Source organism: Desulfatitalea alkaliphila, assembly GCF_022968795.1.
Classification (GTDB): Bacteria; Desulfobacterota; Desulfobacteria; order Desulfobacterales; family Desulfosarcinaceae; genus Desulfatitalea; species Desulfatitalea alkaliphila.
The window spans coordinates 1-57,671 of sequence record NZ_JALJRB010000027.1 but is presented as its reverse complement, the minus strand read 5'-3'; the positions used below and the strand labels follow the sequence as shown (position 1 = coordinate 57,671).

Below are 57,671 nucleotides of genomic sequence, written 5' to 3'. Positions count from 1 at the left end.
CCCTTGGCCACTTCCGACATGCCGGCCAGGGCCCCGGTGTGGGAGCCGGCCGATTTCTTGCCGGTGGTCGAACGGCCGCTCTTAAGCAGGATGATCGGCTTTTCCTGGGAGGTCAGGTAGGCCTGCTGCAGAAAGGAGCGTCCGTCCCGCATGCCTTCCACATACATCAGGATGGCGCGAGTGCTGGGATCAGACCGGAAATACTCCAAATATTCATGAAAACGGATGTCGGCCTCGTTGCCCACGCCCACATAGTAGGAAAACCCCTTGCGGCTTTTCAGTTTTGCTTCGGTGATCAGGCTCAATGCCATGTTGCCGCTCTGGCTCAGCAGCGCGATCTCCCCCTTGGGCACATCGCGCAAACCCACCAGATTGAGACTGTCCACCAGGTTAAGCATGCCGGAGGTGTTGGGCCCGATCAACCTTATGTTGTGACGCCGGGCCACTTCCACGATCTCCTCTTCCAGCTTGCGGCCCGACTGACCGGTTTCCCGGAAACCGCCGGCCAGGATGACGGCGCCGCCCACCCCTTTTTGACCGCACTCTTCCAAAATTTTGGGAACAGTGGCCGCGGGAGTGCAAATCAGGGCCACATCCACCGGCTGCTCGATCTCGGAGATGCTTTTGTGACAGCGCAACCCCAGGATGTAGTCCTCCTTGGGATTGATGGGAAATATCCAGCCTTCATATTTGCCTTCGAGCAGAGTGCGGATGCTCTGATAGCCGCGCTTGGTTTCCGATTTGGAGGCGCCCACGACCGCGACCGAGCCGGGGCGCATGACTTTTTCCAGTCCCATTGCGTCAACCCATTCCTTTATTGTTTGCGTTTCTCGAAACGATCCAGGGCATCACCGCGGCTTTTGGTGGCAACACAGGCCAGACAAGCCTCGACCTCAAAATCCATCAGCGCTTCCAGGCTCATTTCCCCACTGGCCAGGTGGAGCCCCCGTTTGATCATTTTCAGTGAAAACATGGCGTTTTGCGCGATCCGACCGGCCATGGCATACACCTCTTCCATCAATTGTTCGGCCGGCACCGCCTTGTTGACCAGGCCGATGCGCTCGGCTTCGCGGCCGTCGATGGTGTCGGCGGTGAAGAGCAGCTCCTTGGCCTTGCCCGGCCCGACCAATTGCTGAATCAAACGAAAGGCGCCGCCGGTGATGGAAGAGGCCACCCGCGCTTCGGGGGAACCGATCTGGGCCTCCTCGGCGGCAATGCGGATGTCGCAGGCCAGGGCCAGTTCATATCCCGATCCCAAGGCGTAGCCGTTGACGGCGGCAATGGTCGGCTTTTCAAAACGCAGAATCTGGCGCGACACCTCCTGGAGCGATTCCAGGTAGTCCCGGTACTTGTCCGGCGGGCGATCCTTGGAGTCTTTGAGGTCGGCGCCGGTTGAGAAGGCGCGCCCCTCACCGGTGATGACCACCACTTTGACCGCTTCGTCCTGCCGGGCATCGGTCAGGGCGGATTGCAGATCGAGCCAAAGCTGTTTGTTCATGGCGTTGAGCACCTTGGGACGATTGAGCATGATGGTGGCAATGCCATCGGCCTTCAAGTACCGGATGGTTTCCAGATCCATTTGTAAGTCTCCTTATGGCGGAAAGGCGGGTGATGGTGACCGGCGTTTGACGACGGGGCGCCGACGCTCAGGAAGCAGAGGGTTCGTAGTTGGTGCTGTCACGGGCGAACTGCTCGAAGCCCCGGGTATCCAGAAAACGGCTGATGATGGCGCTGACCTGATCGGCGGTATCAACGCGGTAGGTTCCGTTGGAATTTCTGGGCGCCATTCGCTTGGCGTTGGCAACAATCGCTTGGAGGGCGGCGGCGGTGATTTCAATGTTCACATTGACCAGCAGTTTGTCCCCCTGGTTCTCCGGCATGGTGATGCGCTCCTTGTGTTCGATTGGCTCGGTGCCGACAGTCGGATCACCTCAATATTCATCGTTATTTCTATAGCAAGCCGCGGATAGGGGGTCAAGCATCCATGGTAGGCCGACAATTTTTTGTTGAATCGAATTCACCGCCTTCTTCGGGTCATGATCCAGTTTGTGCTTTGTTAATGATCAATTGTTTGATATTAAACCAATTATTATTTAATTACCACAGCATCCCGATCCAGTTTCACCCGGAGAATGGATTTTCCCATGCCGACCGATTTCCCAATTCTTGTCGTGGACGATGACGCGGTGACACGCGCCCTGATCACCCGCTATCTGAAAAAGGCCGGTTTCGAGGTGCTGGGCGTCGTTAACGGCAAGGAAGCTTTGGCCCAACTGGAGCGGCAATTTTGTCCCATAGTGCTGACCGACTGGATGATGCCTGAAATCGACGGGCCCGCACTTTGCCGGTTGATCCGGGAGAAAAAGACCGACCGTTATGTGTACATACTGCTGATCACCGCGCGGGACTCCAAAACGGACATTGTTTCGGGGCTGCACTCGGGGGCCGACGATTACCTGACCAAACCGATTCACTCCGCCGAACTGCTGGCGCGGATCAATACCGGAATCCGGATTCTGCGCCTTGAGCAATCATTGAAACAGGCCAATGACGAGATTCGCCTTTTGTCTATCACCGACCCGCTGACCGGCTGCTTCAATCGTGCCTATTTAAATGAACGACTGCCCCGGGAGATGGAACGTTCGCGGCGTTACGGCCATCCGTTGTCGGTGGTGATTGCGGACATCGATCATTTCAAGTCGGTCAACGACACCCATGGACATCAGGCCGGCGACACGGTCTTGCGTCACTTCGCCCTCGATTTGCGGAACCAGGTGCGGCAGGATGTGGATTGGGTCGTGCGTTATGGCGGCGAGGAGTTTTTGATTGTGCTGCCCGAGACCGATCTCGACGGTGCGCGCATCATGGCCGAACGGGCACGGCAAGTGGTCTGCCGCAACACCGTGACTTGCGATGACGTGGAGCTGTGCATCACCTGCAGCTTTGGTGGTGCCACGGTGCATTGGGGGCGACATGGCGACGCGGATGTTTCCATGGACCAATTGATCAACGCGGCGGATCGGCAACTGTATCTCTGTAAAGAAAAGGGGCGTGACCGCGTCAGTGTCGCATCGGCGGTGCCGGGCAACCCACCCGCCCCATCCGTTTCCACCACCGGATCGTAGCCGTCCTCGCTCACCCTTGTCGCTCCATAAGCTGGGTCACGACTACGTTTGCAATGGCGTCCGTCAGGGAAGTGGGGCAGGCTTTGGATGCCAGATCGGAAATGCGCGCGAAACCTTGGGCAACAAAGGTTCGGGCGTCACCACCTTGCGGGTGAACGCCGAAGCGGATCGATTGCAACTCCTGGCCGGCCAGACGGCGCATCAAGTTCTTGGTGGCCCAGATCCGGCCATCGTCGGCCAACCGGGCAAGCAGCTGGGCGGTCCGTTGGTTGTCCCCCAGGACCATTACCTGTTCGCCGCAGGCGGTGTTGCACAGACGCACGGGACCTTCAGCGGCATGCAACCCCATGTTCAGTCGCAGCGGATGGCGCCAGCCGATGCGGATTTTCCACTCCCGCGTGAGATCCGCCATGCATCGTTTCAGGTTCAGGGCGCAAGCGAGTGCGTCTATCGGGCGCAGTGGTTCGGTTGGATCGGAGGGCAGGAAAATGCCTTGGAAAGCGGTGCCTGCTTGATGGTGAAACAGGCCGCCATGCTCCGCCATGACCTTCATGGCCATCTGTAAAAGGCTCTCCACCAACTGTGCGTAGGCATCGTCCAGCAATTCATCTTGCAAGATGTCGGCTTTGTCCAGTCGGGCGGCCAATATACACAGCGGGCTATAAACGGGGCGTTGGTGTTGCCGCAGCCAGGCCAAGCGGGCATGAAGCGGCGCGGCCGAATCCTCGCCGCCGCCCTCGAAGATTATCAGACGTTGTTCGCCGAAGGTGGTGCCGAAAACGGCATACCGCACAGAGCGACCATCGGCGAGGGTTTGTCGTAATTGGTCAGTCGACGCGCAAGACGGCGTGTCCGCGACGTCCAATCCGTTGAGCAGGGCGCGCAGACACTCTCCCGGCCGGCCCTCCCTGGCGTCGATCAATTGCCGCAGCTGCGATTGCGACAAGAAGGTCAAGGCTTGGCGAAGAAAAAATGCGATCCATTGGCGCCAATTGTCCACCTTGGATTGGAATCCGGTATCGAACAGCAGATCGAAGAGGGAAGGGGGCGCGTCCCGATGGGCGACCGCATCGGCCGTATTCTGCCATATGCGGGAAGCGGCGGTTGCGTTTTGCCAGATGATGCGCAAGCGACGGTCCAAAAGCAATGCAGGGGCCGCGATGGCCGATGGATCCAGTTCGGGGCCGGGGGGCTCGGCGGGTCTTGTTTCCCTGGCGGCGCGCCGCTTTTCAATTGGGGCGAAGGGGATTGCGATGGCACTCAGTGGATGGACTTCAGGGTCTGATTGCTCTATCATGTTCGACTCCGGATCGAGACGGCAGGGCGCGGGAAAAGCCGTCGCGCAATCCGCCGATTGCCGGCAATTTCCCGTCACCCGCCTGAAACAGGTGCAGGTGCGAAGAGCAGTATCGAATGACCAGTATGGGAATTGGGCCCGTTTTCAACCAGGAGACCGGATTTGTCAAGCAAAAATCAGATGAACGATTATCAAAGAGAACAATGGGATGCATTGTCTCTCATAATGAGTCGAATCAGCCTCCTGGACCCCACCCAGAGGGGCGGTTTACAGGAGCGCATCGCCCCCTATCGCGATTTTCGGCAGCGGGTGGACCGCTTTCTGAGCACCCACTTCGGAGAGCACTGCACGCGAAACTGTTTCACCAACCGCCTCAGCGCCTGCTGCAGCAAGGACGGCATCGTCACCTTTTGGGCCGATGGCGTGATCAACGCCCTGAGCGCTTCCGCGGCGCAGATGGAAGATCTGTTTCAGGCCCTGCAACAGCCGCATCACCCTCAAAAATGCACCTATCTGGGTCCGGCGGGATGCCGCTGGGAGGTGCGCCCGTTGATGTGCGCCATGTTTCTGTGCGACCCGGTGCAAGCGCGGGTGTTTGAAGGGCGCAAGGATACGGAGGCCGCCTGGGAGGCCCTGCAACAAGAGGCCAAGGGGTATCGCTGGCCTGATCGCCCGGTGCTTTTCGACTGGCTGGAGACCTATTTTATGGAAATGGGGTGCCGTTCGCCCTTGATGTACATCAATCACAGCCCCGGTTTGCTGCGTATCAAACGACAAGGTTTGCGAAACACCCGGTGATCGTCAGCGTTGAAAGGCGTTGGCCAAACCCGGATCCATGATGGCTTCATAGCCGGTCAAACGCGCCACCACCTCTTTTTTGGCATCCAGGAAATCGAAGTCGCCCGTCATTTTGCGATCGGTCACCGCGGTCACCGTCAATACCACCGTGACCTGGTCGGTGGGAAACTTTTCCCGATATTGGCGATAGGTGGCGGCGTAGCTCGGCAGGCAGAGCTGTCGGCGCTGCTCGTGGCACCAGATGATGGCCATTTGGAAGGCGCCGTCCAACACCAAGGGGTCGCCGATCCAGCGGCTGCGCAGAGGGTCGGTCAGCCATTGGGCGGGCACGGGCGCACTGCGGATGGTGGCGGTCATGCCGTCATCGGCCAGGCGGATGATCCGCTCGATGCCGTGCAGGGCATCGCCATGGAACAGCACCTTCTGGTAAAATGCCTGCGGTGCTTGCACCTTTCCGTTGCCTTTGAAGTGTCCGTTTTCGATGAATCCCGGCGGCGGCGGCAGCTGCTCGGCCAAAAGCGCCGTGGCGCGGGTGTGCACCACGCCGTTGCCGTTACGTCCGTCGTTGCGGATCTCCACATCCACTTCGTAGATGCCGTCCTTGCGCCTGGGGCGGCCGGCCATCAGCCGAATGGTTGCCGGAGAACGGTCCAGGGTGATGCCTTTGAGCAGCCGCAGATGATCAATGCCATGGAGCACCAGGCCGGGATTGGCGTGCAGGGCGCCATGGGCCAACCATTCGGTCATCAGGGCCAGCGGCACCACGGGGCGGCCGTTGAGCTGGTGGGACTGCAGCACCGGGCAACGGTCAACGTCGATCTCACGCCGGGCGGCCTGGACCATGACATCCTCCGGCAGTGCCGCCGCGACCGGGGCGGTGGCTTGGGCAGGGGGAATCGCGGCGGCCGGCAGGCCGGCGCCGATCACTACCTCCACCGCGGCCGCATCACCGTGTCCCATTTCAGCCACCATGGCGGCGGCGCCTTGATCGACGGGGATCAGTTGTACCCCTTGGGCCAGGAAATTGCGCTTGAGGGCGGGTGACACCATACCGCCGTCCCAGGGACCCCAGTTGATGGCCGTCACCTTGCATCGGGGACGCAGACGGGCTTGCTGTTGGGCGATTTTGTTGAGGGTTTCGTTGGCCATGGCATAATCGACCTGACCCGGGTTGCCGCAGCGGGCGCTGACCGAGGAGAAGAGCACCAGGTAGTGCAGCTCATCCTGCTGCGTGGCCGCCAACAGCGTCCGTAGTCCTTCCACCTTTGTCGCGTACACCTGCTGAAACTGTTCCGCACTCTTTTCTGCGATCAGACGATCCGCCAACACCCCGGCGCCATGGATCAAGCCCTTGACGGGGCCCAGGGTTTGGCGGATTTCCGCCAGTGTTTCCGTCACGGCCGCCGCATCGCGAACGTCCAATGAAAAATAGGCTGCGCGTATGCCCGCCTTTCGACAACGGTCCAGGGTGTTCGTGATTTCCCGGTTGGCGATCCATTGCCGGTAGGTCGATTCCAGGTCTTTGGGGGTGAGTGGACCCTCGGCATGTTGCAGCAAGACCTGCTTCATCTCACCTTCACTGGTTAGCGGGGCCAGCCAATCGGGCTCGGCGATGGGTTGCGGCGAGCGCCCCAGCAGGGCCAGGGTGCAAGGCGTCCGCTGTGCCAGGGCCAAGGCCGAGGCCGCCGTCACGCCGCGCGCACCGCCGGTCACCACCACTACATCCTCGGAGGCCAGGGACAGGGTCTGCAGGTGACGGGGGGCCGCCGTGACCTGTTGCAGGCCGGTGCGTCCCTTGTCGCTCAATCCCACCTCGGTGGTCGTACCCGTGGATTTACACAACATCTCGGACACGGCCGCCTTGGCCGCTGAAGCTGGGTCGGTCCAGCGGGGATCGACGTCCAGGGCGCCACAGCGGATGGCAGGCCACTCCAGCGCCGCCGTTTTGGCCAAACCGGCCAGGCCGCCCTGTTCCGGATCATCAATGGCTTGTCCGGTAAATCCGAAGGCGCCGTCCAGCCAGGTGACGGTATGGAAAAAGGCGTGTCCCTGCAAGGCCGCTTGTTGCAAGCGGGGCGCGGCGCCCTTGGCCCACAGGAAGGCCTCCAGGGGATTTATGGGGGCCACCAGCACCAGGCCGGCCCAGCCGGATGTATCCGCGATTCGGTTGCGGTCTTCCACGATCAGCGCTTCCCAGCCGTCGTCGGCGAAGGCGGCCGCCAGCTGTTCGGCCCATGGGCCGTTGCCGGGCGCCACGATGGCGATTTTACCATGGTCGGGTGCGGGGCGCCGTGGCTCGGCGTCCAAGGGCGGCAGGGCGACGGTGGCGATCTCAAGGCAAGGCACAGGGGCGGCGGTGGTCGGGGGCGATGCCTGTTCCGCCGTTTCCACGTCGGTCGGTCGGGCCGCCGTTGCAGCGGTTTGGGATAGGGCGGCGGGACGGTCGGAGGCGGTGTCGATGCCGGACCGGCCGTCGCTCAAGTATTCGCAGATCTGCCCCAGGGTCTTGAGGGTGCCCACCATGTCCGGCGTCACCTTGGGCAAGTGGGGCATGCGCTCTTCCAGGGTGGAAAGGATCTCCACCCGCTTGATCGAATCGATGCCCAGATCGGCTTCGATGTCCATCTCCAGCCCCAGCATCTCCGCCGGGTAGCCGGTCAGCTCGCTGACGATGTCTACGATGCAGTGTTGCACATCCGCTGCCGCGGCGCCGCCGGCAGCGGCGGTTGTGGCAGCCTCGGCCGTGGTTGGGCCGGATTGGGTACCGGCTGTCGCGGTGCCGTCGCCGGTGGTCAGGTATGCGCAGATCTGTCCCAGGGTCTTGAGGGTGCCCACCATGTCCGGGGTCACCTTGGGCAGGTGGGGCATGCGCTCTTCCAAAGTGGAGAGGATCTCCACCCGCTTGATGGAATCGATACCCAGATCGGCTTCGATGTCCATCTCCAGCCCCAGCATCTCCACCGGGTAGCCGGTCAGCTCGCTGACGATGTCTACGATGCAGTGTTGCACATCGGCCGTCGCGTTGCTGACGGCCGCTGCTGTCGGGGGGGCTTCGGCCGCGGTTGAACCGGTTTGCGCAATGCACATCGCGGCGCTGCCGTCGGCGGTGAGGTATTCGCAAATCCGGCCCAGGGTTTTAAGAGTGCCCACCATGTCCGGGGTCACCTTGGGCAGGTGGGGCATGCGCTCTTCCAGGGTGGAAAGGATCTCCACCCGCTTGATCGAATCGATGCCCAGATCGGATTCGATGTCCATCTCCAGCCCCAGCATTTCCACCGGATAGCCGGTCAACTCGCTGACGATCTGCAACAGGTTGTCCTGCAAAGTGGCATCGACAGCCCCGGTCGATGCTGTTTGCGTTGGCGCCTTTTGGGGTGAAACCTTGTCTGCCGGGGCTTGAGGCGGCACAGGGTCGGCGACGGATGGGTTGCGGGCGTGTCCTGAAGCTTGCCGAGGTGTGGCGCCGGAGTGAAACGCTTCGCTCATCGGCGCCTCGGCGGCCTGAAAGGCGGCTGCGGGTTCAGAAAAATGGCGTGCGCGGGCCGGCGGTGCTTCCTGCTCGGATAAGGCCGTCCCTTCGACACTTGCCAAATACTGGGTGCTGCGCAACATCTGCTGCAGGGTGCGATGGGCCTCGGCCTGAGTCTCCAGATATTTTTGATGGGCCTGGGTGGTTTGGGATTGCAGCGATTGCATGGCGGCCAGGCCTTGCTGCACGCCGGCCAGGATTTGGTTGAAACGGGCTTTTCGGTTGTCGTCCATGGGTTCACGCAGGGTCCGAGCGCGGTGATCGGCCGCGATATGCGAGGTTCGAGGTTCGCCGCCGGCAGCGGCGCCGGTCGTTTTGAGCGGCGTTGGGCGGTTTGGGGGCGCCGCCGACAAGGTAGGCCGTGACGTCGGGATTGTCGGCTCGGCCGATGCGACGGCGTGTTTGACCCGCGGTTCGGTTGCAGGCTCCTTGGGCAGCGGTGGCGTCACCGGTTTGGCCGGACGGGGCCGGCGGTAATTGGCCCCGGACAGGGGGATGCGCATGCGCAAGGTTCTGGCCGGCGGAAGAGGGGTCTCCCAACGGTCCAGCCGGACCGGGTACCCCAGGGCACCGAGGTGGGCCAGCACCGCGGCCAGATCGATGACGCCGAAGCGTTGACCGGCGGAGCTGTCCAGCGCTAGGGTCGTGTGGGACCGTTGTCCCAGAATGGCCGTCACCAGGCGGGTCAGTACCGACTTGGGGCCCACTTCGATAAAGGTGCGCGCCCCGCCGGCATACATATTTTCGATGTTGCCCACGAAATCGACGGGGTGGGCCAGTTGACCACCGAGCAGGGCACGTGCGGCCGCTGCATCGGCGGGATAGGCATCGCCCCGGGTATTGCTCATAACGGGCACCGTTCCGGTTTGCCAATCCACTTGATCGACCGCTTGTTGAAACGGTGCCTGGGCCGCGGCCACGAGGCGGCTGTGAAAGGCGGCCGCCACGGGTAAGCGCACCGTGCGCCATCCCTTCTCGCGGCACAGGGTTTCCGCGGCGTCGATGTCCACTGTAGCGCCGGAAAGCACGCCTTGGGCAGGGCTGTTGCGGTTGGCCAGGACGATGGGCAGTTCCATGGATTGCACCATCTGCGCCAGGTCCTGTAAGGGGGCCGTCACGGCCGACATGGCGCCGGCATCTCCCGCGCACTCGCCGGCCGCCGCCATGGCCTGACCGCGGGCGACGGAGAGCCGCCACAGGGACGGACGATCGAAACGACCGGCGGCATGCAAAGCCACCAGTTCGCCGTAGCTGTGGCCGCAGGTGGCAGTGGGGGCGATGCCGAAGCGTTGCAGAACCGCCAGCGCGGCCGCGCTAACAGCGCCGATGGCCGGTTGCGCCACTGCGGTGTGGCGCAGTTGTTGGTCGTGGTCGGCGGCGTCGGGCATGCGGGGGTAGAGCAGATCGCTCAAGGGGTGTTCGCCGTCGAAGTGCGCTTCGGCTTCCTGCAAGGCTGCCAGGGCTTCGGGGAACACCGCCGTCAGGTCGCGCCCCATGCCCACATATTGGCTGCCTTGTCCCGGAAAAAGAAAAACGGGCGGTTCGGTCGGTGATCCGCTGCCGATGTAGATGTGGCCTTTGGGGTCGACGAAATCCTGGCGTCCCTTGTCGAGATGGTCGGCGGCGACGTCGCACTGACGGTGCAATCGGGCCGCCCCTTCGGCAGGGGCGATCACCAGGGTCGCGCGCCAGGGGGCATCGGCCTGAAAAGCGCCTCGACTTTCCGCCGCCGACCGGGCGATGGCATCGGCGCGCGCATCGCTTTCGATGGCGCCGGCCCATTGCCGCAATCGAGTGGCCAGGGCTTGGCCGCTGTCGGCGCAGAAGGCGGCGATTTCAACCGCGCCGTCCCATGAGGGTTCGGTCTTGAGCGGGTCGTACTCCTCGAGCACGGCGTGGAAGTTGCTGCCGCCGAACCCGAAGGCACTCACGCCGGCCCGGCGGCGGCTCTTTGTGTCGGCCAACCAGGGGCGCAGGGTGTGGTTGATGTAGAACGGGCTGTCGGCCACCCCGAGTTTGGGATCCGCCGGTTGGGCATTGAGGGTGGGGGGCAGCACTTTGTGGTATAGCGCCAAGGTGGCCTTGATCAGGCCGGCCGTTCCGGCGGCGGCCTTGGTGTGGCCGATGTTGGATTTGACCGATCCCAGGGCGCAGCGGTTGGGCGGTCCGTCCCCTTGCCCGAACACTTCGCACAGCGCCCGGAACTCCACCTCATCGCCCACCCTTGTGCCGGTGCCGTGGGCTTCCACCATAGCGACGCTGTCGGTGGTCACGCCGGCCTGCGCGTAGGCCTGTCGCAGGACCGCCACCTGGCCGCTGACCCGGGGCGCATAGATGCTCTGGGATTTGCCGTCGCTGCCGGCGCCGATCCCCTTGATCACAGCGTAGATGCGATCTCCGTCCCGTTGGGCGTCCGCCAGGCGTTTGAGCACCACCATGCCCACCCCTTCGCCCAGCAGGGTGCCGTCGGCTTCTTGCGAAAATGGCCGGATGCGGCCGGAGGGGGAGAGGATCTGCGTCCTGGAGAAACACATGTGCATGAAGGCATCGTTGATGGTGTCCACCCCGCCGGTGATGACCATCTCCGCGCGGCCGGTGGTCAACTCCATCAATGCGGTGTGAATGGCGCCCATGGAGCTGGCGCAGGCGGCATCGAGCACGCAATTGGTGCCCCCCAGATCGAACCGGTTGGCGATCCGCCCGGCCACCACGTTGCCCAGCAGGCCGGGAAAGGAGTTTTCTTGCCAGCCAACGTATCCATCGGCGATCCGATCCATCACATCGCGGGCGGTCTCTTCCGGCACACCGGCGTCGGCCAAGGCCTGCCGCCAGATGGGATGGCCCAGGCGGGCGCCGAGGGGAATGACCAGCTCCTGGGTGCCGGTCACGCCGAGAATGACGCTGGTGCGCGCGCGATCAAAGGTTTTTTCCCCGCCGTAACCGGCATCGGCCAGGGCCTGCCGGGCCACCAGCAACCCCAGCAGCTGGGACGTGTCGGTGGCCTCGATGACCGATGGCGGTATCCCGAACTCGGTGGGATCGAAATCGACCTCCGGCAAAAAACCGCCGCGGTTGCAGTAGATATGGTCCGGCTTTTTGGGGTCGGGATCCAGATAGGGGCGTAAATGGGCATGGGTCTCGGGCGGATCGGAAATGGCGCACACACCGCGGGTCAGCAAATGCAGAAAGGCTTTATGGTCGGGCGAATCGGCGAAAATGCAGCCAAGGCCGATGATGGCGATCGGGGTTTGATGGGGTTTTGATGAGGGCATTTTTTTTATTAAGAGTTTTAAGTGTTAAGTTTTAAGTTTTAAGTTAATGAATTCTGTCGATCCGTATGGCAACAGCCATTTGCGGGCAATATAGCGGTCGCTCCGACAGTGGGGCGTGACCTTAATACGGACCTATAGTATATACGGAAACGGTTTGCAACCATTGACGGTGGTCGACAGGTTGTGCTATTGGCATAACAACTTTGCAATCTAAAAACTCGAGATTCAATTGGTTGTGCGATGTTCGCTTTATGAATTCAAACCGTGGACGATGACAGGAACAGCAGGCCGAATTCACCTTGTCATGACAAACCGAGATGACGGCCGACTTTTTCCCCACCGATTATGATCTATTACCAAAGCAAATACCTGGCTGAGAAGCTGGACATCAATCTGGCAAAGTGGAAGCGCTGGTCCCGCTCTTTTCTGCCGCCCGATCCGCTTGGTGGCCTGCAGTCGGGCGTGGCCCGCCAATTTACCCTGAAAGAGGCCTTCAAGGTCTATTTCGGGGGCTACATGGTTGCCCGATTGAAGTTCACCATCCCGGAGGCCCAGCGCATCCTCAACGATTTGTCCCCCTGGTTGAGATCCCACGGCTACTTCCAGTTTCAAGCGGAAAACCATCGGTCCGACGGTCGCAAGGCATCCGAGGAGCGCCACCTGGTCTACATCCATCCGACCGCCAATGGCCGTTTTGCCTATAGCCTGCGCAGCTTGCACTGTTGCGGCCCCGCCGACGCGCGCCGGAAGGAAATCTATGATCAGACGCTGGTACACACGGATAAAGACCCGCTGATCGAGGGATGTGGGCTGAGCGCCCAGGTGGTGGCCGTAAGCGCCCTGTATCACAAATTTCTGGAGGGATTGGACGTTTGAAAAAGTGCAAACCGGCGCCGGTTCATGCCGTCCGCGTTTCGATCTCTTCCGGCGGTAAGGGACGGAAAATCGCCGCTTCGGCGGGCAGGGAAACCCCTTGTTGGCGCAGCCAGCCGCAGCGCACCAATCCCGCGGCGCCATAGAGAAGGTTCATTCCGACGACGGCAACGCTGCGCGCATCGGTGCGTTCCAGAAAAGAGCCTTTGGTCCAGGCGTTGAAAGCGCCCATGGCGGGTCCGCACCAGATCTGGTAATCCATGCGACGGCTCGGTTCGCCGGTTTTGGCCCATAGGGAGGATTGTCCCAGGTAGGAGCGAAAAACCAGCGCCATTTGGTGTTTGGGATTCTTTTCGGCCCGCTCGATCTGAGTCGGGTCCCGCTGTTCGAAGAAGCGCCGAGTGGCCTGCCATGCTTCCGGGTAAGAGGCGCGTAGCAGGTCCTTCTCGATGCCGGCCCGCGTTGCCGGCGGAATCTGCTCATAGGATTCGTGGGCGCGGTACAATTCGTATAGCTTGGCCGCCCGCATGGCGAACATGGTGCTCCTTTTGAGCACCTGCACCTTGACCCCCATTTCGAACATGTCGGCGGCCGGCGCCATGATGACATCGGCCTGCTGCGTCTCGGCCAGCATTTCGCGGACGGTTGCCGAAGTGTCGGCCTCGATGCAGGCCTGGTTGATGGAGCCGGTCAGTACATAGGCCGCACCCATGGCGAAGGCGGCCGCGGCGGCGTCCGGCGTGGCGATACCGCCGCCCAATCCCACCCGCAGCGGCGCTTTGAAACCGTGCCGCGCCATGGCATCCTCCCGCAGGGCCAGGAAGGTGGGCAACAGAGTGAGGGCCGGTCGATTGTCCGTATGCCCGCCCGAATCGGCCTCGGCGGTTATGTCCCGGGCCATGGGCACCTGTTCGGCCAGGCGGGCCTCCTGCTCCGTGATTTTTCCCTGACGCAACAGTTCGGCGATCAGCTTGTCGGGCGGTGGCGCGAAAAACTTCGCGGCCACCTCCACCCGGGACACCTTGGCCACGACATGGTTTGGACAGATAATGGTGCCGTCCGGCCGTTGATGAATGCCGCTGATGCGATACCGGACCAGGGGCAGGGTGAGGCCCAGGTAGGCCGAGGCCTCCACCAGTCGGATGTTGCGCGCAATGAAAAGATCCGCCACGGCCTCTTCCAACAGGGGATCGTTGGGGCTGTGGATCAAATTGAATCCATAAGGCACATCGGTTTGCAAGGCGGCCAGGCGATCGATGGCGGTGCGCACTTGATCCAGGTTTTGGCCGCCGGTGCCGAAAAACCCCAGCATACCGGCCCGGCCGGCGGCTTCCACCATCTCCACGGAGCTGATGCCGTTGGCCATGGCGCCGATCACATAGGCGTAACGCAATCCCAAATCCCGCTTGAAGCCGTCATCCCCCAGCGCTTCGGGCCGCAACGGCGGTGTGAATCCAAGCAAAGGGCGGCCCTCGGGCAATCCATCCATGGCGCGGCCCCATACAAGGGTGCCCGTTTGAGACACCGCCGGCTGTCGGCGATTCTCTCCCACTACGTAGACCGGTCGGCCCAACCGGCCCAGCGCCTCATTAAATGCCTCGGGTCCAAACTGCAGCGACTGCTCGTCTCCAATCCAGCGTTGGATATCGGGTCCATTTAAAACGTCCGTCATCGTCTTTGTCCACCTGTTCTATTCATTACAAAGCGTCATCTTTAACATCCTTCGCGCCCTATTTGAAGGAGCAAATCCGACGGAAACAGGTACATCCGCCGGATGCATCGTGCGTTGTGGGAAGGTTGGGAAGGTTGTATGGAGCGTTGAACGACCTTTGTTGGGTGTTCTGAGATAGTATCGCTTGGAGCGTTGAACGACCGCCGGCGGGTGGGGCCGGGGGAGAGCTTGTTGCTGCGCGTTTTGGCGCCAAGGGGCCGTAATGGGGTGGGCCCTGGGCGGCCCGCAAACTCGCTGCGCTCAAACAGTGCGGGCCGAACGCCCTGCGCCCACCCCATAACGGCCCCTAAGCCCCTGCACGCATTGCAGCACCAATCTCTCCCCCGGCCCCACCCGCCTCCGTGCGAGAACTGGCGATGTCGCTTTTGCGGTTGAGAAAACCCTCTTGCAAATTCATAAAATCAATAGAATTCATTAACTTAAAACTTAACACCTAAAACTTAAAACTGGCCCGCCAGGGCCCAAAACTTTAAACTATCTTTACCCAACAAACTCTATCAACTCAACAAACTCAATAAACACATCACCCCCTCGGATGAAACTTCCGATGAATATCGATAAGCCGTTTCTGAGCAACGTGGGTGTAAATCTGGGTCGTAGCGATATCGACGTGACCCAGCATCATCTGCACGGCCCGCAAATCGGCGCCGCCTTCCAGCAGGTGGCTGGCAAAGGAGTGGCGCAGGCTGTGGGGTGTGAAGCGTTTGCGGATGCCGGCCAGGAGGCCGTAGCGGCGCAACAGCTTCCAGAAACCTTGTCGTGTCATGGGCCTGCCGGCCCGGGCGATGAACATGAAACGGCTGGCCTGTCCCTTCAACAGAATGGGGCGGGCGTCCTGGAGATATTCGTGAAGTGCCGCCAGGGCCTTGCGGCCGATGGGCACGACGCGTTCCTTGGATCCTTTGCCCAGCACCCGCACAAAACCGGCCTCCATGTGGACCGCCGCCAGGGGCAGATCCACCAGTTCCGAGACGCGCAAGCCGGCGGCATAGAGCAGTTCCAGCATGGCCGCGTCCCGCAGTCCCAGCGGCTTCTCACGATCCGGCGCGGCCAGCAATTGTTCGATGTCCGCCACGTCCAGCACGTCGGGCAGCTTTAGACCGCTCTTGGGTAAATCAACCAATTTGGCAGGATTACGGTCTAATAGACCTTCTTCTTTCAAGTAGCGATAGAAGCCGCGTAGAGCCACAAGGTGGCGGGCACGGGTGCGTGCCCCGCATCCCTTGGCGCGTTGATCGAGGATGTGCTTCAAGATGGTGGTGGTGTCGGTCTCTTGGATGTGGAGAATCTGGCGGGCGGCAAGGAACTCGCGGTAAGCGCGCAGGTCACCGGCATAGGCCGCCACGGTCTTGGGCGCCAGGCCTTTTTCCACCACCAGGTAGTTGATGTATTGGTCGATGAGGGCATCAATGGTCATGGCGGATGGTCGGTTGCCGGATCACCTTAAACAGCGGTTATCTGCAAAGCCCAATTTGGGGCTTGCCCCATTGGCAATCGAAATCGGGAGCGGTATCGAAATCGAAATCGAACCGCGGCGCAAAACGAAACTGAAACGTTTTCGATCCCGGCGCTGCTTTCGTTGGACACTCACCATCGGTCGTCAACCCGACAACGCTTCCCAGTGGGTCGCCAAGCGGTTCAGCACGATGGGCCCATCCTCGCCGACAACCACCTGGTTCTCGATGCGCACGCCGCCCCATTCGGGCAGGTAGATGCCCGGTTCCACGGTGACCAGCATGCCGGCTTCCAGGGGGGTGTCCCGCAGGGGACTCAGTCGCGGCGCTTCGTGTACGGCCAAGCCGGTACCATGCCCCAAGCCGTGACCGAATTTGCCTTCGAAACCTTGCTGGTGGATGAAGTCGCGTGCCTCGGCATCCACGACCTTGCTGGAAGCGCCCGCCCGGATGGCCGCAATGGCGCGCCGCTGGGCCTCCAGCACGGTGTCGTGCACCTTGCGGAAGGTGTCGTCGGCGTCGCCCAGGATCACGGTGCGGGAGGTGTCCGAGCAGTAGCCATTGAGCTTGGCGCCCCAATCGAAGAGGATGGGCTCGCCGGTGCCGATGGGCCGGTCCGAAGGGATGGCGTGGGGCAGGGCGCTGTTGGGACCGGCGGCGACGATGGGCGGAAACGAGAGGGCGTCCGCGCCGGCTTCCCGCATGCGCCGTTCCAGATCCCAGGCCACCGCTATTTCCGTCATGCCCGGTCGCATCTCCTTGAGCACTTCAAGAAAGGCCTCTTCCGCCAGGGCCAGGGCCCGACGGGTGCGTTCGATCTCCTCGGGCGATTTGATTTGGCGGAACTGCTCTACCAGATCCTCCAGCGGCACCCATTCCGGCGTTGCCCCTTCCTCCTTCAATGTTTTCCGCCACTGGTCGAACTGTTGCACCGAAACCCGCACGCATTCGAAGCCCAAGCGACGGATGGTGAAACGCTGCACCAGCTCGGCCAACGATTTGGCAAAGCCGTCGCGGTAAATCACCAGTTCATAGTCCGGCGCCTCGTGTTTTGCTTGAAGCTCGAAACGGGTGTCGGTGGCCAGCACCAGGCGCTCTGCGGTAATCAACAGGGCCCCGGCCGATTCGTCGAAGTGGTGGTCTTCGCCGGTGAAACCGCTCAAATAACGGCGGTTCTCTTCCGTCAACACCAGGAAGCCATCGATCTGCAAACGATCCATGGCCCCATGCACCTGTTCCAAGCGAGACGCAATCATGTTTGACACCTGCCGATCCCTTTTGTTATCAAGTGACCATTCATCGAAAGATTACCGTTGTATAGCATGCAGTGGGGCGCATTGTCACCAGCGATCAAACAGCGCCCGGCGCCCGGTAAAACCACCCGACAATCAACCAACGAGGCATCCATGGAGATCATCACCCACCAAGCCATCGACCCCACATTGTGCGGCCGGCCGGTGGCCGTTGAAGAAGGATACAGCCGGGTTGTGCTGCGCACCACGGCCGTGATGGCGGCCGACGACACCGGATTGGTGCACGGCGGCTTTCTGTTCGGATTGGCCGATTATGCCGCCATGATCGCCGTCAACCACCCCAACGTGGTGTTGGGCGCGGCCGATGTCAAATTCCTCAAACCGCTGGCCGTCGATGCCGAGGTGACGGCCGAGGCGCGGGTGGAGGAAGTGCAGGGCAAAAAGCAGTGGGTGGCGGTCTCGGTGACCCAGGGTGAGGAGGTGGTGTTTCAGGGCATGTTCACCTGCTTCGTGCTGGACAAACATGTGATGGACAAAGCATGAAAACGCCTCTTGGGGGTGAGCGAAAGGTTTGTGGTATTAGATTCAATTAAGGAGGGGAAATGGCAAAGAAAATTGGTGTATTATTGGCGGGATGCGGTGTGTTTGACGGTGCCGAGATCCATGAGGCGGTGTTGACCCTGCTCTACCTGGATCAGGCCGGCGCGGAGGTGCAATGCATGGCGCCCGACATGCAGCAGTTGCACGTTATCGATCATACCAACCAGACGGAGATGGACGAGAAGCGCAACGTGCTGGTGGAATCGGCCCGCATCGCCCGCGGTGAGATCGTGGACCTGGCCACCGTCAAGGCGGACCAGCTGGATGCCCTGATCATTCCCGGTGGATTCGGCGCCGCAAAAAACCTGAGCGATTTTGCCGTCAAGGGACCGGAAGCGACGGTGCACCCCCAGGTCCAGCGCATTCTGGACGAGATGGCCGATGCCGGCAAACCCATCGGGGCGTTGTGCATCGCCCCGGCGACACTGGCCCGCGCCCTGGGCGATCGCCATCCCGAAGTGACTATCGGCAAGGACATGGGCACCGGTGCGGCCATCGAGAAGATGGGCGCCAAGCATGTGACCTGCGCCGTGGACGACATTCATGTGGACACCCAGCGCAAAATCGTCACCACTCCGGCCTACATGTTGGGTCCCGGCATCAAGGACGTGGCCGTGGGGATCGAAAAACTGGTGCGCAAGGTGGTCGAACTGGCATAGTGCCTACCGGACTTAACATCATCACCAGCAATCGCCTCGAGGTGTTGGTGGCGGGGTTGGCCGGGATCCTGGCCACTCCGCCCCAAGACCCTGGCGCTCATCCGCTGCAACCCGAGCAGGTCATGGTGCAAAGCAAGGGCATGCAACGGTGGATCTCCATGGCCGTTGCGCGCATCAACGGCATCTGCGCCAATGTGGCCTTTCCATTTCCAAACGCCCTGCTGGAAACACTTTATGCCCGGCTGGTGGGGCCGCTGCCGGCGGCCAATCCTTTTGACGCCCGCCTTCTGGCCTTCCGCATCCTGAGACTGTTGCCCGAATTGCTGCCCCAACCGGCGTTCGACCCGCTGCGCCGCTATCTGGCCGACGACGACCGTCCGCTCAAGCGCTATCAGCTGGCCCGTAAGATCGCCGATGTCCTGGATCAGTATGCGGTTTTCCGGCCCGACCTGTTGATCGCCTGGGAAGCGGACGGGCAGGGGGGGGCATCGCCGGAGGCCCAAACCGCCGATGCCGTTGCCGCCAAGTGGCAAGCCGTGTTGTGGCATCGACTGGCGACCGATCATCCCGGCATGCACCGCAGCGCCATGCAGCAGCGCTTGATCCAGACCTTGAACGACGCCCCCGAAGGCGCCCTGGAGGGTTTGCCGCCACGGCTGGCGGTTTTCGGCATCTCTTATTTGCCGCCCTTTCACCTGGCGGTCCTGGAGGCGTTGGCACGGCACAGACCCGTTGTTCTGTTTTCCATGAACCCCTGTCGGCACTATTGGTCCGACATTCTGTCCGACCATCAACAGATCCGTCGGCGCACCGCCGCCGGTCGCAGCACATCGACGGCGTCGGGCAAGCCCCCCAAGGCCTTGCAAGCGGAAGACCTGCACCTGGATAGCGGCAACCGCCTGCTGGCATCCCTGGGGCAGTTGGGCAAGCCCTTTTTCGATTTCATTCAGCAATCCACGGCCCACATGGAGGAAGCGTTTCAGGATGGCCCCGCGACCCTCTTGGGCACTCTGCAACAGGACATCCTGGATCTGGTGGACCGCGGCCCCGCAGCGGACGATCCCGCGGCGGGGCAACGGCCCGTGATCGCGGAAAACGACCGCTCGCTGCAGATTCACAGTTGCCACGGCCCCATGCGGGAAGTGGAGGTCCTATACGACCAACTGCTGGACCTGCTGGCGGCCGACCCCACCCTGGAACCCCGCGACATCCTGGTGATGACCCCCAACATCGGTCTTTACGCGCCATACATCCATGCCGTTTTCGGCGCGCTGCGAACCAGCGGCGACCCGGCGCGCCTGCCGTACACGGTCACCGATCAACGGCTGCCGGCGGAAAGCGCCACGGTGGAGACCTTTCTATCGCTGTTGGACCTGAAGGAGAGTCGCTTCGAAGCGTCCCGGGTGATGGCCCTGCTGGAGTGCCCGGCCGTGCATCAGCGCTTCGGGTTGTGCAACACCGATCTGGTCCTGGTGGAAAAGTGGATGCGCGCCGCCGACATCCGCTGGGGTTGGGACCGACGCGACCGACGCCGTCACCGACTGCCGGCCTTCAGGGAAAACACCTGGCGCACGGGGCTGGACCGCTTGGTGCTGGGCTATGCCCTGGACGGTGCACCCAACCTTCTGTTCGCCGACGTTTTGCCCTTGGAAAGCATCGGCGCCGGCGAGGAGCAGGTGTTGGGCGGCTTCGTGCACTTCGCCGAAACCCTGCGTGATACCGTTGTCGATCTGCCGGCCCGGGACACACTGGCCGGATGGCACCGGCGCATGCACCAGATGATCGAAACCTTCTTTCATGCCGATGCCATGGAAGAAGGCGAACTGGCGGGCATGCTGGGCGCCGTCGCTCCCCTGGCCCAAGGCGCCTACTGCGGCGAAGCCGCCTTCGCTTTCGAGGTGGTGCGGCAATATATTCGGGACGCCCTGGGCGCCACCACCCGCGGGGTCGGCTTCATGGCCGGCGGGATCACCTTTTGCGCCATGTTGCCCATGCGCAGCATACCCGCCGATGCCATCTGCCTGCTGGGCCTGAACCACGACGCTTTTCCACGCCAGGAGCGGGAACCGGGTTTCAATCTGATCTCCCTGGCGCCGCGCCGCGGGGATCGCTCCAAACGCATGGACGACCGTTATCTCTTCCTGGAAACCCTCATCTCGGCCCGTCGGACCCTCTATATCAGTTACGTGGGCCAGGATATCCAGGACAACACCCCCATTCCCCCTTCGGTGGTGGTGGACGATTTGGTGGAGTATGTGCAAGAAGGGTTCGGCATACCACCGGAACAGTTGGTCACCCGCCACCCGCTGCACGCCTTTTCGCCGGCCTACTTCGACGGCCGCGACCGCAAACTGTTCAGCTACAGCGAGGAAAACCGCGCAGCGGCCGAGCAGACGGGCGTCGCCGACGGGATACCGCTTTTCGGCGATCAACCGCTATCGCCGCCCGACGAGCAGTGGCGGCATTGCAGCCTGGACCAGTTGTCCCGTTTCTTCATCCATCCGGTGCGATATATCATGGAAAATCGCCTGGGCGTCCATTGGCCGTCCGCGGACGAATCCCTGCCGGATCGGGAACGATTCGACCTGGACCCGCTGGACCGCTACCAGTTGCACCAACAAATGTTAAAGGCGTTTCAGGAAGGGTTGTCCGAAGAGCAGGTGTACACAACGGCACGGGCCGCAGGGCAAATTCCCCACGGCACGGTGGGGCGACTGCGTCACCGCCAACAGGCCGGCGAAGTGCGGCAGTTCATGCGGCTGCTGGAAGGCTTCGTGCCCCCCGACCCCCATCGCGCCGTTCCCATCGCGCTCGATTTGGCGCCGTTTACCGTGCACGGCATCCTCGATCACATCCATGACAGCGGCAGAGTGGTGTACCGCATGGGCCGCATTCGCCCTGCCGACCTGTTGCACCTGCATATCCGCCACGTCGCCATGCAAGCGGCCGCCGACGCGGCGCTGCCCCCCACGAGCATCCTGATCGGACGGGACGAGGCCTGGCAGTGGGGCCCGATGCCGGCGGCGGCCGCCCTTGAGCGACTGCGGCATTGCCTGGACCTCTACTGGCAGGGCTTGCAAGCGCCGCTGCCGATCTACTGCGAAACGAGCTATACCTATGCCTATGAACGCATCATCAAACAAAAACCGGCAAAGGCAGCCCTGTGGGCCGCACAGGGAAAGTGGCAAGGCAGCCAAAGGATGTCGGGGGAGTCGGCGGATCCCTATCTCAAGCGGGCCTGTCACGCCGCGAATCTCTTCACACCGGAATTCGAATCATCGGCCTTGGCCCTTTTCGAGCCGATTCTAAGCGGGCGGTCAGCCGCCCAACCTCTAAATTAGAAGGGCAATACCGCCTGCTTTAGAAGCGCATCACGATACCGACCCGGAAGGCGTCGTCCTTGAGGTCCCAACTGCCGGGACCCGAATCAAAATCCAAACGGTGGGCCGTATAGGAGAGACGGATGGAGGCCATGCTCATGATTCGAATGCCCACACCCGCGGTAACCTCGAGGAACTGGTCGCCGTCCATGAAACAAAGAGGAGAGGGCGCCCAGGTCAAGCGGCTGAACAGTTCCAAAGGGATCGGCATCATCCGGGGCGGAAAATAGTATTCCGCACCGCCAGTGAAGGCAACCGCGCCGAAGTCGCCGGAGTGGCGCCGGTCCTCGGCCGATCCCACCAAACCGCGCAACCCCACATCCACGTTCAAGCCGGGCACCAGGGTGTCGCTGCCAACGGTGAAATCGAGACTGCCCCACTTGTATTTTTCAGGATCGTCATCCATGTAGACACCGGAGCCGCCGATGCGAAAATAGCCGTTGTGCAGGTAGGTTTTGTGGTTCACATGGGCATTGATGGACTTGGCGCCCGCAGTCAACCCCACATCCCACTCACCGGCCGAAGCCATCCCCGCCAGCAGCAACACCAGGGTCGCCAAGGTGATCGATAAAACGCGTGTCATCCCATCGCTCCTCTCGTTTCGGGTTTTGTACATCAACCTCGCCGTTTGCATATCAAAATGAGCGCAAGCAAGTCAAAGATTAACGGGTGATTGGGTTGGTTGCGGTTGTTGGGTTGTTTGAGTTATAATCGATAGAATTCATTGCTTTAAATTTTAAATTTTAAACTTCTCCTTCACCACGACAAACCCCGTCGCCCCCCACACACCCGACAACCAGCCTACTTTTTGCGCAATCTTGACAATCCCCCCCCATCCCGTTAAAAGAGCCCTATTCGCTGAAGGTGAACTGAAGGTGAACATGCCTGGATGGCGGAATTGGTAGACGCAAGGGACTTAAAATCCCTCGGAGTTGTACTCTGTGCCGGTTCGATTCCGGCTCCAGGCACCAAATATGATGGAACGATGTGCCCCACCGCATATGGCCCGCCGACCCGCTTGCTGAAAACCGAATCCCCCGTGCCGCAAGGCCCGGACGGTATTGCGGAGTCACTGGACGAGGTCGCGACGCGGGATCGGGAGGAAGAGGCGTGGTATCTGTGCCGTAATTGCCGACAGCGGCTGACCCGTCCCAGTGAGCGGATCGCGGTCAACGGCAGCCATCGTCACACCTTCGCCAATCCGGGTGGCGTGGTTTTCGAGATCGCCTGTTTTTCCTCGGTGACCGGCTGCGGATTCATGGGGCCGCCCTCCACCGACTTCACGTGGTTTGCCGGCCACGCCTGGCGCATAACCGTTTGCGGCAGGTGCGGCACCCATCTGGGTTGGTTGTTCAGTCACCAGGGCGGCGGGCGCTTTTGGGGTTTGATTGTCGATCGGTTGACTTTGGCTGCCGCGCCAAAGGACTGAAAGCGAGAGTATTTTTTAAAAAGGCAGGTTGTCCGTTGGAAGTCGTGATCAAACTGATACAGTACGCATGTGCGTTGATTGCCGCCGTCATCGTCGGCAATTGGTTTTTAAAGGAAACCCGGAAACTCAAGGCCGCCGGTGCACCGTGGTATGCGCCTTATTTCACACCGCCGGGAATGATCATCCTCACCGCCGTCGTGTTGCTGCCCATTCTCCTGGTTTTCTTTTGACCACGCGGCGACCATGACCATCACCCACCTCTATGTCGACCGAACCGTGGCGGACAATTCCCTTGCGGCACGTTTTGCCGAACGTCTGGGCCTCACTCCCATCATCGTGCCGGACACCCGACAACTGTACGACACCCTAAAAAACGAGGCGGACCCCTGGAGCGGCGGCAAACAGCGCTTGTTGCTGACCCGCAACCAAGGGGCGTTCATTCGCCAATGTCCCGGCACCAAAGAGTACATTTGTTGCGATTACCAGATCCTGCACATCGGCACCTACTGCACCATGGATTGCGCCTATTGTATCCTGCAAAGCTATTTCCACCCGCCGGTCCTTCAATACTTCGTCAACCATGAAGACCTGCTGCGGGAACTGGATGCCGCCCTGGACCAAGGACGCACGCTGCGCATCGGGACCGGGGAGTTTACCGACAGCCTGATCTGGGAGGCCTGGTCGGACCTCACACCACTGCTGGTCGAGCGTTTCGCGCGCCAGGACCGTTCGGTGCTGGAGCTGAAAACCAAAACCACCGCCATCGGAGATCTGCTGGATCTGGATCATCGACGCCGCACCATCATGGCCTGGTCCCTGAACACCCCCCGCATCATCGCCACCCAGGAGCGGGGCACCACCTCGCTGAAGGCCCGCCTGCGGGCCGCCGCCCAATGTCAAGACCGCGGCTATCCCCTGGCGTTCCACTTCGACCCCATCGTGCTCTACCCGGGTTGCGAAAATGAGTACCGCCAGGTGATCGACACCCTTTTCCAATATGTCGATCCCGGCAACATCGTCTGGATCAGCATGGGGACCCTGCGTTTCATGCCCGCCCTGCAGCCGGTCATCCAGCAGCGTTTTCCCGACTCGGCCATCGTCCACGGTGAATTCATCACCGGCATCGACAACAAGATGCGCTATTTCAAACCGCTGCGGATCGACATCTATCGCCGCATCGCCGGCTGGATCCGCCACCACGCCCCCAATGCCACCGTTTATTTCTGCATGGAAGACGAGACTGTGTGGTGCAACAGCCTGGGTTTTTCACCCGACACCCATGGCGGCCTGCCGGCTATGCTGGACCAAAGCGCCCGCCGCGTCTGCGGCGTCCATTAGCGTCCATAGGGTACGGCATGCCGTGCCCCCTTCGTCCACCCCCAGTAGCAAAACAAAAAGGGGGCACGCTCCTCATCCGATCAGGAACATGCCCCCGTTGTTTTGTGCTGAATTGGGTCGGTGGCTAATCTTCCTTCTGGCTCTTGATCTCCGCCAGTAGTTTATCGGCGATTTGGGCCGGTACTTCGTCGTAGCGTTCGAACTCCATGCTGAAGATGCCGCGGCCGCCGGTCATGGAGCGCAGGTCCGGGGCGTAGGTGAGAAATTCGGACATGGGCACTTCTGCGTTGATCACCTGGTATTTACCGGCGCTGTCCATTCCCAGCACCCTGCCGCGCCGACCGTTGAGATCGCCCATGATGTCCCCCATGAACTCGTCGGGGGTGGTGATGCGCACCTTCATGATCGGTTCCAACAACACCGGCGATGCCTGCTCGGCGGCCTTTTTGAAGGCCAGGCTGCCGGCGATCTTGAAGGCCATTTCGGAGCTGTCCACGGCGTGGTAGGAGCCGTCGTCCAAGGTCACCTTGAAGTCCACGCAGGGAAAACCGGCCAGGACGCCCTTCTGGCACGACTCCACAATGCCTTTTTCCACCGCTGGAATGTATTGCCGCGGGATCACGCCGCCCACGATGGCATCGACGAATTCGAAGCCGCCGCCGCGGGGCAGGGGTTCGAGCTGGATCCAGCAATCTCCGAACTGGCCGTGTCCGCCGGTCTGTTTCTTGTGGCGGCCCTGCACGCGAATTTTTTTCTTGATGGTTTCACGATAGGGGACCTTGGGCGGGGTGAGGTTCACCTCGACATTGAATTTGCGCTTGAGCTTTTCGATGGTGGCCTCGATGTGTACCTGGCCCGATCCGGAAAGCAGTATCTCCTTGGTTTCCGCATTGCGATCCACCTTGAGCCCTTTGTCCTCTTCCAGCAGGCGGGCCAGGGAGGACATGATCTTCTCCTCGTCCCCCTTGGATTTGGGTTCCAGGGCGAAGGTGATGAGGGTGGCGATGGGTTCCGCCGTTTCGAAACGCACCTTGGCGTTATCGGCGCAGAGGGTGTCGCCGGTGGTGGTCTCCTTGAGTTTGGCCACGGCCACGATGGAACCGGGACCGGCCTCCTCCACCGATTTCTGCTCCTTGCCCATGATGGTCAGCAACTGGCTGAACCGCTCCTTCACATCCTTGTTGGGATTGAAGAAGGTGCCGTCGCCCCCCAGAGATCCGCTGACCACGCGGAAGATGGTAAGACGTCCGGCATAGGGGTCGGCGACGGTCTTGAACACAAAGGCGGAAAAGGGGGCGGCACCGTCCGGCGCCCGTTCCACCTCGCTGTTGTCGGCCGGATTGATGCCCTTGCGGGAGGCGATGTCCAAGGGCGACGGCAGGCAGTTGACGATGAAATCCATCAACAAATCGACCCCGATGTTCTTGGTGGCCGTGCCGCAAAGCACGGGTGAGAACGCCCGGCTGACAACCCCCTTGCGCAGGGTCGTTTTGATCTCATCGTCGGTGAGGGTTTCCCCTTCCAGGTATTTTTCCACCAGGGCGTCGTCCGCCTCGGCCACATTCTCGATCATCGCCTCGCGGGCCGCCGCCACCTCGTCCTGCATATCGGCGGGGATATCGCCGGCGGTCACTTTGCCGTCATCGTCATAGGTGTAGGCTTTCATGGCCACCAGGTCGACGACCCCTTTGAACTCGGCCTCCGATCCGATGGGCAGTTGAACGATGATCGGCTTGGGTGCTTCGAAAGATTGGGCCACGTCATCGAAGGCGCGCTGGAAGTCGGCCCGTTCACGGTCCAGTTTGTTGATGAAAATGATGGCCGGTTGGTTGAATTCGGTGGCGAGATCCCAAGCCTGTTCGGTTTGCACCTTCACACCGTCCACCGCATCAATCACCGCCACCACCGCGTCGGCGGCCTGCATGCAAAGCTTGGCGTCGGTGAAGAAGTTTTGATCGCCCGGTGTGTCGATGAGGGTGATGCTGTGTTTTTTCCAAGGAGTTTGGGCGATGCTGGTGCTGATACTGGTCTGGCGTTTGAGCTCTTCAGGCTCGTAATCCATCATCGTGTTGCCGTCTTCCACGCGACCTTGACGTTTGATCACGCCGGCCTTAAACAGCATAGCCTCTGCCAACGATGTCTTACCCGCGCCACCGTGGGCGACCAGGGCAATGTTTCTCAGCTTTTCTGCCATTGTTGGTTACTCGCGCTCCTCTCTGGAAATATGGATTTTGGCCATTTCGCGGATGAAAAAAAGCCAACCATTCCGTTTTGTAACCGTGTGGCATGTCTTCGGCGCTGGTGAAACCTTGCGCCTTGATGCCTGCGTGTATCATGGCTGACTTTTCGGGCTTGGGTAGTGCCAACCCCATTGAAATTGATATTGGTATCTATATGGAGGGAAAAAATCAAGGGTAAAATCGGCTCTATTCCGCCTGGATCAGCATCGCGAACTCCTTGTTCCCCTTCGGGCCGAGAATCGGGGAAGCAACGACCTGGCCCGTTCGCATGCCCTGCTCTTCGAAAAAGCGCCGCAAGGCGGCGATGACGGCGTTATGTTGACGACCGTCTTTGACCACACCGCCCTTGCCGACCATGCCCTTGCCCACTTCGAACTGCGGTTTGATCAAGGCGATGATGCGGCCGCCCGGTTTGAGAAACTTGCGGGTTTCGGGCACGACGATGCGCAGGGAGATGAAGGAGGTGTCGATGGTGGCCAGGTCCACGGCTTCGGGCAGGCTGCCCGGCGGCATATGGCGGATGTTGGTGCGTTCGATGGCCACCACCCGTGGATCTTGGCGCAACGACCAGGCCAGTTGGCCGTAGCCCACGTCCACGGCGTAGACCCGGCTTGCGCCGTGTTGCAGCAGACAGTCGGTAAATCCGCCGGTGGAGGCGCCCACATCCAGGCACACCATGCCGTCGACGTTAATGGCGAAGGCTTCCAAGGCGGCTGCCAGTTTCAAACCACCCCGGCTGACGTAGGGCAGATCCTCACCCTTCAGGGTGATGGCGGCCGTTTCCGATACAGCCGTGCCCGGTTTGTCCAGCGGCTGATTGTCCACCAGCACCTTGCCGGCCATGATGAGGGCCCTGGCGCGCTGCCGGCTGGGTGCCAGGCTTTTGTCGACAAGCAGCAGATCCAAGCGTGTTTTTCCGGCCATTGCGTATCCGTCAATTGCCCCGGGCGACGACGGTGACAGGGGGTCTCGGCTGCACCCGGGCCATCAACTGCCGGGCGGCCCGTACCACCCCGGCAACGTCCAAGCCGTATTCGGCATAGAGGATGGCGGGTGAACCGTGCTCCACGAACCGGTCCGGCAGGCCCAAACGCTGCACATTCAGGGGCGATACACCGTGATCGTTCAACAGTTCCAAAACGGCACTGCCGAAACCGCCTTGCAGGGCATTGTCTTCCAGTGTCAGGATGTGGGGAATGCGCTCGGCCAGGCGTACGATGCATTGACTGTCCAGGGGCTTTACGAATCGGCCGTTGACCACGGTGCACGCGATGCCCAGGGGCTTGAGCGCCTCACAGGCCGCCATCGCCACAGGCACCATGCGCCCGATGGCCATGATGAGCATGTCGTCGCCTTCGGTGAGCACCTCCGCCTTTCCGATGGGAATGGGGGCGGGATTCGGGTCAATGGGAACACCCACGGCCATCCCCCGGGGATAACGCACCGCGATGGGGCCGTCATGGCGCAGCGCGGTCACCAGCATCCGGCGCAGCTCGTTTTCGTCCTTGGGCGCCATCACCACCAGGTTGGGCAGGCTGCGCAAAAAGGAGAGGTCGAATTGGCCATGATGGGTGGGGCCGTCCTCGCCCACCAGACCGCCCCTGTCGATGGCGAACACCACGGGCAGGTTCTCGATACACACGTCGTGGATGATCTGGTCGTAGGCGCGCTGCAAAAAGGTGGAATAGATGGCCACCACCGGCCGGAACCCCTCGGCGGCCATGCCGGCGGCGAAGGTGACGCCGTGCTGCTCGGCGATGCCCACATCGAAAAACCGTTCCGGAAACCGTTCCGCGAAGGCGGCCAGGCCGGTCCCCTCCGGCATGGCGGCGGTCACCGCCACGATGCGGTCGTCATGTTCCGCCAGGTGCACCATGGTTTCGCCGAACACCTGGGTAAAGGTGGGCAGCGGGCAAGACGGCGCGGTGCTGGCGCCGGTGGTCACATCGAAACAGCCCACCCCGTGAAAATAGACCGGGTTCTCCTCCGCCCGGGCGTACCCTTTGCCTTTCTGGGTGGTCACATGCAACAGCACCGGATCGCGCAGGTTCTTGATGTTGCTGAGGATGGAGATCAGGTGCGCCAAGTTGTGACCGTTGATGGGACCGAAATAGTCGAAGTTGAAGGCTTCGAACAACATGCCCGGGGTGATGAAGGTTTTGAAGGACTCCTCGCTGCGTTTGGCCCACTGGTAGATGTTGTCGCCGATCTTGGGCACCGATTTGAGAAATTCACCCAGATCCTTGCGCCAGGTTTGCAACCGCTGTCCGGAAAGGGTGCGGCTGAGCAGGGAGGAGAGGGCGCCCACGTTGCGGGCAATGGACATGTCGTTGTCGTTGAGAATGACGATCAAATCCTTGTGCAGATCGCCCGCCTGGTTCATCGCCTCGTAGGCCAGACCGGCGGTCATGGAACCATCGCCGATCACCGCCACCACCTTGTTGTTCTTTTGCTGCAGCCGGTTGGCGCATACCATGCCTAGAGCGGCGGAGATGGAGGTGCTGCTGTGACCCGTTGTGAAAGGATCGAAGGGGCTTTCGCTGCGCTTGGTGAAGCCGGACAAGCCGCCATGTTGACGCAGGGTGGCAAACTGCTGACGCCGCCCGGTCAGCAGCTTGTGGGCGTAGGATTGATGCCCCACATCCCAGATCACCTTGTCCTCGGGTGTGTCGAACACGTAGTGAATGGCAATGGCCAGTTCCACGGCCCCCAGGCTGGAAGCCAGATGGCCCCCGTTTTGCGATACCACATCCACAATGACCCGGCGGATCTCCACCGCCAGTTGCGGCAACTCCTGGCGCGGCAGTTTCTTCAGATCCGCCGGCGATTGAATGTTTTCAAGCAACCCCAACTTTCCAGTGCTCCTTCAGCGTTAAATCAATGATCTCGATCGATAATATAACCCGCGATGGCCCGCAAGGGGTCTGCTTTGTTATCAAATATCGACAATGCCTGCAAGCCTTGTTCCACCAATGCGCGGGCGTAGGCCTCGGCGCCGGACAAGCCCAACAGGGCAGGGTAGGTGTTCTTTTGCCGCGCTTGGTCCGATCCGACCGCTTTGCCCATCACGGCGGGATCGCCCTTCACATTGAGCAGATCGTCCACCACCTGAAAGGCCAACCCGATGCAATCGGCATATTCCGCCAGCTGCGTCACCTGTTGCGCCGATCCCCCGCCGAGCAGGGCGCCGGAGCGGGTGGCCGCCTGGATCAAAGCGCCGGTTTTCAAGCGGTGCAATGCCGCCAAATCGTCGCGCCCGATTTTGACCCCTTCAAAAGCCAGATCGCGGGCCTGGCCTTCGATCATGCCGCGGCAACCCGCCGCCCGGGAGATGGCGGCCATTACCGCCGTCCAGGCCGGCAGCAACTGCCCATCGGCTTGCAGCGCGGCCTCGCTCATCACTTCGAAGGCCATGGTCAGCAACGCATCGCCGGCCAGAATGGCCGTTGCCTCACCGAAACGCACATGGCAGGTGGGCTGTCCGCGGCGCAGGTCGTCGTTGTCCAGGGCCGGCAGGTCGTCGTGAATCAAGGAGTAGGTGTGGATCATCTCCAGCGCGCAGGCCGCCGGCATGGCCTGCGTTTCATTCCCGCCCACCGCGGAACAGCTCGCCAGGCACAACACCGGCCGCAACCGCTTGCCGCCGGCCGTGACCGCGTGCATCACCGCGGGTTGCATGTGGTCACTGGGGCATAGCCGTTGGATCGAGGTCAGCAAGGCGCTATCGATTTTGCTGCGTTGCACGGCCAGGTAGTCGTTGAGATCGAAAGCTGGCACCGAAAAGGTGTCGACTGCTGTTGTCCCATCCTTATTCATAGGATTCGGTCCCCGCGCCTCCCTCGGCATCCCCCTCGGCACCGAACGGCGCCTCTTTGATCGACCCGTCCCCCTGTTCCATCAAAAGGGTGACCTTCTTTTCCGTTTCGTCCAGTTTCTGGGCGCAGTAACGGGACAGCTTGATCCCCTCCTCGAACTTCTTGAGCGCGCTTTCAAGGGGCAACTCCCCCGCTTCCATTTCCTGGACGATCTGTTCCAACTGCTCCATTGCCTTCTCGAAGGACTGCTTGGCCATGTGTTTTATCCCTTCCCCGATTGCGCTAATCCTCTATCCGGTCCACCGTGACCTGCAAACGGCCCCGAGCCAGGATGACCTCCAGCGGTTCGCCACTGTGAACACTATCACTATAAGTAACAACAATTTGGGTGTTCACCTTTCGAGTGATGCTGTAACCCCTCCGCAGCACCGAACGCGGACTCAAGGCATCCAGGGCCGCATGCCCGGCCGCCAGCCGCCCCTTGCAAGCCGCCACTTGCCCGTCCATGCCACGGGTCAGGCGAAAAGCAAGCATCTCCACCCGTTGTCGGCGCTCGCGCACCATCACCATCGGGTTGCCGCGCTGCAACCGGTGGTCGGCCTGCGCCGTTGCCGTGCGGCGGTTTTGCAGAATGTGCCGCACGGCACGCTGCAAACGCTCCGTCCAATCATCCAACCGCAGCCGATTCTCCTGCACCTTGCGGATGGGGTGCACCATGGATCGGTTTGCGCGGTCCAACCGCTCCCGCCAGCGCGTTGCCATGCGCATCATTGCACCGGCCATGCGTTGCGCCAACAGCACATGATGCCGACGCAGCTCCGCCTTGACCGGCACCACCAACTCCGCCGCCGCCGAAGGGGTCGGCGCCCGCACATCGGCCACGAAATCGGCAATGGTGAAATCGGTCTCGTGGCCCACCGCCGAAACCACCGGAATCCGTGAATCAAAAACGGCCCGCGCCACCGCCTCCGCGTTGAAAGGCGCCAAATCCTCCAGCGATCCGCCGCCGCGCGCCAGAACGATCACATCGGCCCTGGCGCGCACATTGGCGATCCGCAACGCCCGGACAATCTCGGCAGGCGCGGCGTCCCCCTGCACCCGCACCGGCAGTACCTCCACCCGAACATTGGGAAAACGCCGCCCGATCACATGCAAAATGTCACGAATCACCGCTCCGGTGGGGGATGTAATCACGGCGATGGTGCGGGGCATGAAGGGCAGGGGCTGCTTGTGCCGCTCATCGAAAAGCCCCTCGGCGGCCAATTTGGCCTTGAGCTGCTCGAAGGCCAATTGCAGCGCTCCCGCACCCTTGGGCTCGGCATACTCCAAAACAATCTGGTAGTTGCCCCTGGGTTCATACACCGTTATACGACCCATGGCGATGATGGTCAGCCCGTCATCCAGATCAAACCGCAAACGGCGCAGTTGGCCACGAAACATCACCGCCGCGATTTGCGCCTTGTCGTCCTTGAGCGTGAAATAGGCATGGCCTGACGAGGGGATACGCAAGTTTGATATTTCGCCACATATCCATACCATGGCGAACTTATCTTCAAGCAACCGTTTAATATTCGTGGTCAGCTTGGCAACCGAGTATATCTGCCGCGGGAGTGTGCCGTTGTTGGGATCCAATGAAGGTTACCTGTCAGGCGTATCGTTGTTTAAGTTCTCTGAAGACATCGGTCAAATCGTGGCCACAATATAGACCACATTCCATTGTCGATCAAACCAAACCTGGCATAAGGGAGGATCATCAGATATTATTAATGTCCGATAAGATATATTATGTAAACTTTATGACGCAACTGTATTCCCACCAAGGATGTGCTGGCAAAAACAGCGCACCCCTACAGAGAGTGTTTTTAAAAATTATCTATTCAGGAATTCGTTTTGGTGTCCGGGTTGGCGTGGCGCTACGGGTGTAAATATCCACTGTGGTTTCCAAGCGTATGATGCGACGATCCAAGTCTCGCATGTCCGTATCCATGCGCTCCACCTTGTCAACAAGTGTGGACAACTTTTGATTCATCACCGCACCCGTTCGCATGGCATCAAATATCTTCTCACCGAGACTCATATTTGTTCCTTCCTAAAATATCGTGGGTTTCATCCAGGCGTTCCATCACCTGATCTATTTTAGTGATCGCTGCCTTAGCGGTCTGTAGGTAAGCTTCCACCATGGCTTCCAGCATATCACTGTCATCGGCGGAAAGTTCAGCCTCAAAAGCATCCACGGCTTGACGGACCACCTCGGCAAAAGACACCTTTTTGGTCTCAGCGAGCCTTTCAACTTTCAAAATCATATCCGCCGGCATTAAGATCGGTTTTCGTTGCATCGCTTGCTGCTGGGTTTGGGGCATCACACACCTCCTTTTCGCATATTATAGCGCAGGCACAACACATGGGCAACCTGAATTAGGTGCGGATTTAATCGAAATCGATATCGAAAAGATGCGCTTCCTTCGTCAGCACATCCTATAGCGCATGTTCTTTTTCCCAAAACGCTATCCCTCAATTCGCGATAAAATTCATCACAAATCATCATCAAATCATAGGATGTGCTGACGAAGGAAGCGCATCAATCCTGACGATTTGGTACGGTGTCATCCGAATTGAACTCCTGCGGCTTGAACCGGTCCAGATACTCCCTGGCCGCCGGCACAATATAAATTGACTCGATGGGCAACCCGGCAAGACACTCCGCCAGCACCTCCACTTTCTGATTCAATCGCAGGTGCTTATCGATGATACAATGATCCTTGTCTTTAACCTTGCAGTAGCCGCTCTTCACATGAATCCCGGTCGGGCGGAAATTCTGCTCCAACACCCGAATGTCCAGCTTTTCCGCTAATTCCTTCAATTCGCGATATAATTGCTCAGGCTTCATTTAAATAGCGACCGCCTCAATCGTCAAATCGTCTATCGAAGCCATCTCGTAATGCAAGCGCTCGAAGCCGATCACCTTGCCATCTTTATCCTTTATCAAAATAACCTCTTGCCCGGTTTCCTCAGCGATGAACTCGTTTTCGGGATTGTCAAACCAAACGGTCAACGTTTTGGCTTCCGCATCAAAATATATTTTCAACGCTGCCATACCTTCGCTCCTTTTACGATCTGCACCAATGAAAGCGAGCCGTTAGGGAATGAACCATAGGATGTGCTGACGAAGGAAGCGCATCGTTTTCGATCCCGATTGCGATCCCGATTTCGATTTGGATTCGATAACACCGCTACCCGATCTCCCGCGGGTGGCACTGGCAACTAGTTGCCAGTGTTGCGCAGCAACAGGAGGTCATGAGCATCACTCCCGCCACCGGCAAGGATTTCTACATGCGATTGCCCTGTGCAAAATGCTATATACAATTGACATATAGCATTGTTGGAACTAAAATCACTAAAACAACTTGGTCAATAAATGGAGGGTAAACTGATGCCAAATCAAGGTTCTGTATTTACAAACAATCGAACACAAGCAGTCCGGCTCCCAGCGGACATGCGCTTCCCCAAAGGAGTGAAAAAAGTTTTTGTACGATCCGTCGGCAAGGAGCGCATCATCTCGCCGGTGGAAAACCTTTGGGATAGCTTCTTTATATCCGAAAACAGGGTGACCGATGATTTTCTGACTGAACGCGCAGAGCAAACACAATCTGACAGGGAGCCCTTTTAATGCTCAAATATTTGCTCGATACCAACATTGTAATTAAGGAACCCCCATCGGTGTCAATGATCTGCATATCGCAGCCCATGCACGTAGCGAAGGTCTGATCCTTGTAACCAACAACTTGCGGGAATTTGAAAGAGTATCCGCTCTAAGAACAGAAAACTGGGTATAGTCTTATCATTGCCTGTGCCCCCTACCCAATCTCCCGCCGCACCACCTCCGCAATATCCTTGCACAATTGTTCCGTCCGTTCCCGCGTCGGCCCTTCCACCATCACCCGGCACATGTTCTGGGTACCTGAATAACGCACCAGAACACGCCCCTGGTCGCCCAACGCCGTTTCCACCGCCGTGATGGCCTCCGCGATGGCCGGCACGCCCTCCAAATCCGGCTTTTCGCGCACATCCACATTGATCAGCACCTGGGGATAGACCGTCATGATGGCGGCCAACTCGGACAGCGGACGCCCCGCATCCCGCACGGCGCCCAGCAGTCGCAGCGCCGCCACCAACCCGTCGCCGGTGGTGTGCACGTCCCGAAAAATCAAGTGCCCCGAATCCTCGCCGCCCAACACCGCCCCTTCGCGCACCATGGCCTGCATCACGTAACGATCGCCGACCCCTGTGGTCACCACCCGGATACCATGCCCCTGCATCGCCTGGTGAAACCCGGTGTTGCTCATCACCGTGGCCACCACCAGATCCCCGGCCAGGGCGCCCTTCTCCTTCAAATGCCGGGCACAGACGGCCATGATCTGGTCGCCGCTGAGCACCCGACCCGTTTCATCCACCACGATCAAGCGGTCACCGTCGCCGTCGAAGGCCAATCCCGCATCGGCGCCCTGCTCTTTGACGGCCCGGGCCAGGGCATCGGGGTGCTGCGAGCCGCAGTCGGCATTGATATTCATGCCGTCCGGCGTGCAAAACAGCGGCGTCACCCGGGCGCCAAGCCGCTGAAACAATTCCGGCGCCACCCGGAAAGTCGCCCCGTTGGCGCAATCCAGCACAATGCGCATTCCCTCCAGCGAAAGGTCGCCGGCGACCGCCGACAAAAAATCCAAATAACAACCATCCGGATCCGCAATGCCGCGCAGCCGCCCGACGCCGAAATCAGCGGTTTCGACGGGGCCACGACAACCATTCAACACCAGGGATTCGATCCGCTCCTCTTCCGCATCGGCAAGCTTGAACCCGCCGCCGTCAAACACCTTGATACCATTGTCCTCAAATGGATTATGCGAAGCGGAAATCACCACCCCCGCAAGCGCACCGTTGTCCGCGGCCAAACGCGCGATGCCCGGCGTCGGCAACACCCCGGCCAGGGCCACGTCCATCCCCGCCGCGCAAACCCCGGCGGCTACGGCCTGGGCCAGCATGTCGCCTGAAAGGCGCGTGTCCTGGCCGATCACCACCAGTCCCTTACTAGACCCGGTGTTGCCCTTCGCCCCACCGAAATGCACCCCGATCGCCCGCCCCACGGCCAAAGCGGTGGGAGCATCCATCGGATAGCGATTGGCCACGCCCCGAATACCGTCCGTACCGAATAGTTTCGTCATCTACTTGGTCATCTACCTGTCGACTCAGCCTATCGCGTCAAAAGAGTTGCCGTCTCCGCCACCCGCTCAACAATGCCGTTCAACCATTGTGTCCCCGCATCGGCCAACGCTCGGTCCAGGCCGCCGATCACCGCCAGATAATCCTTGCCCCGCTCACTGATTTGATGCGCCACCTGCTCCAGAAAACGGTCCCGCACCGCTCCATCACCCTCGAACGGTTGCAGCGCGATCAGCCGCTCCCGCAGCTCCGACCAACCATCGGCGAAACGCCCGGCCACCCCGTCCGCCGCCGCGCCGGCCAACTTGTCCCGCAGGCGCCCCAACTGCCCGATTCGCTCGTCGATGCCGTTTTGCAAGGTCTCCTGCAACCCTTCCAGCAGCGGCGCCGGCAACCCATTCCCCACGAACAACCGCCGCACATGGGCATACCACTGTCCCAAGGCATACAGGTTGCCGATATAATGGAAATTGTTATCCAGAATCCGCTTGAGCCCCAGAAAATTGCCCGTTACATAAGGAATGCTACCGCTGCGGCTTTTGCCGCCCAGGACCAAGTGGTTTTCCTTCAATTGATCGTGCCGGCAGATAATTCCCGCCGCCGTCACCGTGCCGTAGGCCAACCGGCAAGGCCCCACCAGCCCCCCCTGCCCTCCCAGGAAAACAGGGGAGCGGTTGAGCATCACACCGCCCGGCACATCCCCGATCAACGAAGGCGTTGCCTTGTCCTGGTTGGGCGTGAAGTTGAAATGAATATACGAACTGCCCACCTCGCTGTGGTTGTCGCGCCCCGTGCCGCCGGCCATCAGGCAATCGCAGAAATTGATCAAACTACCCAGGGTCACATAGGGGAACAGAATGGTCTGTTTGAGCCCCACCGTGTGGGCCACACTCGCCTGTTCCTCCAAAATAGTGCCCTGGCGTACATGGGCCCCCAGCCCGCAGGAGGCCTTGGCCAGAAACACCGCGTCGGCAAAATAACCGCCCTTCAAAGCCGCCCCCGGCCCCACGTAACAGTTCTCCACCGTGGCCGGCCCCTCGCTGCCGATCCGCGCCCCGGACGTAACAAAGGTTCGCGCACCGGAAATGCGGCTGCCCGGATGCAACACCACCCCATCGCCGGAAATGCGGTCCAACGCCACATCGTCGCCGATCACCACCGCCCCGGGGTCGGGCATCGCAACACCCTTATGCAACAATTGTTCAATACGGTCCATGGGCCCCCTATTCAGCAATATCGCGACATCTGCGGACAACGATTTCCTCAAACCCTTCCCACTTGCCCACAACGCTCGCAAGCCCTTTGCGTTCCTCATGCTGCTCAACGATGCCCAGGTCATCAACACTCACCAAGGCAGCAACCGGTTTGTTACGCCGCATAATCACATACTGCTCATTCCCGTATGCACATTTGGATAGTATGGCCGAAAGATTCGCTCTTGCTTCGGTAACGGAGATTTTAATCATCAATACCTCCCCTAAGCGGCACATCTTTAAGACTAATTTGAAACTTCTTCATAAACAACCCATGCGTTCGGCAAAAATCTTCTGCCGCCGAATGGGATGCCTTGTTGGCGCCCTCTGCATCGTTGAAGGATACCAAGACCCCGGCCACGCCATGTTGTTCCCGAATCCGATCCATCTCTTCAAATGCGCCCAGAATCGGATAGCCCTGAATCTTTTTACCATTTTTAAGGGTGTCGTCATCCACGAACCCCACCGGCTTGACGCCCAACCGCGGATTGTTCAGGATCTCGCGCAGCAACAACTCCCCTGCCCTGCCCGCGCCGTAGATCACCACCCGGTCTCCTGCCAGCGTCTGGCGGTTGCGCGTTTCGATGAAAAAGCGGAAGGAACCGCGCACCCCCAGCAACAAGCCCGTGGTCAGCATCCAGTCGATGACAAAGATGCCCTTGGAAAAATCCTGGAAACGGTAAATGAAAGTGACCGCCGCCACCGACAGCAAGGTGCCCATCGCCGAGGCCCGTCCCACAAGGAACACATCGCTGGTGCTCAAATACCCCCAGAGACCACGATAGACCCCCATGGCCAGGAACACCACCATTTTACAACCGATCACCGCCGGCAGCGAACTGAGAAACACAGGGAAATAAAGGGAGAACTCCACCCCGCTGAAGCGCAGCCGATAGGCCAGGTAATAGGAGAAGGCCACCAGCACCAGGTCGAAAAGGACAAAGAGCAGTTGCCGTTTATAAGTCAGCTCCAGCAGCACCGGCGTGAAGGTCCGGTCTCGCAATGCCGAGAACTCCTTCTCCGGATAGACCCGCAACTGGCTCAGGTAAATTCCCATCAACACCACGGCCGTCACCACCGGCAGGATGACCGCCGGCGATGTCAGGGTGTCGCTGCGGCTGACGAACACGGCCGCCAACCCTGCAACCATTCCTGTTCCATACAGAAACAGCACAGCGCTCTTTTCCGAAAACCCCATCAACACCAAACGATGGGAGGTGTGATCCCGTCCTCCCGTGGACGCCTTGCGTCCGCTCAACAGGCGAATCACTGTCACCAGGGTGGTATCCAGAATGGGCACCAGCAGCATGAGCACCGGAATGGCGAACCGGGCCAGCGGCGTCGCGGACGGCACCGAGGCATAACACAGCACCAGCACACTCACGCTGAAACCGATCACCAGGCTGCCGCAATCGCCCATGAAAATCTTGGCCGGATTGAAATTGTAAATCAAAAAGCCACCCATGGCACCCGCCAACACCAAGGCGATCAACATCGGCTCCCGCGCCAGTGGCGCAAAAAGAAACGCCAGGGCCAAACATGCCACTGTTCCCACACCGGCGCACAGACCGTCCATGTTGTCGATCAGGTTGAAGGCATTGGTGATGCCCACCACCCACAACAGGGTGACCATGGTGTCGCCGGTCAAGGAGTGGAACCAGTTCAACCGAAACCCAAGAAAGACCACCCAGGCCGCCGCGATGATCTGGCCGATGAGTTTGTTGTGGGGTTTTAAACTGCGAAAATCATCGAAGAGCCCGACGAGAAACAGAAACGAAGCGCCCACCAGGATCACCGCTCCGGCGGACGGCACCCCCTGGGCACCATCGGTTCGAAACACATGCCCGACCAGCGAACCGAAATCGGCCATCAACGCCAGCCCAACGGCCATGGCACCGAAAATGGCGATACCGCCCATCAAGGCGGTCGGCTTCTTGTGCCACCGGTCCGACGACGGCTGCGCTACCCAGCCATAACGCAGCGCCGCCCACCGCACCACGGGCGTACCCGCCGCCGCCAACGCCAGGGAGAAAAGAAACAGCAGAGTTGGATTGTCGATCATTGGCTTTCAGCAATCAGCAGCTATCCGTTGGATAAAAACGTTCATCTACAGAAACAACGCTGACACCAGCGCTTCAAGCCCCATCCGGCCGTTTGCGCATATAACTGACCACCCGGGTCAATATCGCATCCAGGTCGTTTTTCGGATCGAACCCGATCAACTTGCGAATCTTGTCCACCCCCGGCACCCGCCGCTGCATATCCTCAAAATCCTTGCCGAAGGCCTCATCATAGGGAATCAACTTCAGTTCCGACGACGAACCGGTCAACGCCACGATCCGTTTGGCCAGCTCCAGAATCGATACCTCCTCGATGCCGCCGACATTGAACACCTCGCCGAAGGCCCCCTCGTTTTCCACCATGCGCTGAAACGCCCACACCACGTCCTTCACATCGGTAAAGGTGCGCGTCTGGCTCCCGTCCCCGTAAATCGTCAGCGGCTCGTTGCGCAGCGCCTGCCCCACCAACCGCGGGATCACCATTCCATACGTCCCCGTCTGCCGCGGCCCCACCGTGTTGAACAACCGGGCGACGGTCACCTGCAATCCGGTGGTCCGAAAATAGGCCAAGGACATGAACTCGTCCATCAGCTTGGAGGCCGCATAGCTCCAGCGGAACTTGCTCGAAGGCCCGTAAATGATATTGTCCGTCTCCACCAGCGGCGCATGGGTGTGCTTGCCGTACACCTCCGACGTGGAAGCGATCAGCACCCGTTTCTTGAACTTGTTGCACAGCTCCAGCACGATCTCCGTGCCTTGGATGTTGGTGGTGATCGACTCCATGGGATTGTTCAGAATATACTCCACCCCCACCGCTGCCGCCAGATGGTGCACCACATCGCAGGTACCCACCAGCTCCAACATCACCTCACGGTTCATGATGGTGTCGATGTGCACAAAAAACCGCTTCGAATAGCCGCCTTTTTCTTTCAGGTGGGCGATATTGTCCAGGGAACCTGTGGAGAGATCGTCGATGATATAGACCTCGTCCCCGTTGGCCAGATAGGCCTCCGCCAAATGGGACCCGATGAACCCGGCGCCGCCGGTGATCAAAACTCGCATGATTTCGCTCCGTGGTGGTTAATTACAAATTTTTTGAATCTATTTTGAATGTTATGCATGAAAACAAACTTCTTAGCCTAAGGCGGCATACATGGCAATGAAAAGCCCCCTCAAGGCAACCATCTTTCTCGCCACATTTCCCACATCAGCAATGTCCAGAGGCGATACTGGTAGTTGTACCGGCCGCTCAGGTGCGCATCCATCGTCTTTTCCACCATGGTCGGGTCGAAGCGGTGCTCCGACGCAATACGGGCGTGGGACAAATAGTCTGTCAACATAGACTTGAGCTTCGTCCTCAACCATTGGTCGATAGGTGCGGCGAACCCCATTTTTGGCCGCTCGAAAAGTTCAGAAGGGACATAACGGGTCAGGAGTTTTTTCAAAATGTGTTTTCCTGACCCGTTTCGGTACTTGAGATGGTTCGGAATGGTCGCGGCATGTGCCACAGCCCGCCGATCCAACAAGGGCACCCGCACTTCCAGGCCGAATGCCATGCTGGCCCGATCCACCTTGGTCAACATGGCATCCGGCAAGTAGGTCTGCTGATCCACCCACATTAACCTGGAAAGCTCCGGCAAATCAGGCGGATGATCGAAGGCGGATTCGAATCCGCCCAATGGTGGTGTCCGGCGCGCAAGCCGAGCCAATTCCTTCCTGCCCCACACACAGATAGTTGCCCGGTAAATTTCGGACAGCGGGGCAAATGTCAGAATGTCTCCTAATTTACGCCATTTTTCAGCAAAATTGGCTACCTGGAATCTTCGTGGCAAACAGTCGCGAATTCTGAGGTAACCGGTTTCCAGCCAGGGAGCGGGCAATCCGCTGACCGCTGCCGCCAGAAGGCGTCGACTACCTGGCGGTAGCGCCGCCAGCCAACGGGAAACAACGCCGGTCATCCAGTAGCGCATATAACCCGCATATTGCTCATCGCCGCCGTCTCCGGACAGTGCAACCTTCACCTGTCCCCGTGTGAGCCTGCACACTATCGCGCTCGGAACTGCCGAAGCGTCTGCGAACGGCTCATCATATATTTCAGGTAGGCGCGGAATGATCTCCAGCGCCTCATCCGGAGTGACATACAACTTTGTGTGATGCGTGCCTAAGGTAGCAGCGATCCTCTCGGCCCAGGGCGACTCATCGTACCCGCGTGCATCGAACCCGATGCTAAAGGTGCGTACCGGCGCCGCACTGATTTTTTGCATCAAGGCCACCACCAGCGATGAATCGATCCCGCCACTCAACAGCGCTCCCAGAGGTACGTCGCTCACCATTTGGTCGTTCACTGCACGTGTCAGCACATCATCAAGGCTATCCAAAACCGCCTCTTCCATTGGCTCCGTCGAGAAATTTCCGTCCGGCTCTTCGGTCGGTGGAGGCAAGTGCCAGAATTTCTTGCTGACCTCCCCCGCACTGCCCCAAATCATATAGGTTCCCGGCTGCAGTTTCCATGTGTTCTTAAAAACGGTGCGCGGGGTCGGTATATACTGGTAGTGCAACAAGAGAGACACAGCGTCTTCATCTACATCCCGGTCAAAGGCATTAAAGGCCATGATGGCCTTTAACTCGGAAGCAAAAAGGAGCTGATCGTCCTTTTTGTAAAAGTATAACGGTTTGATCCCTAAAGGATCACGCGCCAATACGAGATGCCGTTTCCTGCCGTCCCAGATGGCCAAAGCGAACATCCCTTCAAATTTCCCAAAACAACCTACACCCCATGCAATATAGGCTTCCAAGACCACTTCCGTATCGCTATTGCCACGGAAAACATGTCCCAGCGCAGACAATTCGGCGCGGATTTCCTTAAAATTGTATACCTCGCCGTTGTAGACCACCCAAACTCGTCTGTCCGCGTCGCTCATAGGCTGGCGCCCGGCATCGGATAGGTCGATGATGGATAGACGCCGATGCCCCAGACCGATGCCGCTGCTTGAATCCATGAAAATTCCCGCATCGTCGGGTCCGCGATGTTTAAGCGCATCGCGTGCAGTCAGGAGATCCCGGGATAATGAAACAAAATCATTTCTGGAAAAAAAACCAACAATTCCACACATATTTTTATTCTATCGTTTCGCTGCTGCTGTTAGTATTTCGGCGAGCAAAGGACCCACGCGCGACAACGCAAATTCGCGCATCACTTTTTCCCGAGCCTTCCTACCCATCTTTTCACGCAATTCGCGGTTCGCCGCAAGCAATCGTAAACAGCTGACCCATTCATCCTGGGTTCGTGCATGATAACCGTGGACACCGTGTTGCACGATCGTTTGGTTTATCCCCACGGGGGAGGCTACTACAGGAACACCGCAAGCCATGCATTGAATGAGTTTGTATCCGCATTTACCCCTTTCAAAGGAATTGTCCGGCAAGGGCATAATCCCCACATCGAACTTTTGAATGGACTCAACTTCTGTTTCTTCCGACCATTGAACGATTTCAGACGAAATACCACGCAAAGCAGAATTTGAGGCGCCAACGAGCACCAATCGAAGGCGATCCTCGCGAACAACGATCTCGAGTGCACCTCTGATGTTTTCCAGATATCTCTGGGTTATGGGTGACCCTATCCAACCAATGCAGAAATCCCGATCAGGTTTAGATCGAAATCCATAGCGCATCGTATCCACAACAGTGGGTATGATTTGAATGCAATCAGCACCCGCCCTTTCAGCGTAGTCGGCCAAGTAAGTGTTCCCAACGGTTACCAATTTTGCGCTATGCATTATCCATCCGATTTTTTTCCCCAGAATTTTACGGATGAAACGTCTGTGGTGTTGGTCGTAGAGATGGAAAACGGCATCATCATAATCCACCACGAATGGTCGATTGATTTTATTCAAGAGTTTTACGTCCACTCCCGGTATCCAAGGAAAAAGCTCTTTCTCGATCCAGATCAAATCCGTGTCGTCGATCTTGTTTAGAAGTCTTAAACGGTTCCAATACCCGAAAAACAAGTCAAAAAGTGGCCTCTGACCGGCTGAGAAAAGCTTGCGTATATAATCAGACCCGACTAAAGGTTGAACCTGTACGGAGATTCCCGCGGATTGTAAATAGGGAAGAAATTGAAAAAGCCGCAACCTGCTGCTTGGGCCGATTCTGGGATACTTTGGAAGGGCGAGTAGCTTCATCAAAAAATGATTCTGATTTTAAAAGGTTTCAGGCAGATTTTGCCCATCCACCCACAAGCGTTGCAAACCCTCAAATTTCATAACCGTTCCAATTCAAAGTGGATTTCATAGCAAGGAATCAGCCAGCATAGGTTTTCTTCATAAAACTCCATGGAATAACTGCTCACATTCACTATGGCCTGGATAATTCTTTTCAGCGCCCATCTCCCGTAGAAGGGACGTGGTGATTTGAAGATCAGCTTTGTTTTCTTGATTTCGAAACATATCGTATTTTTATAGTCTGGACACTTTCGGGAAAAGATAAATTCCCGTGCAAAATAAGAAAAAGTATACAACCCAAACGGTTGACGATGTGTTGCATCTGAATAAAAATAAGGATTTGAAAAATGGGGAACCACAACCTCCAGTTTCGCACCGCTCTTCATTATTCTTGCCAGCTGATCCATTATATTGCCAAGATTCATTAAATGTTCGAAACAATGATACGAAAAAACCCCGGATGTGCATTTGTCAGGAAATCGTTTCAGCACATCTTGCAGATCGCCAACGATATCAACGCCTTCATAATCCAAGGCATCAATTCCGATCGCATCCGTGTGTCTCTTTCGATCGCCACATCCCAGCTCCAAAGTTATAGGTTGTCCGTTTTCGTTTCTTTTTCGAATGAAATCCGAAATGTCATGTGTTGTCGGCACGGAGGATTTTCCTGTCGTTGGCTATTTTTTAATCGAAATCAGAAAAGCGATCTCATCGCGGGATAATAGATAGCGCACGGCAAACCACCCAAACAAGGCCATGGTAAAAACGGCACCACCGATACGAACAGGTAACGGTGCAATCACCGCAAACAGACACAACAAAAATAGTGCGAAAAATAGTAGCGTCGCTTTGGGCAACGTTCGCAGCTTGTCGGGTCCAAGTAGTTTTTGAGCCATCATGTACATGAAAAACATATCTATAAAAGCTCGAGCAGCCCATAACAGAGCAGCGCCGTTGATTCCGGCCCACCTTACCACAACAACCAATAAAACGATATAAAGAGGCAGCTGGCAAAGGTGCAAACGGCCGGTCAAGTCAGGACGACCGGCCCCCTGTATTAGGGCATACGGCATCTGACCTAAGCAGATGAAAAACACTCCCACTGCGAGGAATTGGCACACGCGAAAACTTGTTTGGGCAAATTCGATGTTCAACCAAACCGTGAGCAATTCGCCCGCAAAGGCAACCACCAGAAAAACAATTGGGAAAAGAACGATGAAAACATATTTCAGGCTTCTGTCCATCAGATGTGCGCTACGCAGACGATCCACTTGAAATGTTGACGAAAAAGCCGGAAACATAACCCCCATCAGTGCAGCGGAAATCAGTGTCAGCTGTGTGATCGCCTCGCTTGGAGTTGCATAAAATGCAACAGCCGTAACCGATAGAAAAGCGCCAATCAAGAAACGGTCCGCGTAGACGAGCACCGGACTGATGACATTGCTGAGCGTCATCCAACTGCCGAATCGCAGCAGGCGGAAAAAAATGGCGGATTGCATGCCGAAGCCGGAGAGTAAACCTGACACAATACGGAGGCAAAAAAGGAATTGAACGATTACCGCCAGCAGACGCACCACCAGCAAGGCCGCAACAACCACAACCAGGTTGACACTGAAAGGGATCACCGCCAAAGGAGCGGCGAAGGAGAAAATGCCGAGAGGAACGCGCACGGCATTCACCAGATCGAAGCGCTGGTACGCCTCCAAAACACCGCGGAAACCCACACTTGCCATCACCAGCGGGACAAAAAGGGTCAGCATCAGAAACGTGGCGCGGGCTTCGCCCTGCAACTGCAAGGGAATATTCAGCCACTCCTGCACAATCTTGCCGCTGAACAAACCCAGCAAAAGACTCATCCCGATGGACAGCAGCACCATGGCCGACAGGGCCGTCCAGATCATTGCCGGGATATCTTCGACGGCCCCCTGCCCCAGCTTTTCGGCCACAAGCTTGGTCAGTGCCCTGCCCAGACCCATATCCAGGAGGCTCAAATAACCGATCAACACCCACGTCAGCGTCAAAATGCCAAAGCGATCCGTGCCCAAGGCCTCAACGATCAGGGGAATGGCAAACAGCGCCACCAGGGCCGGCGCGCCGAAACCCACCAGGTTCAGCAGCGTGTTTTTGGCCAACAGGGGCGAACGCGTTAAAGAGGCGCCCGTTATCGCTTCAGGAGGTCTTTTCAAAAGCGCACAATCAATCGCCCTTGTTGCCGATCAGCTGTTCGTAAAGCGCCTCGATATCCCGCACCAATCGCTGCTCGGAATAGGTTTCCGCCACAAATCGGCGTGCATGCTGCGTTCGCGTCGCACGCAACTCTTCATTGCCGTTGATCAAAAATCGCAACCCCTCCGCGAAAGCTGCCGGATCGCTGTTGGCGCACATGATCCCGCGCCGGCAGACCGCGAAGCCTTTGCGCCGGCCGTTTTCGGGCAAAGGCTTACCCATCAGATCCTGGACCCCGCCCGCCTTGGTGGTGATCACCGGCACCCCCGCCGCCATGGCCTCGATGATGGAAACCGGTGTTCCTTCGTTAATGGAAGTAAGCGCCAATACATCCAGATCGGCGTAAACCCTATCGACCTCTCGGGTCCAACCGCAAAAAAACACGCTGAGGCCGATGCCCAGGTCCCGGGCATAGGTTTCCAGTGCCCGTCTCAGTTCGCCATCCCCTATAACGGCGAACTGTACCGGCGGATGATTCCGGGCCGACAAAACATCTCTTGCCGCTTCCAAAAACAGGTGATGGTTTTTGATGGGCACCAAACGCCCCACAATACCCACCAGGATCGACGATTCGTCCAGCCCATGCATTTTTCGGAAAGCACCCTTGCCGTGACGCGCCTTGGCGTGAAAAAAAGGCGACAGGTCGAACCCAAGGGGAATCACCTTCACCTGACCGGCCTTTGCGATGGCATACCTATCGACCAACTCCCACTTTTGGGTGGGACTGATGGCGACGATGGTGTCGGTGAAGCCCGCCAGGAACCGTTCAATGATCGTGAACATCCTTGACTTGACCGGGCTGAAGTATCCCTCGAGCACATTGCCGTGAAAGGTGTGCACCAGGGCCAGTGATCTACCCGTCAGCTTCATATAGGCAATGGCCGCAAGTCGGCCGATGGCGCCGGCTTTGGCGGTGTGGGTGTGAAGAATGTGCGGTTTGTGGCGCCGTATAAGCCCGAACAACCGGAAAAGCGCCACCAGATCCTTGAGGGGACGGATCTCGCGTTGCAACTGCGCAATGGGATGCACCGCACCGTTGCAACCGTGCAGCAAGAAGGCCATGCTCCCCTCTCCCGCCGAAATCGAGCCATGGGTCAAGCGCGAATCAAAGCGCTGTTGATTCAGCCTGCGGGTGAGCAAGGCCACATGGATGGAAGGGCCGCCGATGTTCAGACGGGATATGATGCGCAACACCCGGATGCGGTGGTCGTTCCCGGGCGGCTGTTGCCGCGCATTGCGCGCCGGAGGCCGTTGTCCCCTTTGCATATCGGCGACCTGCCGGACCAAATTCAAAAGAACCACAAAAAAACAGCGCATCGCCAAAGCCCAGAACGCCAACGGCACCAGCAGCCGGGAAACGCCTGTCGCATGTTTGTCGAACAACTTATAACAACTGTGATGAAAGTGACAGACCGACTTGATCGGCTTGGTGCTGCTGCTCATGCCCACGATGTGAATCATTTCCGCCCCGGGATAATAAACGATGCGCCACCCGGCTTCATGTATCCGCTTGCACAGATCGGTATCTTCCCAGTAGAGGAAAAAACGATTGTCAAAACCACCCACCGCATCGAACGCTGCCCGCCGAACGACCATGCAGGCGCCGGAAACCCAGTCCACAACCATCGGATACCGGCTTTCCGCGTCGAAGCACATGAACTCCTTGCGGGAGACCCGGTTGTTGGGAAAAAAGCGCGTCAAAGGCGACTTGCGGCCGAAGGCATAACTCCAGGCGGTGGGGAAACGTCTGGCCGACCCCTGGATACTGCCGTCCGCATCGAAAACCCTGGGTCCCACCACCCCCACATCGGGATGTGTCTCCAAAAATTCGACCACCTTACCGAAAAAGTGGTTCACAATGACCGTATCCGGATTCATGATCACGGCGTAGTCCGACCGGCATTCCGCCATACCCAAATTCACCGCCCGGGAATACCCCAAATTACGTTTGCTCAACACCAAACGCACCTCCGGATGATGGCCCACGATTCTATCAGGACCGTCCTGGGAGGCATTGTCCACCACCACGATACGGGAAACCAACCCCGCACCGTTGCGCTTGATGCTCTCTATCGCCCGAACAGCACAATCCGTGCTGTTATGGTTAACCATTACAATATCCATGGTACCCGCGATCACCTGTTTGAATGTCTGCTGTTACAAAGCACAACGGTCATCATTTACCGCAAAGCCCGGCCCGACTCCACTGCAGCGCTCATCACCCGTCGCGAAGGACGCGGCGCAAGGTTGATAAACCCAAGGAGGACGTGCTAAATCCTTACCCAACGACTTCACCGCGCGGTGTCCCACCCGGCATCGCGCACAACGAAAGTGCCGCCACCCGATGCACCAACCCTTTGCTTGCATTGTCGTCACCTACCATCCGGACCGCCAAGCGCTCCGCAACCTTGCGCACCTCGCCGCTTGGTGCGATCTGCTCGTGGTGGTGGACAACACCCCCATGGAAGCGCGGCCCCGTTTCTGCCGTTGGGACAACAGCCTGCTGATCCTCAACGACCAAAACATAGGCCTGGCCGCCGCTCTCAATCAGGGCATTCGCCTGGCCGGCCAACAGGGACTGGACAACATCTTCCTGTTCGATCAAGATTCCCGGGTGGACCGCGCCTTTTTTACAGAAATGCTGGCCTTCAGGCAGCGCATCGACCGGCGAACCGACCGTTGCGCCCTCTATGTACCCCAATTCTTCGACCGCAACTGCCAAAGCCTCACCCGGTTTCCGCAAATCCGCAAATATCGCTTCGGTCACCACTCCCGCCCCGATGCCCGCGGCGCCCTGCTGGGCACGGGCATCATCGCCATCACCTCCGGCAGTCTCCTGCCCTACTCGCGCTACCAGGAAATCGGCCCCTTTCCGGAAGCGTACTTCATCGATTTCATCGACAATGAATACTGCTTGCGCATGGCCGGCAAGCATCTTCAAGTCGCCGTCAATTACAATGCGGTGCTCAACCACGCCATCGGCCACCGCTCGCAGCACAAATGGCTCGGGTTGACCCTCAAGCCCAACAACCATCCGCCGGTCCGCCGCTATTACATCGCCCGCAACGGCATCCGAACTGCATTGCAGCACTTCAGGCCATTTCCCGCTTTCAGCGCCTTGATAGCGCTGCGCCTGATCCACGAAGCGCTCACTATCATCATTTACGAAAACAGAAAACATAAAAAAATTAGGGCCATGCTCCTCGGGGTGCTGGATGGCCTCACCGGCCGCATGGGGCCGTGTACCCGCGCCGCCATCACCTGACCCTCGGTTGCAAGGCCCTGTCGCCTCGACCGTTGAAGCGTTTTCTTATCTCTTGTGCCGGTTCCAGGCGGTCGCCACCATCATCTCCAACGCTTCATAACGTGGCTTCCAACCCAGCTCTGCTTTAATCTTTGTGCAATCCGCCACCAGCACCGCCGGATCGCCGGGTCGCGCCTTTTCGAAACGCACCGGTATGGGGCATCCTGTAACCGCCCGTGCCGCCGCCACCACTTCCATAACCGAATATCCGCGACTATTCCCGACATTATAGATCAGTCCCCGAGAGCCATCCATCAGGGCCTGGAGCACCAGCACATGGGCCCAAGCCAGATCGTTGACATGCACATAGTCCCGAATGCAGGTCCCGTCCGGCGTGTCATGCTCCTGGCCGAATACTGAAAATGCGCCCTCCAGGCCCGCGGCAACGCCCAGCAGCCGAGGGATGATGTGGGTCTCAGGATCATGCATCTCGCCGATCACTCCCGACGGATCGGCACCCGCCGCATTGAAATAGCGTAAACACCCGAAACCCAAATCATGCGCCTGCGCACAATCCTGTAGCAATCGCTCCACTGTCAGCTTGGTCGCGCCATACGGACTGGTCGGCAAACACCGGTGGGACTCATCAATGGGCAATTGGAGCGGCTCCCCGTAAACCGCCGCACTGGAAGAGAAAATGAAACGGCGCACCCCGTGCCGCAGTGCAGTATCCAGCAATACCATAGTGCCGCCCACATTGTTCTGGTAATAGCGCATCGGATACGCCACAGACTCGCCAACCTGGGAAAAGGCGGCAAAATGCAGGATCGCATCAAAGCGTCCAGCGGCGAAAAGATCTTCCAGTAAAGGTACGTCACCCGTTGCGCCCTGAACAAAAGTCCCCCAATGCACCAGTTCCCGAAACCCGGTGGACAAATCATCCAGAACCGTCACCCGGCACCCCAGAGCGTCAAGCAATTTGACCACATGCGACCCGATATACCCCGCGCCGCCCGTTACAAGGATACGCAAACCCCTCATTGAAAATCCTCAAACCACCTGATTTCGAATTCCCATCCCGATCCAAGATGCGTTGTGCTCAGCCAGGGACGGCATTACCGGCTTCGTTCTCCACAAACCTTGCCTAATAGGTCCGTTGCAACCCTTCTTCCAGCCCGATTCGCGCCTTCTTCCATCCTTCCGAAAGGGCACTCAATGCTGGGTTGATAGTGTAAAAAACTTGCCCCACCATTCTGAATTTTCAGATAAAGTGCTACGGTTTGATCTACCATTTGTTCCAATGAAAAGAATTGTTTCACCCTGGAAATCCCGCCCTCACCATATTGTTCGCATATGTCCGGATTGCATAATAAATGGTTGACGGCTTCTGCAAGTGCATCCGGATTGTTCGGCGGGATGACAAGGCCTGTTTTCTCGTGGGCGTTTACAAAACTCGTGCCTGTCCCGAGTTCGGTGGACACGACCGGTTTGCCGCAAGCCATTGCCTCCAATTGAACAATGCCGAAAGCCTCGCTGCGTTCAACGGACGGCAACACAAAGACATCACAAGCGTGGAAATAGTCGGCAAGCGTTTCGTCATTCAGCTCGCCCAACACCTCCACATTGGCCGGCAACCCGTGCGGCCCAAGCGAATTGATAACCTGTTCATCATTGTGATCCGCGCCCACGACGAGCAGCTTGGCATCGATTTTCTGCATGGCTTCCATCAGCACATGCAATCCCTTGTAATATCTGGATCTGCCAACGAACAAAACAAGCCGCTCGCCGTGCTTCCGGCGCAGATGGACAGTACGAGAAAGTCTGTCGAAATTGTTGTTAAAGTTATTCAAATCGATCCCCAGCGGGATGATCGCACACTTGTCCTTGTACTTACACAAAACTTTGGATGTTTGATAATATTGTGGCGATGTGACGATAATGACATTCGCTTTCTTAAGAAAATTCCGCATGAACGGCGCGTACAGTTCTTTCAGATAGACCTGTCGTACAATATCACTGTGATAAGTCACCACAACTTTCTTCTTCAAACCGGATACCAGATAGGAAAATTCCGCCGTCGGATTTGGAAAGTGAAAGTGGAGTATATCGGCATTCGAAGCAAGTTTTCTAATCCAGAAAGGCATGCTGAAATTCAGTGGCGCGGACGACAGACGCCCCAATTGGGGCACCTTATACACATTGATCCCTTCGCAGCAATCCATCTCCATGCGCCTGCTCGTGTTCGAGACCAAAACTTCAACCTCGATCCACCTGCTCCGCAAGCCATTGGAAAGCAAGTTGACATGTTTTTCAATTCCGCCTTTAACCGGTGGATAATAATCCTTATATATTTGCAATACCTTCATTGTTCCCCCGCATTCAAAGTTGGGTTGATGTCCTTCAAGCATTCAATGCGGCTTGGTATGCGGCAATCGTTTCATTGGTACAGCGTTGCCAACTGAAGTGCCCTGCCCTGGCGAGCCCTTTTTCAACAGCCCTGGTCCTCCACCCCTCGTCTTTCAAACCGACCCCGATCAATCGGGATAATCTTTCCACATCTTTTGCATCGCACATCGCGGCTGCATCTCCCACGACCTCAGGCAGTGATGCCGCGTTGGAACACACCACCGGCACACCGGAAGCCATCGCTTCCAGTACGGGAAGGCCAAAACCTTCATACAGCGAAGGAAATACGAACAATCGCGCGCCTGCGAAAAGGAACGGCAAATCATGGGCAGGCACGAACCCCAGGTAACGTGCCCATCCCGCCTGCGCTGTAGCGGTCAAACGCGCATGCAGAGCATCGCTGTTCCAACCTTGGTATCCTGTCAAAATCAACGGCCATCTTCGCCTGATGTCCACCGGCAGCATCATGTACGCATCCAATAAAAGATCGATGTTCTTGCGAGGCTCTATTGTGCCCGCGAATAGGCAATACCCGCCTGCCGTCAAGCCGTATTTCTTCAGACGGCGATTCGTTTCCACGGGCCGCCGCGGATGGAAGGCTGCCTCGGCGGCCAACGGTACGGCATGGATCTTTTCCAGCGGCCAGTTAAAATAATCGGCGACCTCCCTTCGAGTGTATTCTGAATCGGTAATCAACACCTTGGCCCGCTGGAGGGACAATTCGATCTCGGGTAACATGAAACGAATGCGTTCCGCAGGATGGCACTCGGGCCAAAGGCATGGCGATAAATCATGAATCGTCACAACGCTGGTCCCTTTGAAGGGGGGAAGGTAATAATTGGGACCGTGAAAAACATAATCCTCCATGCCCCTCAAAACGCGCGCTTTCAAACGGGGCGCCACCCTGCGGTACAGGGAAACAATGGCCCTGCTCTTTGCCAACATCCGGCGCAAGCCTGCCCTATGTTCGGCGGAAGAGTTCTCTGATGGTTCCGTCAGTGTGTCGGACAAACGCCCACCCCTCAAAAAACGAAGACTGGCCACCTCACCACTTAAAGCCAGTCCCTTCGCCAATTCATACGTATATCGACCGATACCGGTCAGAGGGAATTTAATCGGATCGACGGAAAGCACTACTTTCAATAGGCATCCACCTCGGTCAGCATCCAACGCAGGGTCTCCTCCAAAGGCGGGCTGTCCCAATCGCCGATGAGCCGACGCAGTTTAGAGGCGTCCCCACATAGCGACCGGACGTCGTTCGCGCGCACAAACGCCGGATTGACTTCCACCCCGGGCTTGTGACCAGTGATCCGTTTCGCCATGGACAAAACATCACGCAGTGAGTGGGTTCTACCGGAACAGATGTTCACGGTCTCACCTTTCGGCCGCACCTCTAATAATCGTCGATAAACTGTCGCCACGGCCCTGACATCGGAAAAATCCCGCCAGACATCCATATTGCCCAACTCGATAACGGATGCCCGCTGACGAAAGTGCTCGACAATCTTGGGCAACAGAAATGATTTTGATTGCCCCACCCCGGTGTAATTAAAGGGCCGTGTTATCACAATCGGCAATCTCTCGAACCATAAGCGTGCCATGTATTCCATCGCCAACTTGCTCAGGGCATAATCATTGGCCGGATTGGGCGGCGTTGTCTCGCTCAACACGCCTTCGGTGCTGTTGCCATAAACATTCGCGCTGCTTGCAAGAATCACGCATTCAGGTTTTTTTTCAACAGCGGCGAGCGCGGCCAACAAATTGCGCGTGCCCATCAAGTTCACTCTGTAGAAATCATCCACCTTGTCGTGACCAACGAATGAGACGGCCGCCAAATGAACAACAGCGTCGGCCCCCACATAACCGACCGCCTCATTAACCGAAGCCGCATGGGTCAGGTCGACGTGGCGGTAGCACGTTTTGCTCGGGCCGGAATGTTCACAGAATCCCCAAACATCCCAGCCGTGTTTTGCAAGTTCAACTTCGACGTAGTGTCCAGTGAAGCCCGTAATTCCAGTAATCAGAACCCTTTTCATAGCTTGGCTTTCAATAACACACTCCTGATTCGTTGCGTCGGATATCGGCCTCGACCATCAACGCGCATAGTTCTTCCAACGTCGTTTCGGCTTCCCAACCCAGTTCCGTCCTGGCCTTTTCAGGGTTGCCGATCAACATATCGACCTCCGCCTGACGGTAAAATTTTGGATTGATTTTAACCAAGGTTCGCCCGCTTGCGCGATCAATTCCTGTCTCGTTGGTACCCTCGCCTTCCCACCTTAGGTCATATCCGGCCACCTTGGCCGCCATGGTTGCAAATTCACGCACCGATTCGGAACGTCCAGTGGCCAGCACATAAGTGTCAGGCTTTTCCGCCTGCAGCATGCGCCACATCCCATCGACATACTCCCGGGCAAATCCCCAGTCCCGCTTTGCATCAAGATTGCCCAGCTCCAATGCATCGAGCTTGCCCAACTTGATTTTAGCGATGCCGTCCGTTACCTTGCGCGTCAGAAACTCCAATCCGCGCAACGGTGACTCATGATTGAAAAGTATGCCGCTGGTGCCGAAAATGCCGTATGCTTCACGATAGTTGATGGTCATCCAGTGCGCATAGAGCTTGGCAACTCCATAGGGGCTGCGGGGGTAAAAGGGTGTTGACTCCTTTTGCGGTATCTCGCGCACCTTGCCGAACATTTCCGAGGTCGAAGCCTGGTAGTATCGGATCTTGGGGTTAACGATCCTTATGGCTTCGAGCAGGTTCACTGCACCTATACCTGTAATTTCACCGGTTGTGATGGGTTGCTCGAAGGATACACCCACGAAGCTCTGTGCGGCAAGGTTGTAAACTTCAGTTGCTTCAGCTTTCTGCAACAATCGGATGCTCGATGACAAATCGGTCAAGTCATATTCCATCAGATGAAGGTTCGGGTGCCCTTGAATCCCCAACTCCTCCATCCGCCAGAAATTGACAGAACTGGTGCGACGGAAGGTGCCATAAACCGAGTATCCTTTTTCGAGTAATAGCGATGTCAAATACGTACCATCCTGACCGGTAATTCCAGTGATAATCGCTTTCGATGCCACTTTTTGCTCCTAAAAAGAATTTTAAATGCATACAAGTTATGATTCCACATTCATGACGAAAAGGAAGTTATGAAAAGCAGTGATAGGCGGCACAGTTTCAATTATTTTTCAGTTCATCATGGATAAGTTTTATGGAAAACAGAGCTATACCTAAAACCCGACCATCGTGACTTCCCTGTAACTCCTTTGGTGATATGGCACTTGGCACCTCAATCATAATACTCTGCGAAGAACCTGCATTAACTAAAGGTATCACAATTTCTTGTGGGTCCGAGCTTCTTACACTAATTAATTTTGCCTCTACGGGACCGATAGACACACCACTGAGTAGAACATCAACAGGTCGAAGTTTAGATGCACCATATACCGCAAATTTGATCTCAACATGGCACTCGGTGAGGTTACATAACTCGGGTATCGGCAACCTTAATTGAGCCGCCTTGCCAGACCAGACATGTTTTTGCTCCAGATCGTACCAACCCGTTGCAAGTACTCGAAGCAAAACTGGAGAACGATCCGCCACGCTCACCGGGTAAATATCGTCGACTGCTGGTCGGCCTTTTACCCAGAGTGTCGGTCCATCCTGGGGGCTCAACGCGGCAGGGTGAACATTTAGACCTTGTTCATCTAAATTTCTGGTGTAACTAAACAATGGGCCATCACATTCTTCGAACCATTTCTCAGCGCTTATACGTTTTAATTCATAGTCAAAAAGCTGAAACCCGAAATCGAACCAGTAAACATGCCGACTGTAGCTATTGATTCCAGAATGATCAAATCCAACGCAAGTTCCTACAGGAAATTTTTCCCTCACAAACAACGCGGCATCCCATTTCTTGCTTGCAATTAGCGCGGCTGCACTATGCCAGCTAATCTGAAGATAACTGGAGTACAGAAACATAGCTAAAACTACTGAGTAACCTAACCGACGCGGCATCCATGCAGCCAATCCAATTAATCCACATCCAGTGGCTAACCAGACCCACAGCCCCTGATCTCTAAACCAAAAATCTTGCCAAAATGCAGAGATGTTGAAACGTGCGATACCCACATAGGTTTCGAATTCCATCGACAAGAGGGCCGCAGATATTACTGCGATGGGTACGGCCCAAATCACGTTTCTAAAGTTATTTGACATCGCCCCAATGAGCAAAACAGGCGCGATTACCCCTTCAACATAACGTCCATACATCCAGTGATCGAGTCGCTGTGCCTCGGGTGTCGAAGAAAACAACAATACTGATAACCCGACTACACCCAACACTGATAGTGAAAGAAAAATCGCAGTTGCACTTTGTACTAAATCTTCATAAACGCGATTATTGGCATTCTTGGGACCGAACCTATTACTCCATAGGTCGACAAAGCCTAACCAAATTAGACCTAACGATCCAATACTTAAATAGAAGACATGGCCACCTGTTCGGGAAATAACGTTTCTTATCCCATCCCATGTAAACAGTGGTTGTAGAAGGCTAACAATGCTTGGGTAGTGAAGCCCTGGCGGTGCTCCGCTAATCGTCATTCGTTCATGTAACCAAGGCGTAAATCCGTACTTATAGATTACGATCATCAAGGCGGCCGCGAGAAACATAATCGCGTACTCAATATATGCGGCGCGTTTTACTGCTACAAATCCACAAGAAACACTGAATGCAATCAAAACAGCTATTGCTGTCGTATGAATCCAAAACAGAAATCCGGACAAAAGGCCCAACAATAACCAAGTCCCCCATTTACCTCTTATGCATTTTGTAAAAGCAATAAATGAAAGCACATAAAAGGGTGCAAACGCGATTTGGGAAAAGCTATATCCAGCCATTATAACCCACATAGGGTAGGCAGACACTAAAATGACGGCCCAAATGCGCCGCGCTAAAGGAACTTCAGGGCTAAACAGTCTAGCTAAACACCATAAGCTGCAAACCAGTATGAAAAATAAAGCGGCATTAATCAGTTTCACACCTACCCATATTGTCGCGGGCGTGTGCGCAAACCAAAATGCAGGGACTAGTAAAAGTGAGTAGCCGGCGCCATAACTGCTTGCGTGGTCATTTAAAAATCCCGCTATAGCCGCTGCATTGTTTAGATAACTGCTTTCATCGGCCTGTATCATTGGTCCGATGATAGAACTATTGGAAAAGTAGACAATTATTGCAGCAGCAAGGGATATTGCCAAGCCCAGCGAGTTATATTTAAAGTGTTTTGACGGTGTCATTGGAGTTCAGAGGCGCTTTCAATGCAGTTGATACAAAAAAGAAAAGTAAATCACCTATTACCGTTACCAATCGTCCCAACACCACTGCCAGTAATAAATCAGCCTGCTCGATTCGCCCCCCGAGCAGAAACAACAATACCATCTCTCTCACTCCCACACCTGCCGGTGCGCCTGGCGTTAATAAACCAGCCAACCATGCGATCACATAGGCCCCACAGAAGGCAGGCAAACCAACCAGACCGATAGTTGTAGGTGTCACGGCCGATAGAGTTGCGATGAAGACCGTGCCCGATATGGCAAGAAACGTCATTTGCCAAATCAGAGCGACACCTATCGACGGGGATAACAGAGGGCACAAAGTCACAACCAGCAACACCGATATTACCACAAACAGTGCGAATGATATCCAAAGGGATAGATCGGGGAACAACAGTGGCACGGCGAGAAGGCCATAAATGGTGCCGGCCACGGCGATCAACCCCAACTCCCATACAGCAGATTTAACCAGCGGTGGTGCCTTAAACCCTGCCGCCATCCCCAACGCTTGGCGTCCCGCCAAATGGAAGATGTTGCCAGGAACATACTTCGCAAGCTGCGATAGACCGTAGGTCTTGATAGCCCATTTCCAGTCAGTATTCACTTTAAGGAAATTCAGGATGTGCCACCACGCGCGGGCCAATAAGGCGTTGGCGGCGCCATATATTAAAGCGAACAGGCCAATGATCGTCCAGGCAGTAGCATCGAAGATGGATATATCGACTTGGTGTGAATAGGTCTTAAGCCTAAGAACAACGAAGACGACGCCAGTAACGCACAATGCGCATCCCAAGCAATGAAGTAATCGTTTCAAGTATAAATTTACCCGCCTACCATTTCAATCTGCATAGTAATATGGTCCGTGGTGATGGGGTCTCATATTCTACAACGTGTAACTATTCAGCGTAAATTT

Annotated in this window: 48 protein-coding genes and 1 tRNA gene (1 of these 49 running past the window's edge); 13 read left to right on the top strand and 36 right to left on the bottom strand. The window is 57.8% G+C overall.

Going from position 1 to position 57,671, the window contains the following annotated elements:
• From MRX98_RS18210 to MRX98_RS18200, 3 genes are all read right to left on the bottom strand, one after another.
• Positions 1–797 carry the 5' end (the start) of an acetate--CoA ligase family protein gene (locus MRX98_RS18210; RefSeq protein WP_246913411.1) on the bottom strand. The gene continues 1,354 nt to the left of window position 1, outside the view, so only the first 797 of its 2,151 coding nucleotides appear in the window; it begins with the start codon at positions 795–797; its stop codon lies off the left edge, out of view.
• Positions 798–814: 17 nt separating this feature from the next.
• The gene (locus MRX98_RS18205; RefSeq protein ID WP_246913409.1) at positions 815–1,579 is read right to left on the bottom strand and encodes an enoyl-CoA hydratase/isomerase family protein; all 765 of its coding nucleotides are present in this window, start codon (positions 1,577–1,579) and stop codon (positions 815–817) included.
• Positions 1,580–1,646: 67 nt separating this feature from the next.
• Positions 1,647–1,880, bottom strand: a complete 234-nt coding sequence (locus tag MRX98_RS18200; protein WP_246913407.1) for a hypothetical protein — start codon at positions 1,878–1,880, stop codon at positions 1,647–1,649.
• Positions 1,881–2,144: 264 nt separating this feature from the next.
• Here MRX98_RS18200 and MRX98_RS18195 point away from each other — a divergent pair, with 264 nt between their 5' ends.
• Positions 2,145–3,125, top strand: a complete 981-nt coding sequence (locus MRX98_RS18195; protein WP_246913405.1) for a diguanylate cyclase — start codon at positions 2,145–2,147, stop codon at positions 3,123–3,125.
• A gap of 10 nt (positions 3,126–3,135) precedes the next feature.
• Here the strand turns inward: MRX98_RS18195 and MRX98_RS18190 are convergent, their stop codons facing one another.
• Complete coding sequence (locus MRX98_RS18190) at positions 3,136–4,422, bottom strand: nucleotidyl cyclase domain-containing protein (RefSeq protein ID WP_246913403.1); 1,287 nt, start codon at positions 4,420–4,422, stop codon at positions 3,136–3,138.
• A gap of 225 nt (positions 4,423–4,647) precedes the next feature.
• Between MRX98_RS18190 and MRX98_RS18185 the strand changes: the two genes are divergently transcribed.
• Positions 4,648–5,220: a hypothetical protein gene (locus tag MRX98_RS18185; RefSeq protein WP_246913401.1), complete on the top strand. Its 573-nt coding sequence runs from the start codon at positions 4,648–4,650 to the stop codon at positions 5,218–5,220.
• Positions 5,221–5,223: 3 nt separating this feature from the next.
• Here the strand turns inward: MRX98_RS18185 and MRX98_RS18180 are convergent, their stop codons facing one another.
• Entirely contained in the window at positions 5,224–12,021 is a 6,798-nt protein-coding gene (locus tag MRX98_RS18180; RefSeq protein ID WP_246913399.1) for a type I polyketide synthase, read from the bottom strand.
• A gap of 345 nt (positions 12,022–12,366) precedes the next feature.
• On the opposite strand from MRX98_RS18180, the gene MRX98_RS18175 reads away from it, so the two are divergent.
• Entirely contained in the window at positions 12,367–12,897 is a 531-nt protein-coding gene (locus MRX98_RS18175; protein WP_246913390.1) for a hypothetical protein, read from the top strand.
• Between the two features lie 22 nt (positions 12,898–12,919).
• Here the strand turns inward: MRX98_RS18175 and MRX98_RS18170 are convergent, their stop codons facing one another.
• The 3 genes from MRX98_RS18170 to MRX98_RS18160 all read right to left on the bottom strand — a co-directional run bounded on the left by MRX98_RS18170 (position 12,920) and on the right by MRX98_RS18160 (position 17,336).
• On the bottom strand, positions 12,920–14,566 hold the full coding sequence (locus tag MRX98_RS18170) for a PfaD family polyunsaturated fatty acid/polyketide biosynthesis protein (protein ID WP_246913388.1): 1,647 nt from the start codon (positions 14,564–14,566) through the stop codon (positions 12,920–12,922).
• 583 nt (positions 14,567–15,149) lie between these two features.
• The gene (xerD, locus tag MRX98_RS18165) at positions 15,150–16,043 is read right to left on the bottom strand and encodes a site-specific tyrosine recombinase XerD (protein ID WP_246913381.1); all 894 of its coding nucleotides are present in this window, start codon (positions 16,041–16,043) and stop codon (positions 15,150–15,152) included.
• 183 nt (positions 16,044–16,226) lie between these two features.
• Positions 16,227–17,336 carry a M24 family metallopeptidase gene (locus tag MRX98_RS18160; RefSeq protein ID WP_246913375.1) on the bottom strand — a complete coding sequence of 370 codons (1,110 nt, stop codon included), beginning with the start codon at positions 17,334–17,336 and terminating at the stop codon, positions 16,227–16,229.
• A 150-nt stretch (positions 17,337–17,486) separates the two neighbouring features.
• Here MRX98_RS18160 and MRX98_RS18155 point away from each other — a divergent pair, with 150 nt between their 5' ends.
• From MRX98_RS18155 to recC, 3 genes are read left to right on the top strand one after another with little or no spacing between them, the layout of a single operon-like run.
• Entirely contained in the window at positions 17,487–17,876 is a 390-nt protein-coding gene (locus MRX98_RS18155) for a PaaI family thioesterase (RefSeq protein ID WP_246913373.1), read from the top strand.
• Positions 17,877–17,935: 59 nt separating this feature from the next.
• Positions 17,936–18,592: an isoprenoid biosynthesis glyoxalase ElbB gene (elbB, locus tag MRX98_RS18150; RefSeq protein WP_246913371.1), complete on the top strand. Its 657-nt coding sequence runs from the start codon at positions 17,936–17,938 to the stop codon at positions 18,590–18,592.
• On the top strand, positions 18,592–21,933 hold the full coding sequence (gene recC, locus MRX98_RS18145; protein ID WP_246913368.1) for an exodeoxyribonuclease V subunit gamma: 3,342 nt from the start codon (positions 18,592–18,594) through the stop codon (positions 21,931–21,933). The genes elbB and recC overlap by 1 nt, the downstream gene beginning before the upstream one ends.
• Positions 21,934–21,952: 19 nt before the next feature.
• Here recC and MRX98_RS18140 read toward each other — a convergent pair whose 3' ends face one another.
• On the bottom strand, positions 21,953–22,555 hold the full coding sequence (locus tag MRX98_RS18140; protein WP_246913360.1) for a hypothetical protein: 603 nt from the start codon (positions 22,553–22,555) through the stop codon (positions 21,953–21,955).
• A gap of 300 nt (positions 22,556–22,855) precedes the next feature.
• On the opposite strand from MRX98_RS18140, the gene MRX98_RS18135 reads away from it, so the two are divergent.
• The 4 genes from MRX98_RS18135 (at position 22,856) to MRX98_RS18120 (ending at position 24,739) form a co-directional block, all read left to right on the top strand.
• Positions 22,856–22,943 (top strand) — tRNA-Leu (locus MRX98_RS18135).
• A 14-nt stretch (positions 22,944–22,957) separates the two neighbouring features.
• Positions 22,958–23,401 (top strand): cereblon family protein, encoded by a 444-nt coding sequence (locus MRX98_RS18130; RefSeq protein WP_246913359.1) that lies wholly within the window; start codon positions 22,958–22,960, stop codon positions 23,399–23,401.
• Between the two features lie 35 nt (positions 23,402–23,436).
• On the top strand, positions 23,437–23,631 hold the full coding sequence (locus tag MRX98_RS18125; protein ID WP_246913357.1) for a hypothetical protein: 195 nt from the start codon (positions 23,437–23,439) through the stop codon (positions 23,629–23,631).
• Between the two features lie 13 nt (positions 23,632–23,644).
• Positions 23,645–24,739 carry an SPL family radical SAM protein gene (locus tag MRX98_RS18120; RefSeq protein WP_246913355.1) on the top strand — a complete coding sequence of 365 codons (1,095 nt, stop codon included), beginning with the start codon at positions 23,645–23,647 and terminating at the stop codon, positions 24,737–24,739.
• A 124-nt stretch (positions 24,740–24,863) separates the two neighbouring features.
• On the opposite strand, the gene fusA is transcribed toward MRX98_RS18120, so the two are convergent.
• From fusA to MRX98_RS18070, 10 genes are all read right to left on the bottom strand, one after another.
• A complete protein-coding gene (gene fusA / locus MRX98_RS18115; RefSeq protein WP_246913353.1) occupies positions 24,864–26,933 on the bottom strand; it encodes an elongation factor G in 2,070 nt (689 codons plus the stop codon).
• 232 nt (positions 26,934–27,165) lie between these two features.
• The gene (locus MRX98_RS18110; RefSeq protein WP_246913351.1) at positions 27,166–27,903 is read right to left on the bottom strand and encodes a TlyA family RNA methyltransferase; all 738 of its coding nucleotides are present in this window, start codon (positions 27,901–27,903) and stop codon (positions 27,166–27,168) included.
• A 10-nt stretch (positions 27,904–27,913) separates the two neighbouring features.
• The gene (gene dxs, locus MRX98_RS18105; RefSeq protein ID WP_246913349.1) at positions 27,914–29,830 is read right to left on the bottom strand and encodes a 1-deoxy-D-xylulose-5-phosphate synthase; all 1,917 of its coding nucleotides are present in this window, start codon (positions 29,828–29,830) and stop codon (positions 27,914–27,916) included.
• A 26-nt stretch (positions 29,831–29,856) separates the two neighbouring features.
• Positions 29,857–30,795, bottom strand: a complete 939-nt coding sequence (locus tag MRX98_RS18100; protein WP_246913347.1) for a polyprenyl synthetase family protein — start codon at positions 30,793–30,795, stop codon at positions 29,857–29,859.
• Positions 30,788–31,051 (bottom strand): exodeoxyribonuclease VII small subunit, encoded by a 264-nt coding sequence (locus tag MRX98_RS18095; RefSeq protein ID WP_246913345.1) that lies wholly within the window; start codon positions 31,049–31,051, stop codon positions 30,788–30,790. Before MRX98_RS18095 ends, MRX98_RS18100 begins: the two co-directional genes overlap by 8 nt.
• Before the next feature lie 25 nt (positions 31,052–31,076).
• Positions 31,077–32,426, bottom strand: coding sequence for an exodeoxyribonuclease VII large subunit (gene xseA / locus MRX98_RS18090; protein ID WP_281432428.1), 1,350 nt, complete (start codon positions 32,424–32,426; stop codon positions 31,077–31,079).
• A 241-nt stretch (positions 32,427–32,667) separates the two neighbouring features.
• Entirely contained in the window at positions 32,668–32,871 is a 204-nt protein-coding gene (locus MRX98_RS18085) for a hypothetical protein (RefSeq protein WP_246913341.1), read from the bottom strand.
• Complete coding sequence (locus MRX98_RS18080) at positions 32,858–33,154, bottom strand: hypothetical protein (RefSeq protein ID WP_246913339.1); 297 nt, start codon at positions 33,152–33,154, stop codon at positions 32,858–32,860. The genes MRX98_RS18085 and MRX98_RS18080 overlap by 14 nt, the downstream gene beginning before the upstream one ends.
• Before the next feature lie 218 nt (positions 33,155–33,372).
• Positions 33,373–33,681, bottom strand: coding sequence for a hypothetical protein (locus tag MRX98_RS18075; protein WP_246913337.1), 309 nt, complete (start codon positions 33,679–33,681; stop codon positions 33,373–33,375).
• Entirely contained in the window at positions 33,682–33,888 is a 207-nt protein-coding gene (locus tag MRX98_RS18070; protein ID WP_246913335.1) for a DUF2283 domain-containing protein, read from the bottom strand.
• Between the two features lie 336 nt (positions 33,889–34,224).
• Between MRX98_RS18070 and vapB the strand changes: the two genes are divergently transcribed.
• On the top strand, positions 34,225–34,461 hold the full coding sequence (gene vapB, locus MRX98_RS18065; protein WP_246913328.1) for a type II toxin-antitoxin system VapB family antitoxin: 237 nt from the start codon (positions 34,225–34,227) through the stop codon (positions 34,459–34,461).
• A 46-nt stretch (positions 34,462–34,507) separates the two neighbouring features.
• Positions 34,508–34,627, top strand: coding sequence for a PIN domain-containing protein (locus tag MRX98_RS22210; RefSeq protein ID WP_343217776.1), 120 nt, complete (start codon positions 34,508–34,510; stop codon positions 34,625–34,627).
• A gap of 21 nt (positions 34,628–34,648) precedes the next feature.
• Here the strand turns inward: MRX98_RS22210 and glmM are convergent, their stop codons facing one another.
• The 10 genes from glmM to MRX98_RS18010 all read right to left on the bottom strand — a co-directional run bounded on the left by glmM (position 34,649) and on the right by MRX98_RS18010 (position 47,882).
• Positions 34,649–36,010 carry a phosphoglucosamine mutase gene (gene glmM / locus MRX98_RS18055; protein WP_246913325.1) on the bottom strand — a complete coding sequence of 454 codons (1,362 nt, stop codon included), beginning with the start codon at positions 36,008–36,010 and terminating at the stop codon, positions 34,649–34,651.
• A gap of 29 nt (positions 36,011–36,039) precedes the next feature.
• A complete protein-coding gene (locus MRX98_RS18050; RefSeq protein WP_246913317.1) occupies positions 36,040–37,185 on the bottom strand; it encodes a protein GlmU in 1,146 nt (381 codons plus the stop codon).
• Positions 37,186–37,231: 46 nt separating this feature from the next.
• Positions 37,232–37,474, bottom strand: a complete 243-nt coding sequence (locus MRX98_RS18045; RefSeq protein WP_246913315.1) for a type II toxin-antitoxin system Phd/YefM family antitoxin — start codon at positions 37,472–37,474, stop codon at positions 37,232–37,234.
• Positions 37,467–39,323, bottom strand: coding sequence for a glycosyl transferase (locus MRX98_RS18040; RefSeq protein ID WP_246913313.1), 1,857 nt, complete (start codon positions 39,321–39,323; stop codon positions 37,467–37,469). Before MRX98_RS18040 ends, MRX98_RS18045 begins: the two co-directional genes overlap by 8 nt.
• 73 nt (positions 39,324–39,396) lie before the next feature.
• Positions 39,397–40,383, bottom strand: a complete 987-nt coding sequence (locus tag MRX98_RS18035) for a GDP-mannose 4,6-dehydratase (protein WP_246913311.1) — start codon at positions 40,381–40,383, stop codon at positions 39,397–39,399.
• 110 nt (positions 40,384–40,493) lie between these two features.
• Complete coding sequence (gene asnB, locus MRX98_RS18030; protein WP_246913309.1) at positions 40,494–42,434, bottom strand: asparagine synthase (glutamine-hydrolyzing); 1,941 nt, start codon at positions 42,432–42,434, stop codon at positions 40,494–40,496.
• 9 nt (positions 42,435–42,443) lie between these two features.
• The gene (locus tag MRX98_RS18025) at positions 42,444–43,505 is read right to left on the bottom strand and encodes a glycosyltransferase family 4 protein (protein WP_246913308.1); all 1,062 of its coding nucleotides are present in this window, start codon (positions 43,503–43,505) and stop codon (positions 42,444–42,446) included.
• Between the two features lie 77 nt (positions 43,506–43,582).
• Positions 43,583–44,200: a class I SAM-dependent methyltransferase gene (locus MRX98_RS18020; RefSeq protein ID WP_246913306.1), complete on the bottom strand. Its 618-nt coding sequence runs from the start codon at positions 44,198–44,200 to the stop codon at positions 43,583–43,585.
• 21 nt (positions 44,201–44,221) lie between these two features.
• Positions 44,222–45,676, bottom strand: a complete 1,455-nt coding sequence (locus tag MRX98_RS18015) for a flippase (RefSeq protein ID WP_246913304.1) — start codon at positions 45,674–45,676, stop codon at positions 44,222–44,224.
• A 64-nt stretch (positions 45,677–45,740) separates the two neighbouring features.
• Complete coding sequence (locus MRX98_RS18010) at positions 45,741–47,882, bottom strand: glycosyltransferase (protein ID WP_246913302.1); 2,142 nt, start codon at positions 47,880–47,882, stop codon at positions 45,741–45,743.
• Between the two features lie 232 nt (positions 47,883–48,114).
• Between MRX98_RS18010 and MRX98_RS18005 the strand changes: the two genes are divergently transcribed.
• Entirely contained in the window at positions 48,115–49,035 is a 921-nt protein-coding gene (locus MRX98_RS18005) for a glycosyltransferase family 2 protein (RefSeq protein WP_246913300.1), read from the top strand.
• A 45-nt stretch (positions 49,036–49,080) separates the two neighbouring features.
• Here MRX98_RS18005 and galE read toward each other — a convergent pair whose 3' ends face one another.
• The 7 genes from galE to MRX98_RS17970 all read right to left on the bottom strand — a co-directional run bounded on the left by galE (position 49,081) and on the right by MRX98_RS17970 (position 57,572).
• A complete protein-coding gene (galE, locus tag MRX98_RS18000) occupies positions 49,081–50,055 on the bottom strand; it encodes a UDP-glucose 4-epimerase GalE (RefSeq protein WP_246913298.1) in 975 nt (324 codons plus the stop codon).
• A gap of 74 nt (positions 50,056–50,129) precedes the next feature.
• On the bottom strand, positions 50,130–51,422 hold the full coding sequence (locus MRX98_RS17995) for a glycosyltransferase (protein WP_246913296.1): 1,293 nt from the start codon (positions 51,420–51,422) through the stop codon (positions 50,130–50,132).
• Positions 51,415–52,554: a glycosyltransferase family 4 protein gene (locus tag MRX98_RS17990; RefSeq protein WP_246913421.1), complete on the bottom strand. Its 1,140-nt coding sequence runs from the start codon at positions 52,552–52,554 to the stop codon at positions 51,415–51,417. The genes MRX98_RS17995 and MRX98_RS17990 overlap by 8 nt, the downstream gene beginning before the upstream one ends.
• Before the next feature lie 5 nt (positions 52,555–52,559).
• Positions 52,560–53,456 carry a GDP-mannose 4,6-dehydratase gene (locus MRX98_RS17985; protein ID WP_246913294.1) on the bottom strand — a complete coding sequence of 299 codons (897 nt, stop codon included), beginning with the start codon at positions 53,454–53,456 and terminating at the stop codon, positions 52,560–52,562.
• Positions 53,457–53,466: 10 nt separating this feature from the next.
• Positions 53,467–54,504 (bottom strand): GDP-mannose 4,6-dehydratase, encoded by a 1,038-nt coding sequence (gene gmd, locus MRX98_RS17980; protein WP_246913292.1) that lies wholly within the window; start codon positions 54,502–54,504, stop codon positions 53,467–53,469.
• Positions 54,505–54,601: 97 nt separating this feature from the next.
• Positions 54,602–56,722, bottom strand: coding sequence for a hypothetical protein (locus tag MRX98_RS17975; RefSeq protein ID WP_246913287.1), 2,121 nt, complete (start codon positions 56,720–56,722; stop codon positions 54,602–54,604).
• Positions 56,700–57,572: a hypothetical protein gene (locus tag MRX98_RS17970; protein WP_246913285.1), complete on the bottom strand. Its 873-nt coding sequence runs from the start codon at positions 57,570–57,572 to the stop codon at positions 56,700–56,702. Before MRX98_RS17970 ends, MRX98_RS17975 begins: the two co-directional genes overlap by 23 nt.
• Between the last annotated feature and the right edge of the window lie 99 nt (positions 57,573–57,671).

Excerpts from the sequence above, each read along its gene's own strand:
- MRX98_RS18205 (WP_246913409.1), bottom strand. The coding sequence starts at position 1,579 with ATGGATCTGGAAACCATCCGGTACTTGAAGGCCGATGGCATTGCCACC.
- MRX98_RS18200 (WP_246913407.1), bottom strand. The coding sequence starts at position 1,880 with ATGCCGGAGAACCAGGGGGACAAACTGCTGGTCAATGTGAACATTGAA.
- MRX98_RS18195 (WP_246913405.1), top strand. The coding sequence starts at position 2,145 with ATGCCGACCGATTTCCCAATTCTTGTCGTGGACGATGACGCGGTGACA.
- MRX98_RS18190 (WP_246913403.1), bottom strand. The coding sequence starts at position 4,422 with ATGATAGAGCAATCAGACCCTGAAGTCCATCCACTGAGTGCCATCGCA.
- MRX98_RS18185 (WP_246913401.1), top strand. The coding sequence starts at position 4,648 with ATGAGTCGAATCAGCCTCCTGGACCCCACCCAGAGGGGCGGTTTACAG.
- MRX98_RS18180 (WP_246913399.1), bottom strand. The coding sequence starts at position 12,021 with ATGCCCTCATCAAAACCCCATCAAACCCCGATCGCCATCATCGGCCTT.
- MRX98_RS18175 (WP_246913390.1), top strand. The coding sequence starts at position 12,367 with ATGATCTATTACCAAAGCAAATACCTGGCTGAGAAGCTGGACATCAAT.
- MRX98_RS18170 (WP_246913388.1), bottom strand. The coding sequence starts at position 14,566 with ATGACGGACGTTTTAAATGGACCCGATATCCAACGCTGGATTGGAGAC.
- xerD (WP_246913381.1), bottom strand. The coding sequence starts at position 16,043 with ATGACCATTGATGCCCTCATCGACCAATACATCAACTACCTGGTGGTG.
- MRX98_RS18160 (WP_246913375.1), bottom strand. The coding sequence starts at position 17,336 with ATGATTGCGTCTCGCTTGGAACAGGTGCATGGGGCCATGGATCGTTTG.
- MRX98_RS18155 (WP_246913373.1), top strand. The coding sequence starts at position 17,487 with ATGGAGATCATCACCCACCAAGCCATCGACCCCACATTGTGCGGCCGG.
- elbB (WP_246913371.1), top strand. The coding sequence starts at position 17,936 with ATGGCAAAGAAAATTGGTGTATTATTGGCGGGATGCGGTGTGTTTGAC.
- MRX98_RS18140 (WP_246913360.1), bottom strand. The coding sequence starts at position 22,555 with ATGACACGCGTTTTATCGATCACCTTGGCGACCCTGGTGTTGCTGCTG.
- MRX98_RS18130 (WP_246913359.1), top strand. The coding sequence starts at position 22,958 with ATGTGCCCCACCGCATATGGCCCGCCGACCCGCTTGCTGAAAACCGAA.
- MRX98_RS18120 (WP_246913355.1), top strand. The coding sequence starts at position 23,645 with ATGACCATCACCCACCTCTATGTCGACCGAACCGTGGCGGACAATTCC.
- fusA (WP_246913353.1), bottom strand. The coding sequence starts at position 26,933 with ATGGCAGAAAAGCTGAGAAACATTGCCCTGGTCGCCCACGGTGGCGCG.
- MRX98_RS18110 (WP_246913351.1), bottom strand. The coding sequence starts at position 27,903 with ATGGCCGGAAAAACACGCTTGGATCTGCTGCTTGTCGACAAAAGCCTG.
- MRX98_RS18100 (WP_246913347.1), bottom strand. The coding sequence starts at position 30,795 with ATGAATAAGGATGGGACAACAGCAGTCGACACCTTTTCGGTGCCAGCT.
- MRX98_RS18095 (WP_246913345.1), bottom strand. The coding sequence starts at position 31,051 with ATGGCCAAGCAGTCCTTCGAGAAGGCAATGGAGCAGTTGGAACAGATC.
- MRX98_RS18085 (WP_246913341.1), bottom strand. The coding sequence starts at position 32,871 with ATGAGTCTCGGTGAGAAGATATTTGATGCCATGCGAACGGGTGCGGTG.
- MRX98_RS18080 (WP_246913339.1), bottom strand. The coding sequence starts at position 33,154 with ATGCCCCAAACCCAGCAGCAAGCGATGCAACGAAAACCGATCTTAATG.
- MRX98_RS18075 (WP_246913337.1), bottom strand. The coding sequence starts at position 33,681 with ATGAAGCCTGAGCAATTATATCGCGAATTGAAGGAATTAGCGGAAAAG.
- MRX98_RS18070 (WP_246913335.1), bottom strand. The coding sequence starts at position 33,888 with ATGGCAGCGTTGAAAATATATTTTGATGCGGAAGCCAAAACGTTGACC.
- vapB (WP_246913328.1), top strand. The coding sequence starts at position 34,225 with ATGCCAAATCAAGGTTCTGTATTTACAAACAATCGAACACAAGCAGTC.
- glmM (WP_246913325.1), bottom strand. The coding sequence starts at position 36,010 with ATGACGAAACTATTCGGTACGGACGGTATTCGGGGCGTGGCCAATCGC.
- MRX98_RS18050 (WP_246913317.1), bottom strand. The coding sequence starts at position 37,185 with ATGCCCGACCCCGGGGCGGTGGTGATCGGCGACGATGTGGCGTTGGAC.
- MRX98_RS18045 (WP_246913315.1), bottom strand. The coding sequence starts at position 37,474 with ATGATTAAAATCTCCGTTACCGAAGCAAGAGCGAATCTTTCGGCCATA.
- MRX98_RS18040 (WP_246913313.1), bottom strand. The coding sequence starts at position 39,323 with ATGATCGACAATCCAACTCTGCTGTTTCTTTTCTCCCTGGCGTTGGCG.
- MRX98_RS18035 (WP_246913311.1), bottom strand. The coding sequence starts at position 40,383 with ATGCGAGTTTTGATCACCGGCGGCGCCGGGTTCATCGGGTCCCATTTG.
- asnB (WP_246913309.1), bottom strand. The coding sequence starts at position 42,434 with ATGTGTGGAATTGTTGGTTTTTTTTCCAGAAATGATTTTGTTTCATTA.
- MRX98_RS18025 (WP_246913308.1), bottom strand. The coding sequence starts at position 43,505 with ATGAAGCTACTCGCCCTTCCAAAGTATCCCAGAATCGGCCCAAGCAGC.
- MRX98_RS18010 (WP_246913302.1), bottom strand. The coding sequence starts at position 47,882 with ATGGTTAACCATAACAGCACGGATTGTGCTGTTCGGGCGATAGAGAGC.
- MRX98_RS18005 (WP_246913300.1), top strand. The coding sequence starts at position 48,115 with ATGCACCAACCCTTTGCTTGCATTGTCGTCACCTACCATCCGGACCGC.
- galE (WP_246913298.1), bottom strand. The coding sequence starts at position 50,055 with ATGAGGGGTTTGCGTATCCTTGTAACGGGCGGCGCGGGGTATATCGGG.
- MRX98_RS17995 (WP_246913296.1), bottom strand. The coding sequence starts at position 51,422 with ATGCTTGAAGGACATCAACCCAACTTTGAATGCGGGGGAACAATGAAG.
- MRX98_RS17985 (WP_246913294.1), bottom strand. The coding sequence starts at position 53,456 with ATGAAAAGGGTTCTGATTACTGGAATTACGGGCTTCACTGGACACTAC.
- MRX98_RS17975 (WP_246913287.1), bottom strand. The coding sequence starts at position 56,722 with ATGACACCGTCAAAACACTTTAAATATAACTCGCTGGGCTTGGCAATA.